At 41.8% G+C, this 57,671-nt stretch carries 47 protein-coding genes, 1 tRNA gene, 1 pseudogene and 1 riboswitch (1 of these 50 only partly in view); of the genes and pseudogenes, 25 read left to right on the top strand and 24 right to left on the bottom strand.

From position 1 onward, the window contains the following. From V7K53_RS25600 to V7K53_RS25555, 10 genes are all read right to left on the bottom strand, one after another. On the bottom strand, positions 1 to 128 hold the 5' end (the start) of the coding sequence (locus V7K53_RS25600; protein WP_335200333.1) for an amino acid ABC transporter ATP-binding protein. The gene continues 607 nt to the left of window position 1, outside the view; only the first 128 of its 735 coding nucleotides appear in the window; it begins with the start codon at positions 126 to 128; its stop codon lies beyond the left edge, outside the window. Continuing rightward, complete coding sequence (locus V7K53_RS25595) at positions 121 to 1,632, bottom strand: ABC transporter permease subunit (RefSeq protein ID WP_335200332.1); 1,512 nt, start codon at positions 1,630 to 1,632, stop codon at positions 121 to 123. The genes V7K53_RS25600 and V7K53_RS25595 overlap by 8 nt, the downstream gene beginning before the upstream one ends. 202 nt (positions 1,633 to 1,834) lie before the next feature. Then, on the bottom strand, positions 1,835 to 2,815 hold the full coding sequence (locus tag V7K53_RS25590) for a 2-dehydropantoate 2-reductase (RefSeq protein WP_335200331.1): 981 nt from the start codon (positions 2,813 to 2,815) through the stop codon (positions 1,835 to 1,837). Between the two features lie 23 nt (positions 2,816 to 2,838). Beyond that, positions 2,839 to 3,714, bottom strand: a complete 876-nt coding sequence (locus tag V7K53_RS25585) for an inositol monophosphatase family protein (RefSeq protein WP_335200330.1) — start codon at positions 3,712 to 3,714, stop codon at positions 2,839 to 2,841. Between the two features lie 437 nt (positions 3,715 to 4,151). Further along, complete coding sequence (locus tag V7K53_RS25580) at positions 4,152 to 4,832, bottom strand: PEP-CTERM sorting domain-containing protein (protein ID WP_335200329.1); 681 nt, start codon at positions 4,830 to 4,832, stop codon at positions 4,152 to 4,154. Positions 4,833 to 4,835: 3 nt separating this feature from the next. Then, positions 4,836 to 5,567 carry a cobalt-precorrin-6A reductase gene (locus tag V7K53_RS25575; protein WP_335200352.1) on the bottom strand — a complete coding sequence of 244 codons (732 nt, stop codon included), beginning with the start codon at positions 5,565 to 5,567 and terminating at the stop codon, positions 4,836 to 4,838. Positions 5,568 to 5,570: 3 nt separating this feature from the next. Then, on the bottom strand, positions 5,571 to 5,990 hold the full coding sequence (locus V7K53_RS25570) for a DUF1636 family protein (protein WP_335200328.1): 420 nt from the start codon (positions 5,988 to 5,990) through the stop codon (positions 5,571 to 5,573). A gap of 22 nt (positions 5,991 to 6,012) precedes the next feature. Then, positions 6,013 to 6,184: riboswitch (cobalamin riboswitch) on the bottom strand. A gap of 180 nt (positions 6,185 to 6,364) precedes the next feature. Further along, a complete protein-coding gene (gene cobA / locus V7K53_RS25565; RefSeq protein WP_335200327.1) occupies positions 6,365 to 7,144 on the bottom strand; it encodes a uroporphyrinogen-III C-methyltransferase in 780 nt (259 codons plus the stop codon). Beyond that, positions 7,141 to 7,866: a sirohydrochlorin chelatase gene (locus V7K53_RS25560; protein ID WP_335200326.1), complete on the bottom strand. Its 726-nt coding sequence runs from the start codon at positions 7,864 to 7,866 to the stop codon at positions 7,141 to 7,143. Before V7K53_RS25560 ends, cobA begins: the two co-directional genes overlap by 4 nt. A 144-nt stretch (positions 7,867 to 8,010) precedes the next feature. Next, positions 8,011 to 8,394, bottom strand: coding sequence for a DUF4359 domain-containing protein (locus V7K53_RS25555; RefSeq protein WP_335200325.1), 384 nt, complete (start codon positions 8,392 to 8,394; stop codon positions 8,011 to 8,013). A 124-nt stretch (positions 8,395 to 8,518) separates the two neighbouring features. Here V7K53_RS25555 and V7K53_RS25550 point away from each other — a divergent pair. Then, positions 8,519 to 8,591 (top strand) — tRNA-His (locus tag V7K53_RS25550). Between the two features lie 197 nt (positions 8,592 to 8,788). Here the strand turns inward: V7K53_RS25550 and V7K53_RS25545 are convergent. Next, complete coding sequence (locus V7K53_RS25545; RefSeq protein WP_335200324.1) at positions 8,789 to 11,938, bottom strand: two-partner secretion domain-containing protein; 3,150 nt, start codon at positions 11,936 to 11,938, stop codon at positions 8,789 to 8,791. A gap of 421 nt (positions 11,939 to 12,359) precedes the next feature. Between V7K53_RS25545 and V7K53_RS25540 the strand changes: the two are divergent. Then, positions 12,360 to 13,175: pseudogene (locus tag V7K53_RS25540) on the top strand (IS5 family transposase). 960 nt (positions 13,176 to 14,135) lie between these two features. Beyond that, a complete protein-coding gene (locus V7K53_RS25535; RefSeq protein ID WP_335200323.1) occupies positions 14,136 to 16,556 on the top strand; it encodes a sucrose synthase in 2,421 nt (806 codons plus the stop codon). A 67-nt stretch (positions 16,557 to 16,623) separates the two neighbouring features. Here V7K53_RS25535 and V7K53_RS25530 read toward each other — a convergent pair whose 3' ends face one another. Together V7K53_RS25530 and V7K53_RS25525 are read right to left on the bottom strand one after the other, a co-directional pair. Beyond that, positions 16,624 to 17,178: a peptidoglycan-binding domain-containing protein gene (locus V7K53_RS25530; protein WP_335200322.1), complete on the bottom strand. Its 555-nt coding sequence runs from the start codon at positions 17,176 to 17,178 to the stop codon at positions 16,624 to 16,626. 804 nt (positions 17,179 to 17,982) lie between these two features. After that, positions 17,983 to 18,699: an ROK family protein gene (locus tag V7K53_RS25525; RefSeq protein WP_335200321.1), complete on the bottom strand. Its 717-nt coding sequence runs from the start codon at positions 18,697 to 18,699 to the stop codon at positions 17,983 to 17,985. Between the two features lie 309 nt (positions 18,700 to 19,008). On the opposite strand from V7K53_RS25525, the gene V7K53_RS25520 reads away from it, so the two are divergent. Beyond that, a complete protein-coding gene (locus V7K53_RS25520; protein WP_335200320.1) occupies positions 19,009 to 19,512 on the top strand; it encodes a 2TM domain-containing protein in 504 nt (167 codons plus the stop codon). A 102-nt stretch (positions 19,513 to 19,614) separates the two neighbouring features. Here the strand turns inward: V7K53_RS25520 and V7K53_RS25515 are convergent, their stop codons facing one another. Continuing rightward, positions 19,615 to 20,181, bottom strand: coding sequence for a phycobiliprotein lyase (locus V7K53_RS25515; RefSeq protein ID WP_335200319.1), 567 nt, complete (start codon positions 20,179 to 20,181; stop codon positions 19,615 to 19,617). A gap of 75 nt (positions 20,182 to 20,256) precedes the next feature. Beyond that, positions 20,257 to 20,937, bottom strand: a complete 681-nt coding sequence (locus V7K53_RS25510) for a HEAT repeat domain-containing protein (protein WP_099104155.1) — start codon at positions 20,935 to 20,937, stop codon at positions 20,257 to 20,259. 78 nt (positions 20,938 to 21,015) lie between these two features. On the opposite strand from V7K53_RS25510, the gene V7K53_RS25505 reads away from it, so the two are divergent. The 18 genes from V7K53_RS25505 (at position 21,016) to V7K53_RS25420 (ending at position 46,694) form a co-directional block, all read left to right on the top strand. Next, positions 21,016 to 21,138, top strand: a complete 123-nt coding sequence (locus V7K53_RS25505; protein WP_335200318.1) for a hypothetical protein — start codon at positions 21,016 to 21,018, stop codon at positions 21,136 to 21,138. A 308-nt stretch (positions 21,139 to 21,446) separates the two neighbouring features. Beyond that, positions 21,447 to 22,259, top strand: a complete 813-nt coding sequence (locus tag V7K53_RS25500; RefSeq protein ID WP_335200317.1) for a DUF3102 domain-containing protein — start codon at positions 21,447 to 21,449, stop codon at positions 22,257 to 22,259. Between the two features lie 854 nt (positions 22,260 to 23,113). Further along, positions 23,114 to 24,220 (top strand): 3-deoxy-7-phosphoheptulonate synthase, encoded by a 1,107-nt coding sequence (gene aroF, locus V7K53_RS25495; RefSeq protein ID WP_335200316.1) that lies wholly within the window; start codon positions 23,114 to 23,116, stop codon positions 24,218 to 24,220. Positions 24,221 to 24,296: 76 nt separating this feature from the next. Then, positions 24,297 to 26,000, top strand: a complete 1,704-nt coding sequence (locus V7K53_RS25490) for an HAL/PAL/TAL family ammonia-lyase (RefSeq protein ID WP_335200315.1) — start codon at positions 24,297 to 24,299, stop codon at positions 25,998 to 26,000. An 18-nt stretch (positions 26,001 to 26,018) separates the two neighbouring features. Then, positions 26,019 to 27,443, top strand: a complete 1,425-nt coding sequence (locus tag V7K53_RS25485; RefSeq protein ID WP_335200314.1) for a cytochrome P450 — start codon at positions 26,019 to 26,021, stop codon at positions 27,441 to 27,443. Between the two features lie 185 nt (positions 27,444 to 27,628). Beyond that, entirely contained in the window at positions 27,629 to 29,149 is a 1,521-nt protein-coding gene (locus V7K53_RS25480) for a class I adenylate-forming enzyme family protein (RefSeq protein WP_335200313.1), read from the top strand. A 53-nt stretch (positions 29,150 to 29,202) separates the two neighbouring features. After that, positions 29,203 to 31,002 (top strand): ScyA-related TPP-binding enzyme, encoded by a 1,800-nt coding sequence (locus V7K53_RS25475; protein ID WP_335200312.1) that lies wholly within the window; start codon positions 29,203 to 29,205, stop codon positions 31,000 to 31,002. Positions 31,003 to 31,142: 140 nt separating this feature from the next. Then, complete coding sequence (locus V7K53_RS25470) at positions 31,143 to 32,291, top strand: 3-oxoacyl-ACP synthase III family protein (RefSeq protein ID WP_335200311.1); 1,149 nt, start codon at positions 31,143 to 31,145, stop codon at positions 32,289 to 32,291. Positions 32,292 to 32,428: 137 nt separating this feature from the next. Then, positions 32,429 to 34,534 carry a calcium-binding protein gene (locus V7K53_RS25465; RefSeq protein WP_335200310.1) on the top strand — a complete coding sequence of 702 codons (2,106 nt, stop codon included), beginning with the start codon at positions 32,429 to 32,431 and terminating at the stop codon, positions 34,532 to 34,534. A gap of 212 nt (positions 34,535 to 34,746) precedes the next feature. Beyond that, entirely contained in the window at positions 34,747 to 35,736 is a 990-nt protein-coding gene (locus V7K53_RS25460) for a hypothetical protein (protein ID WP_335200309.1), read from the top strand. Next, entirely contained in the window at positions 35,736 to 36,647 is a 912-nt protein-coding gene (locus V7K53_RS25455) for an SDR family oxidoreductase (protein WP_335200308.1), read from the top strand. Before V7K53_RS25460 ends, V7K53_RS25455 begins: the two co-directional genes overlap by 1 nt. Before the next feature lie 186 nt (positions 36,648 to 36,833). Further along, positions 36,834 to 38,582 carry a cupin domain-containing protein gene (locus V7K53_RS25450; RefSeq protein ID WP_335200307.1) on the top strand — a complete coding sequence of 583 codons (1,749 nt, stop codon included), beginning with the start codon at positions 36,834 to 36,836 and terminating at the stop codon, positions 38,580 to 38,582. 153 nt (positions 38,583 to 38,735) lie between these two features. Continuing rightward, positions 38,736 to 39,128, top strand: coding sequence for a chorismate mutase (gene aroH / locus V7K53_RS25445; protein ID WP_335200306.1), 393 nt, complete (start codon positions 38,736 to 38,738; stop codon positions 39,126 to 39,128). A gap of 73 nt (positions 39,129 to 39,201) precedes the next feature. Further along, a complete protein-coding gene (gene tyrA, locus V7K53_RS25440; RefSeq protein ID WP_335200305.1) occupies positions 39,202 to 40,374 on the top strand; it encodes a bifunctional chorismate mutase/prephenate dehydrogenase in 1,173 nt (390 codons plus the stop codon). Positions 40,375 to 40,478: 104 nt separating this feature from the next. Next, positions 40,479 to 41,486, top strand: a complete 1,008-nt coding sequence (locus tag V7K53_RS25435) for a zinc-dependent alcohol dehydrogenase family protein (protein ID WP_335200304.1) — start codon at positions 40,479 to 40,481, stop codon at positions 41,484 to 41,486. A 9-nt stretch (positions 41,487 to 41,495) separates the two neighbouring features. Then, entirely contained in the window at positions 41,496 to 43,754 is a 2,259-nt protein-coding gene (locus tag V7K53_RS25430; protein WP_335200303.1) for a pentapeptide repeat-containing protein, read from the top strand. 537 nt (positions 43,755 to 44,291) lie between these two features. Continuing rightward, complete coding sequence (locus V7K53_RS25425) at positions 44,292 to 45,029, top strand: hypothetical protein (protein WP_335200302.1); 738 nt, start codon at positions 44,292 to 44,294, stop codon at positions 45,027 to 45,029. 342 nt (positions 45,030 to 45,371) lie between these two features. Beyond that, complete coding sequence (locus tag V7K53_RS25420) at positions 45,372 to 46,694, top strand: hypothetical protein (protein ID WP_335200301.1); 1,323 nt, start codon at positions 45,372 to 45,374, stop codon at positions 46,692 to 46,694. Here V7K53_RS25420 and V7K53_RS25415 read toward each other — a convergent pair. Then, complete coding sequence (locus V7K53_RS25415; RefSeq protein WP_335200300.1) at positions 46,691 to 46,957, bottom strand: hypothetical protein; 267 nt, start codon at positions 46,955 to 46,957, stop codon at positions 46,691 to 46,693. The genes V7K53_RS25420 and V7K53_RS25415 overlap by 4 nt on opposite strands. A gap of 472 nt (positions 46,958 to 47,429) precedes the next feature. Here V7K53_RS25415 and V7K53_RS25410 point away from each other — a divergent pair, with 472 nt between their 5' ends. Next, positions 47,430 to 48,776: a P-loop NTPase fold protein gene (locus tag V7K53_RS25410; protein ID WP_335200299.1), complete on the top strand. Its 1,347-nt coding sequence runs from the start codon at positions 47,430 to 47,432 to the stop codon at positions 48,774 to 48,776. After that, a complete protein-coding gene (locus tag V7K53_RS25405) occupies positions 48,733 to 50,787 on the top strand; it encodes a tetratricopeptide repeat protein (RefSeq protein WP_335200298.1) in 2,055 nt (684 codons plus the stop codon). Before V7K53_RS25410 ends, V7K53_RS25405 begins: the two co-directional genes overlap by 44 nt. 52 nt (positions 50,788 to 50,839) lie before the next feature. On the opposite strand, the gene V7K53_RS25400 is transcribed toward V7K53_RS25405, so the two are convergent. Together V7K53_RS25400 and V7K53_RS25395 are read right to left on the bottom strand one after the other, a co-directional pair. Beyond that, a complete protein-coding gene (locus V7K53_RS25400; protein ID WP_335200351.1) occupies positions 50,840 to 51,037 on the bottom strand; it encodes a type II toxin-antitoxin system RelE/ParE family toxin in 198 nt (65 codons plus the stop codon). 90 nt (positions 51,038 to 51,127) lie between these two features. Continuing rightward, positions 51,128 to 51,316, bottom strand: a complete 189-nt coding sequence (locus V7K53_RS25395) for a hypothetical protein (protein ID WP_094347334.1) — start codon at positions 51,314 to 51,316, stop codon at positions 51,128 to 51,130. A 33-nt stretch (positions 51,317 to 51,349) separates the two neighbouring features. On the opposite strand from V7K53_RS25395, the gene V7K53_RS25390 reads away from it, so the two are divergent. Then, a complete protein-coding gene (locus tag V7K53_RS25390; RefSeq protein ID WP_335200297.1) occupies positions 51,350 to 51,475 on the top strand; it encodes a hypothetical protein in 126 nt (41 codons plus the stop codon). Positions 51,476 to 51,489: 14 nt separating this feature from the next. Here the strand turns inward: V7K53_RS25390 and V7K53_RS25385 are convergent, their stop codons facing one another. The 6 genes from V7K53_RS25385 to V7K53_RS25360 form a co-directional block, all read right to left on the bottom strand. Next, on the bottom strand, positions 51,490 to 51,756 hold the full coding sequence (locus V7K53_RS25385) for a type II toxin-antitoxin system RelE family toxin (RefSeq protein WP_335200296.1): 267 nt from the start codon (positions 51,754 to 51,756) through the stop codon (positions 51,490 to 51,492). Next, positions 51,753 to 51,992, bottom strand: coding sequence for a hypothetical protein (locus V7K53_RS25380; RefSeq protein ID WP_335200295.1), 240 nt, complete (start codon positions 51,990 to 51,992; stop codon positions 51,753 to 51,755). Before V7K53_RS25380 ends, V7K53_RS25385 begins: the two co-directional genes overlap by 4 nt. Before the next feature lie 574 nt (positions 51,993 to 52,566). Further along, positions 52,567 to 54,432, bottom strand: a complete 1,866-nt coding sequence (locus tag V7K53_RS25375) for an ABC transporter ATP-binding protein (protein ID WP_335200294.1) — start codon at positions 54,430 to 54,432, stop codon at positions 52,567 to 52,569. Positions 54,433 to 54,662: 230 nt separating this feature from the next. Further along, the gene (locus V7K53_RS25370; protein ID WP_335200293.1) at positions 54,663 to 55,733 is read right to left on the bottom strand and encodes an aliphatic sulfonate ABC transporter substrate-binding protein; all 1,071 of its coding nucleotides are present in this window, start codon (positions 55,731 to 55,733) and stop codon (positions 54,663 to 54,665) included. A gap of 149 nt (positions 55,734 to 55,882) precedes the next feature. Further along, positions 55,883 to 56,881, bottom strand: coding sequence for an aldo/keto reductase (locus tag V7K53_RS25365; protein ID WP_335200292.1), 999 nt, complete (start codon positions 56,879 to 56,881; stop codon positions 55,883 to 55,885). Between the two features lie 142 nt (positions 56,882 to 57,023). Further along, positions 57,024 to 57,644 carry a GDSL-type esterase/lipase family protein gene (locus V7K53_RS25360; protein ID WP_335200291.1) on the bottom strand — a complete coding sequence of 207 codons (621 nt, stop codon included), beginning with the start codon at positions 57,642 to 57,644 and terminating at the stop codon, positions 57,024 to 57,026. Positions 57,645 to 57,671 lie beyond the last annotated feature (27 nt).

The raw sequence follows: 57,671 nt of genomic DNA, 5'->3' as shown, positions 1-57,671 counted from the left end.
CCTGAACCAGAAGGGCCTAATATGGCAACCACTTCCCCCTGGTAAAACTCAGTGGAAATATCTTTGAGTACATCCAGTTTGCCAAAGGATTTACATAAGAATTCCGTGCGAATTACTACATTATTCACTTTCCCGTAACCTCCTTTCTAAAGCGGATGCACCCAAGGTCATACCCATTACCAAAACATAGTAGATTAACCCTGCAAATAGCAGTGGTTCAAAATAAATATATTTGTTTGCACCAACGATTTGGGCGCTGCGTAATATTTCCACCACCCCAATCGTTGACACCAGCGCGGAATCTTTGAGCAATCCGATAGTTTCATTTACCAATGCTGGGAGAATGTTCTTCAATGCTTGGGGCAAAATCACATCCCACATCATCAACCAATAGGGAACACCCATAGACATCGCCGCTTCACTTTGTCCTTTATCCACCGCCTGAATCCCACCCCTAATGGTTTCCGACATATAAGCGCCAGAATTCAGGGTAAAAGTTAACACCCCAGCCTCCAATGCGGAAATGTCATAGCCTGTAAGCTGGGGTGTTGCGTAGTAAACTAATGCCAACTGTAATAACAAAGGTGTACCTCGAAAAACAGAGGTGTAGGCGTTAGCAACCCAGGTAAGCGGCTTGATGCCGAGAATTTTTAAGAGAGACAGGATTGTTCCCCAGATTAACCCCAAGGTTACAGATAATAGGGTAAACAACAAAGTTAAAGGGATTCCCCGCAGAATAAAGGGAATGTCAGGAAGAATTCTGGTGAAGTCGAGATTCAATCCGCCTTTGACAGGAGTTGAAGATGCAGAATTGGCGGCGGTATTCTGTGAAAACCACTTGGTTACTAGTTTAGCCAATGTGCCATCGTCCTTCATTTGTTGAAGGACTTTGTTAAACGGTTCTACAAAAAAAGAACCTTTAGGAAAAGCGATCGCAGATCCACTTGCTTCCTCTGAGGGAATAGTATTAAATTCTAAATCTGGGTTAGCTTGGGCAAATCCTTTAGCGACGGTATCCTCAACAATTGCGGCATCAATTCGCCCAGATTTGATTTCTTGAACGACTTCCGGCACTTTGTTGAGTTGCTTTAGCTGAATACCTGCAACTTTTTTAGCAATTTTCTGAGCATTTTGTTCTTGTATCGTTCCTAGTTGTACCCCAAGCTTTTTTCCTGATAAGTCTTGGGGTTGCTTCAGGTTGCTACCTTTAGGAGCGACAATCGTATCTTTAGCTTCGTAATAAATAGTTGAAAAGTCAATATTTTTCTGACGTTCTGGAGTCGGAGTCATCCCAGCCATTACAAAGTCAGCGCGATTTGCTTGGAGTGCAGGAATTAACCCATTAAAATCGGATTCCATTATTTGAAGCTTAAATCCTAGTTTTTCAGCAAGGGTTTTGGCAATATCTATATCAAAGCCAACGATTTGGCGTAGGCGTAGCCCGTCGTAGACATCGCCTCCTTTCGTATCATAAAACTCATAAGGAGGATAATCTGGGGAAGTAATCATCGTCAGCGTGTCTTTCCCTAAAGGTGAAGCAGCTTTTAGAGAATTACTATGTCCGATGATGATGCTGATTACTACTACTGCTACAACTAATATTGTTGATAGCCATACTTTCTGTTTCTTCATGAACTTGATAATTATATAATTTCAATTCTGCACTTTAAATGTGTAAAATCTTGGGGAATTAAGGGTTGAAATTTAAACGCAAAGGGGAGGCAGCGCGTTGCGGGGGTTCCCCCCGTTGTAGCGACTGCCGTTGCGCGGAGGGAAGCGCAGAGGTACGCGGAGAATTTTCTACGAATTACTGGAATGTTGTAATTAGGGACTGTCAAATTCTTATTTTGGTCGTCTCAAGTAACTTAACGCTGGCATAAATAGCATCAATATAAGGTGTGGGAATTTGAGTAAGTTTTCCCAATTCTGCCACCGCGCCAACAATAGCATCCATCTCCGTAGCGCGTCCGGCTTCAATATCTTGTAGCATTGAGGTTTTGTGAGCACCAACGTTTTCTGCGCCATTAATTCGCTGTTCTAAACTAATGCCAAACTTTATACCCAATTTTTCGGCGATCGCTTGAGTTTCTGTCATCATTTGTCGCGCTAGTTCGCGGGTGAGGGAATAGCGACAAATATCCTCTAGAGTCGCACCAGTTAAGGCACTGATGGGATTAAACGCTACATTTCCCCACAACTTGATCCAAATTTCCGTGCGAATTTGATTGCGGATTGGTGCTTTGAATCCTGCCTGTTTTAAAGTTTGTGCCAATAATTGGATGCGATCGCTTTTACTACCATCGATTTCACCGAGAGTAAAGCGATCGCCTTCAATATGTTTGATTACACCTGGTTCAATTATCTCAGTTGCCGGGTAAACCACACAACCAATAGCACGGTTAGCACCGATACTAGCTTCAATAATCCCATCTGGATCGACAGATTGAATCCGCGTACCTTCATATTCACCGCCATGCTTGCGAAAGTACCACCAAGGAACGCCATTTTGGGCTGTCACCACCATCGTGTGAGGATTGTAGAGTGCAGGGAGAGAAGGTGCGATCGCAGGTACACTGTGAGCCTTCACAGTTAAAATTACTACATCCTGTGGCCCAGCTTCTTGAATATCGTTAGTTGCCAGAAATGGAGTAGCAATTTGGCTATAACCATCTGCCATGAGCAACTTCAGCCCATTTTTTTCAATTGCCTCCAAATGAGAACCACGTGCGATTAGTGTCACCTCTTCACCCGCCAGTGCCAATTTTGCCCCTAAATATCCACCAATCGCACCCGCGCCAACAATACAGATTTTCATTTTGTCAAATTACTCATTACTTCTTACTCACCACTCTTAAAGCTTTGCATAGCTTCTAATAAGTCTTGATGAACAGATTTTGAAGCAGCTACGAGCAATCCAGGCATACTATAGTTTTGACAAGTATGCAGTGGCGGTAAAGTCGAACCGTGCAGAGTAGTTACAATCCAGCCAGCCTCTTTTGCAATAAAAGCGAGTGCAGCACTATCAAGAAATTTGCCCGATTTAATGACTGCTCCACTCAAGTCGCCACTGAGAATACCATTAAGATTGGGAATTTGAATATCACTAGAGTAATCATTCGCTATATCGATTACTTTATATCTATCTTTTAATAAATTTGCGATGGAATTCATTCCCCATCCCAATAAAATAGAAGGTTTAGCGGATGTTATATCTAATGGGGCACAGGCTTCTAAGTTCATGTCTAGCGTGCCTTTAAAAGCACCTTCACCTCGAAGGGCGTAAAAATAAATGTTTTGGGCAGGAGAAATGGCAATCACTGCTTCAAAGTCATCCGCATTTAGAATACTGAGAATAATTTGGTAATTAGAATGTCCATCCATATAAAACTTTGTGCCATCAATCGGATCGAGTGTTACTAAGTAATCACCTTCTGAACCGAGTTCGGTAGCGCGAAAATATTTGGTATTATTAGAACTTTCATATTCTTCACCATAAAAGCGAATATCTGGAAAAGTCCCTAGTAATACTACTTCTACTAGATTTTGAATAGCCACATCTGCGTCAGTAAGGGCGGCACTAAAAAAGTTGTTTGCTTGTTCTTTAGCAGGAAGTGCAGCAATTTTTGGTTGAAGAAAATTGGCATAGGCTGCTGCTACTTTGAGATGGGGTAGTAAAGTCTCTAAAATTAGTCGAGTAGTTGGTTTTGTGGACATTGGCAGCAAACTCCTTTTAGAAATAATCTACCGTCAGTTGAGCGATAGAATTCTATATCTAGACAAAATTACGGTATCATTTGGATGCAATGATACCACCGTTGCTATATTAGTTTAATCTGTGTGTCTCAAAGAGCCTATAGAGAGATTGCAAGTTTTCTCATGAATTTAAGGGTTTAAAACCGAACGTCAACACTTAGTAGAGCATTTCATTAATTCATAGCGAATTAAATTTGGCAATACCCTACAAAGCCAATGCGTCGGCTTGTATTAAAAACGCTACGCTTTTACGCAAAACTATACTTAGTTAAAGTTACCCTACAAAAAGCAAGCTACAATCGGGCTTTAAATTCCCATCTGCAACTCTCTTTTCTACAAGATGCTACGCGTAGCTTGCTTCTTTGTAAGGGTATAATTTTGAATTTTTATTGATGGTTTTAGGAAACTTTTTCGAGCTTCTTCTGAGTAAATTTGGATAGATTGTGGCGTTTGAGTAATGAAGGTGCGCCAACAAGAGTACCAAGAATGAGTAGGCTAAGGATAGAAGTAGGTTCAGGAACAGTGACTATGGTTGCAGAAAAACTAATAGGTAACTCACTATCTTCTAATCCTAAATTTTCAAAACCTGGTATGATTGGCGGCGCAGAAAATACCTCTAAATAACCTGGTGTCGGCAAAAAACTCGCGAAAAATGGACTAGAATAGTTTCCTCCCGAAGTGGAATACCCAAAACCATCACCTGTTAACTGCTGAGTATTAAGACTAATTAAATTATCAACATTAAAAGGTTCGTTTCCTGGTATCGGAGTCCCAGCGGGTTGCAGACCAGTAATTGTTTCACCATTTCGCGTACCAGTAATTCCAGTAATTGAGTAAAAACCCAAATCGTTAGGGGTGTCATTAGTGGTAAAAGTACCGTTCGCCGCTACGTCAGTACCAGAATAATTCCAACTCCAACTTAAAGCAGAAGCGGCTGGCATTGTCCCGAAAACTAATCCAGATGTGGTGGCGAGGGCTATGGCAGATAGAGCTAGATTTTTCATGGAAGTCGTTACTGCGATCGCGGATCTTGTAGAAGTTTCCCATGTATTATACGGAAATTGGGCACCACTCCTCATTCCCTACTTACATAACCACGCTAAAGCAGCATCAACATTACTAACCTGCTCCCCTGGCGGTACAGCTGGACGATTGACCATCACAACCTTTATACCCAGTTCTCGCGCTGCAATTATCTTGGGCTTTGTCGCATCGCCACCGCTATTTTTGCTGACGATGGTATCAATGTTATTCTCAATCAGAATTTGTCTCTCATTATTGAGGGTAAAAGGCCCGCGATCGCACAATACCATCCCCGGCGGTACTAAAGCATCTTCGCCAGGAGGGTCAATCATCCGCATCAAAAACCAAATTTTCTCCAAATGAGCAAAAGCGGCCAGTTCTTGTCTACCAACTGTCAAAAATACCCGCTGTGACTGATTTTGCAAGGCTATTGCTGCGGCTGCAACATTATCAACTTCAATCCAGCGATCGCCACTTTCTTTTTCCCAAGGCGGACGGATTAACATCAGACGGGGGACTCCAACTTCCGTTGCCGCATCTGCTGCATTGAAGGAAATCTGACTAGCAAAAGGATGGGTTGCATCAATTAATAAGTCGATTTGCATGACTCGCAGATAGTTAGCCAATCCAGCCGCACCCCCGAAGCCTCCAACCCGTAAATCGCCCAGCGGTACTGATGGTTCGCGGGTGCGTCCAGCTAGAGAGGTGATTACTTCTAACCCTTGGATAGTCGTAACTTTGGCAGCTAGTTCTGCTGCATCACCCGTCCCACCCAAAATCAAAACGCGCATCATTTAGATAGATAACGGTGGAATCTTTGCTAAAATGCCCTTTTTCATTGCTTCTGGACGCTCTGACCAAGGCAGTAAACCATCTGCTTTAGCATAGTATTGACTAGCACATTCCAGTACCGCAGAGGCACTACCATCAACGGCTAAATCACCAAATAAATATGTTAATTTGCCTTTGGCACTAAAGGCAACTACACAAGAACGATTACAAGCACTCATGCATTCAACTTCCTGAATTGGGAATTCATCTCGTAAATCCCAATCTTGTGCAAGCTGCTGAAGTTGGTGTAAAAGTTTTTCACCACCACTTTCACCTAAGCGTTTTCCATTTTGCCAAACACTGGCACAGGTTTTGCAAACAAATAAAGTGTGTTCGGCAACATTCAATGGACTAGTTGTGGAAATATTTACAGTCGTAGTCATCTGTACCTCGCAGATATGTGAAACTAATAAATCTATTTCGGCGGGCATCCTGACTCACTCAATTTGAGATTTTCGATTTAGTTCCTGAATCTCAAATTAGTTCACAGTTGCGGGACAGCGCCGGATTTGCACCGAACTTTCCCCGTTACCTCTGGTAGCTGACTCCCACCAGAACCGAATAACCTTATCGATCATACACTAGGGTTATCGGAGAATACGAAACAATAGACTTCTTGTCATTGTGGGGAAAAAAAAGGGTAAGGGGTAAGGGGTAAAGGGTAAAGGTATGGAATTTTCCCAAACCCAGTAACCTTTCCCCAACATCTTGGCATTTGTCACTTTTGCAAGATGTCTAATAAGCTTTGCGCCAATTATCAAACTGGACGACAGCCAGATAAAATACTGTGCATATTTACTACTTGTCCAATAACTGCGATCGCAGGCGCACTAAATCCACTTTCTTCTACCTGTGTGACTATTGTTTCCAATGTCCCAATTAATTCTTCTTGTTCTGGGCGCGTACCCCAGCGTACCAAAGCAATCGGCGTTTCTAAATTCAACCCAGCTGTGATTAATTCTTCCACAATATAAGGCAGATTGTGAATTCCCATATAAATTACAATGGTTTCGGAACCGTGAGCGATCGCACTCCAATTTACCTGCGGTCTATACTTACCCGCCGCTTCATGACCAGTTACAAATGTCACTGACGAGCTATACAGCCGATGCGTCAAAGGAATACCTGAGTATGCTGCTGCTGCAATTCCCGAAGTGATACCGGGCACAACTTCTGTTGATATTCCCGCTTGAACTAATTCTTCCATCTCTTCGCCACCGCGACCAAAAATAAAGGGATCGCCACCCTTGAGTCGCACTACAATTGCACTATCCTGCGCTTTCTCAATCAGCAGTTGAGTTGTTTCTGACTGCAACAATGAATGTCTCCCAGCACGTTTACCAGCATTAATTTGCTCGGCTTGGGGATTAATCATTGCCAAAATTGCCGGACTTACCAAGGCATCATAGATGACTACATCTGCACATTCCAACAAACCTTTCGCCTTCAAGGTAATTAGTCCTGGATCTCCTGGCCCCGCACCTACTAAATAAACCTTTCCCAAATACTTATTCTCCTGTTTCTCTGTGCGGTTCATCTCTGTGTTAAATCCCAAATTAGCTCGGCTAATTCTGCACTTGCTCCCAGTGGCTGCGCCAGTTGGAAATTCACCGCAGAAAATTGTAATTTTAGCGCCTCTACTGAGGTGGCGATCGCATCGGTTATTCCACCAGCGAATAAAAAGTATGGCAAAATTGCAATTTCCCGATAACCAGCATCTACCAATTCTTTTACCCGTGATTCTAAACTAGGAGGCCCAGCCCAATAAGCAGTTACGGCTCCTAAACTCGCCGCCATTGCTTCCACAGTTTCTTGCGAACCTGGGCGACGGCTACCATGAGCTAAGAGAATCCATGCTTCTGCTTTGATAGCAGCTATTTGCTTTGCCAACAATTTCTCTAAATTAGGGTGAGAGCCTAAATATGGTTGCAACTCAACGATCGTATCTTGACCAGCAGCTTGTTGGGCGAGTGCTACTTCGGCGGGAATGTCTGTCATCACATGCACTCCTGGCAGCAGAAATAGCGGTACAATTTTGAGGCGATTCTCATTTTGAGACTGTGGGCAATCGCCAAAAGCGCTTTTAGCAAATTGTTGAATCTGCTCGTGTAAAGGTTGAGGACTCATTTCTAAAGCGGCGATGCCAACCAAATGTTCGCTTGACAATTTCTGACATACCAGCCTAGCTAGTTGCTTCATAGCAATTTCTGGGCGCGGGTCGCGGCTTCCGTGAGATAGTAGTAGATAGGCAGATGACATCGGTAAAGCTTGAATTCTTAGTTACTATTTTTATTTAAGATTAAGCTGGGGATAATTAAGTACTCTGGTAATTATTGAAACTATTATTAATTACTAAATAGAAGTATTCTTAATCACTTTTATATTCTCCCCCTACTCCTTACCTTATTGTTCTTCGGCAGTGTAAGTATAAAATTGATCGAAAGCTCCTACCGTTTCAAATTTGTACGAAGGTATCCAAGAGTTTATTTTTAAATCTGTACGGTAAATGCTAAAAATCATGAAATCTTGCCTTTCTGTGGTCTTGGCAATAATTTCTTGGATTTGCGGGCTAGCCGAGTCAACTAACTTATCACAATTAAAACGAATTAAATTTTCAATAATATTCGTAGTTTTTTTACATACATCCGTTTTTAAGTATTTTGTCAGGCGTTGAACTGCATATTCTTCATATTCAACTTGACCAGGATTGGTTTTCGCCATTGTCACACCCAAGGCGGCGAGGCCTACTGCTGCTCCAGTATACGCGATGATGGTCAATGGTTTCATATTTGCCAAGTAAAATTCATTGTAATTGTTAGATTTCAGAGACTCTAAATCAACTAAGTCCGTTCCTTGAAGAAAAACTCTTGATCGCTTGCCAAATTGTTGCTATAATTCAAATTGTTGAATGGCGAGCGTAGCCAAGTGGTTAAGGCAGTGGTTTGTGGTACCACCATTCGTGGGTTCGATTCCCATCGTTCGCCCTATATAATTTCATATTAATACCTATATTCTTGGAGAAGGTGGGTTAGATGGTGTAAATCGTCGTAACCATAACTTTAACAAGGATAAAGATATGCGATCTGTAGCTTTATAGACTTACAGACTAGCGATCGCAATCCTAAAGTCGTGACCAAGTTTATCCTTAATAGTCTGGGTATTCTAAAACGGACATTAACATCTAAGAAGCAGCGCGGCAAGATACAGGGTTCTGCCATGAACCATGAGGTGTGCTGGGTGCATTCGCTGTAAGTTCCAACTCCCCTTTGGCATTCATCACCCACCCTGTAGCTTCTACAATCGGTTTTGGCGTAGCAGTAGTAGGTTTGATGGTAACAGGTGGAGTCTTGCGGTTTCTGATGCTGGGATTGAGCGTTACCCAATCTACCAGAACTGTGTTAGGAGAAAGAAAGTTATAGGGATTGCGGGGTAAACCGCCACGTCCACTGATCGCAAATCGGTTTTGGGCGTAACCTGCACTATAGCAGCCTTGTGTTACCTCAGTGTTAACTGGTATTGTTGGCAGTTCAACTAAACCACTGTTAGGGTCGATATCGGGCGTGTTAAGTTCTACAGTCCCGTTTACACCAAACTCAGAACTAGCGGTGATATCACTAAAGAGAGTTGGGAACTGGCGGGGTTGAATGCCATAGATCCCAGAGGCTTTAATATCTACTCTCCCACCAATGCCTGTGTAAGCATTAGCAGTGATGTCGCTATTTTCGCTTGGGACGGCAACAATGAAGCCCGACAGGGCATCAATATTAATGTTGCCACCATTACCACTAGTTTCTGCTGTGCCTGCGGTGGTGGAAATTTGAGCGCCACGACGGAGAAGGAGTAAATCAGTTTGTAAGTTGATGTCGCCACCATTACCCGATGCAGATTCGGCGTTGAGTGTGCCACTGTTGCTTAAAGTAACTTTAGGTGAGTTGACGATAATATCTCCAGCAGTACCCATCGTACTTTCAGAGAGAACCAACAACCCACTTTTAAAGTCTGAACTGCTACCAGAAATGATGAAAAAATTAGCAGCATTAACTTTAATTGTGCCTGCATTCCCAACTCCTGAAGTTGATGCAGAAAGTTGAGCGTCATTTTGCAATGAGAAAGAACCAGAATCGATAGTAATGTTACCCCCATTCCCAACTGTCCCCATTTGCACCTCGCTGGCAATCCCACTGAAGAAACCGTTTTTCCCTCCAATAATATCAACAGCGCCAGTAACATTAATGTTGACATTGCCCGCATTTCCCCTTCCTGCTGGCTGAGTATCAGATGCTTCACGAGTAGTGGTTATCAATTGAGCCTCATCAGTAAGTGATAATGTTGCAGCGTTGATGTTGATATCGCCTCCATTTCCAACGCCCCCTGCTTCTACCGTACTTAATATCTGAGCATCATTAACGAGTTCAACAGCATCACGTGCCTGCACTATCACATTCCCCGCATTCCCAACTCCTGAAGTTGACGCAGAAAGTTGAGCGCCGTTGCGTAATAAGAAAGAACCAGAATTGATAGTAATGTTACCCCCATTGCCAACTGTTCCCGTTCCTATAACGCTGGCAATCCCACTGCCAAATTCGTTTTTCGCGCCAGTAATATCAACAACGCCAGTAACATTAATGTTGACATTGCCCGCATTTCCCCTTCCCGCTGGCTGGGTATCAGATGCTTCACGAGTAATGGTTAGCAGTTGAGCACCATCAACTAATGAAAGTGTTGCAGCATTGATGTTGATATTGCCTCCCTTACCTACCCCCCCTGGTTCAACCGTGCTGAGGATACCAGTTGGTTGACCTGCAAGGAAAACAGTATCACGTGCCCGCACTGTTACATTCCCCGCATTCCCTTGTCCAAATGTTGAGGTTTGTAGTTGAGCCTTATTTTGTAACGATAAAGAACCAGAATTAATAGTAATGTTACCACCATTACCAACTGTCCCTGTTTCCACCCGGCTGTAAATCCCACTGCGAAAACCGTTTTTCTCCCCAGCAATATCAACAGCGTCAGTAACATTAATGTTGACATTGCCTGCATTCCCCCGTCCTGCTGCCTGGTTCCTAGATGTTCCACGAGTGACTGTTGCCAGTTGAGCAACATCAATTAATGAAAGTGTTGCAGCATTGATATCGATATTGCCTCCCTCACCTACACCCCCTGGTTGCACCGTGCTGAGGATGGCAGCATTACCTGCAAGGAGAACAGCATCACGTGCTCGCACTGTCACATTCCCCGCATTCCCTTGCCCAAATATTGAGGTAGAAAGTTGAGCAACATCTCGTAGTATGAAGGAACCAGAGTCGATAATAATATTACCTCCATTGCCAAGTGACCCCAAGCCTACAACATTGAGAACTCTGCTCCTAGTGCTTGCAACTTTGATTTCCCCAGTAGCATTAAGCGTAATATCTCCCCCAATTGTTTCAGGTGTCCCCAAACCGGCTCCAATACCACCGCTTAAAATACTTCCTTCCAATATCTCTAGATTCTTTGCATTGACTACAATATCACCGCCACCAGTCCCTTCTACAGATATTGCAGCTTGATTGGTAAGGGATACCGAGGTTCGTACAACATTCTCAGGAAATTTCAAGCTGAGATTATCGCCAGCTACACTCAGCGCTACAGTACCAGCTTGAACCAACCCTCCTAACTCAACTCGCCCACCAAAAGCATTTAATTGTCCCCCATCCATGCTGAGATTACCACCCACCAGCAATAAACTTTTTCCATCTGGTACTCGTAAACCAAATGCATCAAAGCCTGCTGGATCTGTTCCGGTGGGTACTATTGAGTTATTTTGAATCCCTCCGTTTTGATTAATTTGATTAAACAGCAATGCTGAAGGATTAATGGTCAACAACGGTGAAGGGATATTTTTATCAGTAGCGCTAAAAAATCCGATATTTCCAAATTGCAGTGCATTGGCAGTAGTCGCTACAAAAGAACCACCAATATTTAACGAAGCATTCTGACCAAAAATAATCCCCGACGGATTAATCAGAAACAGGTTGGCTGTACCGTTAGCGCGAATTAACCCATCAATGTTAGAGACTGACCCACCCGTTACTCTACTGATGATATTTTGAATATCTACAGCATTATTGAACAAAGCAGCGCCGTTAGTAGGCACAGAGAACTCCCTAAAGCTGTGAAACAAATTACTTCCTGCTTGCGTTCCCCCTGTGATATTGAGGGTGCTGCCATCTGGTGTAACGACAGAGTTATTAGGCAAAGTGCTATCTGGGGTAATTTGAGCAGAAGCATAATTTGTCCCCAAAGCGATCGCACCTCCCATCGCAATCCCCAAACACCAACGAGTAGTCATCCCAAACATCCCACCCCCTAAGCTTTGTAACAGATGAACTCTTTTTTGAGTTAACCACAATTAGTGTTCGTCAAGTTAATATCTTCAGTTCTGGTTGATATTGAAAATGACGAAATGGTACGTACAAAGAAATCCCATTTGTTCTATTTAGAATGAAGCACGCCGATGTTTAACGCAAACCACCCTAGAAATTGCCTACGCCTGTGATACCATCCCCAGATGGTCTATATTTTGGGTTTCAATGGACGGTATTTATTTGCTCATTTGCAAATAAATGCCATCACTACTTTCATTCACTTAGACTTTAAAATACTACAACTTGACCTTCAGAGGCTATTTATAAAGTAAATCTAAAGATGGCAAAGCAAACGAAATTACAACGCTAGGATACTTTTGAAATAGTGTATTTATGTAGGGTTAAATGACTCGAAAAGCTTATTCTACCGACCTTAGTGACTCGGAATGGGCGATTCTTGCTCCTTTAATTCCACCTGCTAAGTCCAGTGGACATCCGCGCACAACTGACATGCGCGAAGTATGCAACGCCATATACTACCACTTGAAAACAGGTTGTCAATGGGATATGCTTCCAGGGGATTTTCCTCCCAGCTCGACCGTTTACAGTTACTACCGAAAATGGCAGAAACAAGGGGTTTGGCAAGAATTGAACCACAGACTACGTAACCAGGTTCGGGAACAAATGGGTAGATCAGTCCAACCAACAGCTTTAGCAAAGCTCGCCGTAGGCATCGTAGCAGATAGTCAGTCGGTGAAAACGACGGAAAAAAGGGGGAAGTGTACGGCAATGATTGCGGTAAATTAGTCAAGGGACGTAAACGCCAAACTATAGTTGATAGCCTGGGACTATTACTAAAAGTTGTGGTCAGTGAAGAGAACGCTCCAGAAAGAGTGCTTGCAGCTTTTGCTTTGATGGAACTACTCGAAGAACATCCTGAAATATTGGCACAAGTCGAGGTCATGTGGGTTGATTCCGGCTATAACGGTGATAAGTTTGCCCTCGCAGTGTGGTTGATGATTCAAGCTCATGTTGAAGTCATGCAGCGTACAGAAAAAGAATTTGAGATTTTACCTAAACGCGCTTGTTGTAGAAAGAACATTTGGATGGTTTAACCAATATCATCGTCTGAGTAAGGATTATGAGCGTCTTCCCGAAATGAGTGAAGCTGCCATATATGCCGTTATGACTCGTGTTATGTTGCGTCGTCTTGTCGTCTAAAGATTTACTTTATAAATGGTCTCTAAACCTGCGGAATCTAGGTTAAAACAACCTCTAAATAAACCTCTTTCATATTAAAATTCCCGACATTTTAGAAAAGTCGGGAATTTAACCTTAGAAGTTTTTGAACGCACATTTAACTGTTAAAAAATGCCTAGAAGAACGATCAAAGTTAGCCCACAGAAGGCAAGTAAAGACATAATCAGAATGTTGCCTATACTGTGGTCAGAAGCTGTTAACTTATCTGTATTGGTAGCCATATAAATCGACCAATTTTAAACAACTTTTGCCTAAATTATAACTATGTCAAATCAATATTTAGTCTGTTTTTGAACAAAAATTTATTTTAATTCATTTAAGTTTAACTATTTAGTTCAACTTCAGCAAAACTATTAACTTTTGTTTCAACTATTTACAAAGAGATTATGCCAAGACTATTACTTATTCCCAAAATTAACATAATACAGGAATTATATTTTATTTTTGAAATTATTTACCTTACATACAACAGATTTCAAGTTGCTGAACTACACAAGCTAAGTCTCAAAGCCCATTTTACTTCTGTTAGCACAGCGCAGCCAATTCTAACTCCTGAATTCTGTTGTATGCACTGATAATCAAAATATACGCAAATAAATGATATAGTAAAGATTAAATAAAGCAATTGAGGGCGTGATAATTTGTGCCCCAGATATTATGATGCAGTTATTTACTAACATCTATCAAAAGAAATAAAAATTGTATTCCTTTAGTGAGATCCAAAAACACTGAGTCATAGATACTTTAAGTAAAGTAGAACATGATTTAAGTGCCTACTGAAAAGTTGATACTTATAGGTACACAGGTAAATATAATTTATCTGTGTTGTTTCGTGTTTATATGTGTCTAACAAAAGGTAGAGGCTTATTTGTCTCACCTAGAAAGTTAACAATGCAAACATCGTCATTTAGTGGAGTTGCTATGTCTGAATTGCTTCAAGCAGTCTTAGATAGTGAAGAAAAAAGTGATTTACGTTCCTTTATTAGTGAATTACGCCAACAAGAAAAGAAGTACTTGCTGCGGAACGACATACTCAATGTATATAGTGAGTATTGCTCCAAGTCCCAGAAACCTGAAGGCTTTTACACTTCCTCGGAGTTAGGCAAACTCATTTACTATACTCAGGAAATTATTCAGGAAGACTCAAACTTCTGTTTCATCATCCGTTCTAAGATTGCCAGCCAAGAAGTTTATTGGTTGACATCAGACTTAAGTATTGAGCCGATGACGGTGCAAGATTTGTTGGATCTGCGCGATCGCTTGGTGAACAAATTTCATCCCAACGAAGGCGACCTGCTAGAATTAGACTTTGGCCCATTTTATGACTACACCCCAGTCATCCGCGACCCCAAAAATATTGGTAAAGGGGTACAATTTCTCAACCGCTATCTATCCAGCAAAATATTTCAAGACTCCAAACAATTGCTGGAAAGCTTATTGAATTTCTTGCGCCTGCATCACTACAACGGTGTGCAACTGCTAGTCAACGATCGCATTCAATCACAGCAGCAACTTTCCGAGCAAGTTAAGAAAGCTATCGGTTTTGTTAATAATCGCCCCGCAGATGAACCCTACGAACAATTCCGCTTCCAATTGCAGTCAATGGGTTTTGAGCCGGGTTGGGGTAACACCGCAGCGCGAGTACGAGAAACCTTAAATATTCTCGATGAATTGATTGATTCTGCCGATCCCCAGACCCTAGAAGCATTCATTTCTCGTGTCCCGATGATTTTTAGAATCGTCCTGGTGTCAGCTCACGGTTGGTTTGGGCAAGAGGGAGTTTTAGGGCGTCCCGATACCGGCGGTCAGGTAGTTTACGTCCTTGACCAGGCAAAAAGCCTAGAGAAGCAGCTACAAGAAGATGTCCTGCTTGCGGGTTTAGAGAAATTGAATGTCGAGCCAAAGGTAATTATTCTCACCCGCTTGATTCCCAACAGTGATGGTACTCTTTGTAATCAACGGCTAGAAAAAGTCCACGGTACCGAAAATGCCTGGATTTTGCGAGTGCCTTTACGGGATTTTAACCCTAACATGACTCAAAACTGGATTTCTCGGTTTGAGTTTTGGCCTTATCTAGAAACTTTTGCTATTGATTCCGAAAGAGAACTACGGGCAGAATTTCACGGTACACCTGACTTAATAGTTGGAAACTATACTGATGGGAATTTAATAGCATTCTTGTTGGCGCGACGGTTGAAAGTTACTCAATGCAATGTTGCCCATGCTTTGGAAAAATCTAAATACTTGTTCAGTAATCTCTACTGGCAAGAATTAGAGGAAAAATATCATTTTTCCTTGCAATTCACAGCTGATTTGATTGCCATGAATGCTGCCAATTTTGTGATTAGCAGCACCTACCAAGAAATTGTCGGAACACCGGATAGTGTGGGACAGTACGAATCTTATAAGTGCTTCACCATGCCGGAGTTGTACCATGTAACCAATGGCATTGAATTATTTAGTCCCAAATTTAATGTCGTACCGCCGGGAGTAAATGAAAATAATTACTTCCCTTACACCCGAAATAAAGATCGGGTGGAGAGCGATGGTCAACGCCTTGCAGAAACGCTCTTTACTCTGGAAGATCCCACGCAAATCTTTGGCAAACTCGACGATCCTAACAAGCGCCCTCTCTTCTCAATGGCGCGTCTTGACCACATCAAAAACCTCACAGGTTTAGCTGAATGTTACGGTCAAAGTAAAGAATTACAAGACCATTGCAACTTAATTTTAGTAGCGGGTAAATTACGCGTCGAAGAATCAGATGACAACGAAGAACGCAACGAAATTATCAAACTCTACCAAATAATTGACCAGTACAATCTCCACGGGAAAATTCGTTGGTTGGGTGTGCGCCTGACTAAAACTGATTCTGGTGAAATTTACCGAGTCATTGCCGATCGTCAAGGAATTTTTGTACAACCAGCTTTATTTGAAGCTTTTGGTTTGACAATTTTAGAGTCGATGGTTTCAGGATTACCGACTTTTGCCACACAGTTTGGTGGGCCATTAGAGATTATTCAAGATAAGGTGAATGGATTTTTGATTAACCCAACGAATTTAGAGGAGACAGCCACCAAAATTGTGGACTTTATCACTAAATGCGAACAAAATCCTAACTATTGGAGTGAAATTTCCCAGCGAGGAATTGAGCGAGTTTACAGCACCTACACTTGGAAAATTCACACTAGCAAGCTGTTATCATTAGCACGGATTTATGGCTTCTGGAACTTTACCTCAAAGGAAAATCGGGAAGATTTATTGCGCTATATTGAGGCTTTGTTCTATTTAATTTACAAGCCAAGAGCGCAACAGCTATTAGAGCAGCATCAGTACCGCTAGTTTGTCATTTGTCATTTGTCATTAGCTAAAGATTAAAGACAAATGACTAAAGACAATCAACAAATAACTAAATTGTCAACGCACTCCAAGTTCGTTGACCAACTACTCCATCTACACCTAAATTTTGCTGGTTTTGAAAGGCTTTGACAGCAGTCTCTGTTAGTGCGCCAAAAATCCCATCTACTCTTACAGCATAACCGTTAGACACTAATAACTGTTGTAAGGCTCTGACAGCAATACCAGAACTACCGAAATAAAGAGTCGGTAGAGGTTGGCTATTAAACTTCTGAAACCGTCCTGTAGCCTTTGTACGGACTTTACCTTCAGACTGAAAGGATTTCTTAGGTTTACTTAAGTTAGAAGAAACTAGTCCCAGATTCTTTTTGCTAATTTTCTGAAGTATGTGTTCTTTTTCTAGTTTCAGCGCTGAGAGAGAAGCCTGGGAAATCTCATCTGTCTGCATAAATTCAGGTGGCGTAACTTTAGCAGCTATCTCTAACTGACTCTGTTTTAACTGGTTTACGTCATTTTCCATCTGAAATAATTGCTGCTGTGGCAAATTGGTCCCAGATGCTTGTCTTATTGTTAACACGCCCGTCATCATCAGGCCAATTTCATTCATTTTCTTTTATTTTACTTCAACCAATAATTCTTTTAACCAACATTTGCTGTCCGGGATAGTACATACTGACCAAATAAAAAAGTCATGTACTAATTTTTCCAGGTAATATTTTCATGTTCATATTTGCTCACCCCCGATTCCATTTAATCAGATTAATATCATTAATCAAGCCATCAAGTTATCAGACATACTATCTAAATCAATGGTTTAGACAATAACATACTATACGATCGCCAGGGAATGCCATCAAACAAATTTACTTAGTTATATTTAGCTCGTGCTTGGTGTGCTGATGTTGCTTTTAGCATGTTTATACTGCCAGTAAAAATACTACTCAATTCATAGAGTCAGTTTTTTAACTATTGATTAAAAGCTCTTAATTTCAAATACTTTTTATCAATCACAACTTATATTAATACGCTTGGATTAAGGATTATTGGTCTTTGAAGACGCGATAAATCGCGTATCTACAATAAGGGTTTTGTTGCTCATTATGAACTGTATTGCACCTTATGTCGCTCTTTCAAGCTATTCTCGAAAAGCGCACACTTTCACCTCAAAAAAAATGAAACCGCACAACCTTGTTGCACGGTACTGAATTTGAGTTGAAGTTTAGATACTACATGAAAAAATTAGACAGGGGCACTGAACATAATGTTTGTGCAATTCTCTTGTCTAATCTGTGTTAATTTTTATATCATTTTGAAACTTTGAGAAAGAATGCACCTTACTCAAAAAGTGTGTAGACGTAGGCCGCCCTTAGATATCGCTTAGTACTCTCAGTTGTGGATATTGAAAAACTTTTTACCTTTTATCATCTCGCCACAAAGCAATACCGCCTAATAAACCAGTGATATTGGGGATGAGTTTGACATTTAACGGTAGCTGTAAATTCACTCTTACGGCTTCACCACCACCAATGTAAAGGTAGTCATAATTAAACAGATGTTGCAAAGATGCGATCGCTTTTTCTAAACGCCTATTCCATCTTTTCTCACCAATTTTTTCTAACTCTGCACGCCCCAACTGCTGCTCAAAAGTCTCTCCTTTGCGAAACGGATGATGCCCCATTTCCATATTTGGCACCAGCTTGCCATCCACAAATAAAGCCGAACCAAACCCCGTACCCAGAGTAATCACCAATTCGACACCTTTACCTGCGATCGCACCAAACCCCTGCATATCTGCATCATTAATCACCCGTACAGGCTTGTTTAAGTGTTTTAATAATGCTGTTTCCAAATCAAATCCGATCCAATCTGGATGTAAGTTTACCGCTGTTTCCGTGACTCCACACCTCACCACACCGGGAAAACCGACCGAAACGCGATGAAATTCACCTTGAGCCGCTGCTAAAACTACAATTGCATTAATTACAACCTCCGGTGTCGCAGGTTGCGGTGTATCTAAACGCGCCCTTTCTGTTACAGGATGCCCCGTAATATCCAAAACCATAGCCTTAACGCCACTACCGCCAATATCAACCGATAGGGTACGAATCGATCCATTTTCTTCAACCATTGAGTTACATCCTTGTTAATGCTTGTTATTTCGTTATTAATTATGCTCTGCTGCATTTGATAATATCTTGGATGTTTGGAGAGTCTTTATATTGGTGGGGAGTGGGGGAGCAGCACTTCTCTACGAGAGGCTGCCCCTCTGCCCCCCTACCTCTTTACCCTATACCCAAAGTTAAAAATCCCATACATTCAATGCCGGACAGCATTTAGATTTGTTAATCTAAGAATAATAGAGATAGTACTGGCGTAGCTGCTTAAAATCTATCGAGCAGCAAATTTCTATTAAAAGTAATAATTAAGAGAAAGAATTATGACGGCGTTTGAACCTCAAAGCATCCGCTCGTATAGCCAAGAAGATGTCCAACAAATTCTGCACTTGGCGATCGCTCGTCAAGCAGATGATAAAGACACAGAATTTTCTTATGAGCATATATTAGAAATTGCTGCTGAGTTAGAAATTTCACCTGAGTCTTTAAAATTAGCAGAACGCGATTGGGTATTACAACAGGGGCAACTCCAACAACGAAAAGCTTTTGACGCCTATCGCATCAGAAGATTTCAGAAACGCCTAAGCAAATATGCCATTTTTAATATCTTTTTTATACTGCTTGATTTAATTACTGGTGGCGGAATTTCTTGGTCGCTGTACATTTTACTATTCTGCGGATTGCCTGTAGCGCTTGATGTCTGGAATACCTTTCAAATCAAAGGCGAAGAGTATGAAATGGCATTCCAAAAATGGAGTCGTAATCATCAAATTAAGAAAACCATCAGCACAGTTTTGAATAAGTGGTTTAAAGTATTACAGGCTTAATCAAAACTTTCCTTGACGCTAACCCATCTCTACTTAATTCCCCCCAGAAACGCCTACTGTGTAAACCGTAGCCAGAAACGGGAGGAATATTTAGGCTAGAACTTAACTAGATACTGAATTAGCCGCCTCGGAAACCTTCTCGGCTGGGGGAAAGCCGCCCATACGAATCTCAGAAGTGAAGGAAGTGATACTAAATCCACCAAAACTCTTGAGGACATTTACTCGCATTCGCAAATTGGGGCTAGCAAACCACAGGCGTTCCTCTGAGAAGATAGTTTCATCCTCTGTAGTTAGAATCAAAGCACCATCGCTGTCAAATTTATAGCGTCCGGGAACTGGAGTTTTATTGGCATCAACTATTTCTCGGAGTAAACTGCCTTGGGCCGGATTATCCGCATCAGGTACCGAAACCAACACAGTTGAACCAGTGTGTTTTGCTTGATCCTTGTCCATTGTGCCGTTCCAGGTAATTTTGGTAGCACAGGAAGCAGAACTAGGATTAATGTTGTAACTTTGACACAGCTTGATAACTTCTGGACGATCTAATGGCAGCGCCTCAATAATGATATCTGACTTGCTATGTTCCGATTCGTTAAAAGCCAAATGTTGACTAGTACGATGAGAAAACCATTTACCAGTACTTAACTGAAAAAACTCTTCAATATTCATGAATGAAATTACCCTGCATCAAAATGCTAAAATTCCCACTTAATTATTATTAAAAGGTAGTAGGAGGCTTTAATATTAAGCTTGATTGCCTATTTCCTCAAGCTTCTTGAGGCCAATTCTGGCTGCCTCAGCAACGTTGAAATGATTGTCTTTTTCCAAGTATTTTAAAGCTGAGACACTCTTGGGAGTGGGAAGATTTCCCAAGGCTTCTGCCAAACGCTGCCTGACTAACCAATCATCTGATTCGGCAAAGCGCAGGATCTTATCTACAGACTCGATGTCTTGAATTTCTCCCAGTGCAGAAATTGCAGCTTGTTGTAACACGACTTCTTTGCTATCCAATGCCTGAAGAAGAATTTGACGGGCACGAGGATCTTTAATATTACCTAGAGAAACAGCTGCACTAAAACGTACTAGCCAATCAGTATCTTCATAAAATGCCCGTGAAAGCACCTCAAAAGCTCTGGCATCACCCAAATATCCTAAAGCACCAGCGGCATCAGCGCGTATACCATAATCGGGATCATTTTCGAGAATTTTTACCAAAATAGAATAACATTCTGGCGTTGGCTTGATTCCCAGAGCAAATATTGCCATCGATCGCAGTTGCAAAGATTCATCGTCTAGTACCTTTTTAATCAAAGGGACTGCATCCTCAGCCGCAACATGACGCAGATTAGCAAGGGCTACCATGCGATCGCGTAAATTCGGACTTTCTAGCTGAGTAGAAATTTCTTGTAAGCTTAGAGCTGCCATTTAGTTCAAAGCGTTTTCTTTACTTATCTTAATTTACCCGATCTGTTCATCAGGCTGTCGCCATAGTGAAGTAGGAGTTTGGCGACTTTACAAAATGGCTCAATTATGAATAAAAAAGCGATCGCGCTCATACCAGTGAACGAAATCGGTGTAAAGCGTCTGCCAATTGAGAAAATCACCTACATCGATAGCCTTCTCTAAGAGACGTTACACCAACACACAGGATGTATAAAAAGGCGTTGAGAATATCTAAAACATCCACTTCACTAGGACAGTCACCAGGTTTAACTCTCCTCGCTCGCTCTGAGAATAAAAAAATTTATAACCTAAAGATAGAATTTCCTTAAGTGTGTACTTTTGTAAAGATATAACAAGAAGTTGCGTAAAGTTATTAGCTTGACCTGAGTAACTTAATACAAGTTCTCTTATACATAAAATCACAAACCTAAAAAACTGCTTTGCAAAAATATCTCTGAGAAAAAATACAAATGCTAGCAGGAATAGATTGTATGAAAATTAGTACGCATGAGTCAACAGCTTTTCCAATAGAAATTCAAGTAATACCTACCCAGTCAGAAAAAATTATTGACCAGTCTTCAGTACCTAAGAGCAAGTCAGACTTTGAGACTAAAGAGGAAAAACAACAACGCTTAGCTATTCTAGCAGAAGACACACGACGTAGGCTGAAACGAAGTGCTATGGACATTTATTGCATTGGTGTCAACTTGTTAGAGGCTCAAAAAATTACCGAACATGGCGAGTTTCTACCTTGGTTACGACAGGAGTTTGGAATGGGAAAAACTTCAGCCTATGAGTTTATTCACGTTGCTAGAGCATTTGAGTCCAAAATTCCGATAATCGGAAATTTGATTAATGGTATTACTCCTACTGCTCTCTATAAACTGGCTGCTCCTAGTACATCTGAAGCTGCTATAGATGAAGCAATAAAGATTTTGAAAACAGGCGAAATAGTCGATCCAAAAGTTGTTAAAAATCTCATTAAAAAATATAAAGATCCTAAAACAGTAAAGGAACAACAACACAAAGCCTTTTCAGTTAGTCAGCAGAGGGATACAAATCAAGTAGATGTATTAGTCTTACCCAAAGTTGAGGTTTCTAGCATTGAACAAACAATCACTAATCATCTCTCACCTTCTTCTCCACTTCAACAGAATGAACTGCAAAAGATAGTAGCGGAGCGCGATACTTATAAAGCGCAATTAGAAGCACTACAAATAAAAAATCAGAAACTTCAGCTAGATATTGAAAAACTTCGTTCAGAATTAACTTTATTGCAAACTAGTAAAGCTATCAGTAGTTAGAGGAGTCTTTGATCCTTCATCTGTAGTATCAATAAATATCTCCAAAAATTAAATATGCGTTATCCATAAACCTTGTAGAGATGTAGCACTGCTATGTCTCTATATTCATTTACCCTCAGATTTCTAATATCATTCATTGAAGCCGGCGATTATAAAAATTTGCCAAACCTGAGTGAGTTTATAATTTACACAGCTACGATTATTTTGATGTGACAACGTCTTCTAAAGCGCCATTCATGATTTTATAATCTCTTCCAGTACTATTCTGTAGCAAGCCTCTGTACATCTACATTTTCTTTAAAAATCTCTTTTTGGTAAATTCCTAAACTGGAAAAATTATCCAGTTTTAGATTTGCATGAAAAAATTAGCAAGCTCAAATAAGTAAGATAAAGAGAAAGATTCAAAAAATAAATTTTGGATGTAGAAACTTAAGTAAATAAGGCAATTTTTTCAAAAAATCGAGAACAGGAAAATGGTTGCATATTTTTGAAAAAGATGCTAAATATAAAACCAAGCAGTATACTAATAGAAAGCTTGGCGCTTTAAATGTAGGCGTATCAGTAATTAGCTTTGTAGATAATGCTGTAAAAATTAACACGAAATAAATTTCAATATTAGCTGTTGAATAGAGAAGTTTATACAGCTAAAACTTTGGAATCTAACAATAAATATTAGAGAAGATTTTGGGTACTTACTTCGATAAATTCTAAACAAACAGAAAGTTTTTAGGATCTTGCATAAAAGTCAAAGAATAGACTGATTGTTATTTGAAGGGTCAAACAAACAACAAACACAATTCTCAAATTTAGGTATTACAACTCAATCAATAGTTGCAATTAGGAGATTCAGAACAATGATTATAGTTATGAAATTAGGGACACCATCGATAGAAATCGAGCGTGTAATTAAAGAAATCAGTCGTCATGAAATCACCCCAGAAGTATGCCAAGGTCAACATAAAACAGTAATTGGTTTAGTTGGTGAAACGGCGGAAATTGACACTAGGCAGATTCAAAATATCAGCCTTTTTATTGAGCAAGTGATCCGAGTAAAAAAACCATTTAAACGTGCTTCTTTAGAATTCCGCTATGGAGAGCATAGTGAAGTAGTTGTACCCACACCTAATGGATCTGTTACCTTTGGACAAACCCATCCTTTAGTTGTAGTTGCTGGGCCATGTTCTGTTGAAAACGAGGAAATGATTGTTGAAACAGCACAGATAGTAAAAGCAGCAGGAGCACAGTTTCTACGAGGTGGGGCATACAAACCTCGGACTTCACCTTATGCATTCCAAGGGCATGGTGAAAGTGCATTAGGTTTGTTAGCAAAAGCTCGCGAAGCTACTGGTTTGGGTATTATCACAGAAGTTATGGATGCAGCTGACTTAGACAAGATTGTTGAAGTAGCAGACGTGATTCAAATTGGTGCCCGCAATATGCAGAATTTCTCCCTACTGAAGAAAGTAGGTGCTACTGGTAAAGCAGTCTTATTGAAGCGGGGACTATCAGCCACAATTGAAGATTGGTTGATGTCAGCTGAATATATTTTGGCAGCAGGTAATCCCAATGTAATTTTGTGTGAGCGGGGAATTCGCACCTTTGACCGGCAGTATACACGGAATACCCTTGACATATCTGCAATCCCTGTCTTGCGGACTTTGACTCACTTACCAATTATGATTGACCCTAGCCACGCCACCGGAAAATCAGAGTTTGTCCAACCGATGACCTTGGCTGCGATCGCAGCTGGCGCAGATTCCTTAATGATTGAAGTTCATCCTAATCCAGCTAAGGCTCTTTCAGATGGCCCTCAGTCTTTAACACCGGAAGCATTTGAAGACTTAATGTTAGAAATGGCTTCTTTAGGTAAGTTCTTTGGTCGTTGGTCTAAACAACATAGCACCACCGTTACCCCTAAGTTTACTGCACGAGTTTCTGCCACCGCCAGTAGGGCTTTATAAGCGTGTCATTACCCTCCCAACATGGACATCCAATCAGTCCATCATTTGTGCAATCTAAATAATAATTGGAAGTTCAATGAATACAACATCACTCAACAAAAACAAGACCTTTCATTCTTCTGTAACCTCCCTAGTAAATTCCAGTAAAACTGTAGTTGTAGGCAACCAAGACCTAACGATAGACGAAGTAGCTAGTGTGTCCCGTCATGGTGTTCAAGTACGCCTAAGCGATGATCGAGATGTTGTACAAGGAGTTCAAGCATCGTGCGATTACATTAGTAATGCTGTGGAATCTGGTCAACCAATTTATGGCGTGACAAGTGGTTTTGGTGGCATGGCCAATGTTGTCATTTCCCCTGAATCTGCGGCACTGCTTCAGAACAACCTGATTTGGTATCACAAAACCGGAGCCGGGCAAAAATTACCGCTAGCTGATGTCCGGGCTGCCATGCTTTTGCGTGCTAACTCCCACTTGCATGGTGCATCTGGTATTCGTCTAGAACTTATCCAGCGTATGGAAACTTTCTTAAATGCTGGTGTTACACCCCATGTATATGAATTTGGATCTATTGGTGCAAGCGGTGATTTAGTGCCTTTATCCTACATTACTGGCGCATTGGTTGGTTTAGACCGCTGCTATACTGTTGACTTTAACGGCGAAGAAATCGACGCGCCGACAGCATTGAGTCATCTGGGTTTAGAGCCATTACAATTACTTCCTAAAGAAGGATTGGCAATGATGAATGGCACCTCAGTCATGACAGGTATTGCTGCCAATTGTGTCTACGACACCAGAGTTTTATTAGCTCTTTCAATGGGGGCACATGCTCTAGCAATTCAAGGTTTGAATGGTACGAATCAATCATTCCACCCATTTATTCATCAACTCAAACCACATTCAGGGCAAAAATGGGCTGCGAACCAAATGCTGAACTTACTAGCAGGTTCACGCTTAGTCCGCGAAGAACTAGATGGTTCTCACAACTATCGGGGTGGAGATCCAATTCAAGACCGTTATTCACTGCGCTGTTTACCACAATACATGGGGCCGATTGTAGATGGGATCGAGCAGATTAAAAAACAAATCGAAGTAGAAATTAATTCTGTCACCGACAACCCGCTAATCGATGTTGAGAACCAAGTTAGCTATCATGGCGGTAATTTCTTAGGGCAGTACATCGGTGTCGGAATGGATCGGTTGCGCTACTACATCGGGTTGTTGGCTAAACATTTAGATGTGCAAATAGCCTACCTGGTAGCACCAGAATTTAACAACGGACTGCCAGCATCTTTAGTGGGGAACCGAGAGCGCAGTGTCAACATGGGGCTAAAAGGTCTGCAAATATCTGGGAACTCAATCATGCCATTGTTAACCTTCTATGGAAATTCGATCGCAGACAGATTTCCTACCCATGCCGAACAATTTAACCAAAATATCAACAGCCAAGGTTTTGCTTCTGCAAACTTAGCACGTCGCTCAGTAGATACCTTCCAACAGTATATGGCGATCGCTTTGATATTTGGGGTGCAAGCGGTTGATTTACGCACCTATCTAGTTGCAGACCATTATGATGCTCGTGCTTGTTTATCCCCCGCTACCAGAGATTTATATATGGCAGTGCGCGATGTCATCGGACAACCAGCTTCATCTGACCGTCCTTATATCTGGAACGACCACGAACAACCTCTTGACGAACATATTGCCCGGATAAGTGCAGATATCGCATCTGGTGGGCAGATTGTGCAAGCCGTTCAAGATATTTTGTCGAGTCTCAATTAAATTTTGAGGACAGTTCAGATGCACAAACAGAGTATTTTACCAAGTATCAGCAAAGCTCCTCCAGGCCCTATCGGCTACCCGATTATAGGCAACCTCCCGCAAATGTTGCGGAATCCACTACAGTTTCTAACCAATGCCGTACAGGAGTATGGTGAAGTAGTCCACCTGGGGGCAATGGGGCCTCAACAGCTTTATTTAGTCTCTCACCCAGATCATCTAAAGTACATCCTGCAAGAAAATAGCCGTAACTACATTAAAGGCGAAAACTTTAAGTCTATTAAGCAGGTAATTGGTAATGGTCTAGCAGTCGCCGAGGGTGACTCCTGGCGGCGCGAACGTCGCTTGATGCAACCAACTTTTCATCGCCATCGGGTTGGAGCATTAGTCACCTTCATGACTAAAACCATTAGCCAAATGCTAGATACCTGGAGCAGTATCGGCTCAGACAAACCCCTAGATGTCTTTGCACAGATGATGCAACTAGCCCAGAATATCCTCCTCAAGAGTTTGTTGAGCATTGATTCTGAAGACGAAATTTCCGAGATGAATCAAGCATGGGATACTGCTTACGAGTATCTTAGTAGTCAACTGTGGGCAGTCTTCAAGCTACCTCTATGGGTTCCCACACCGAAAAACCGCGCCTTTGTACAAGCGATGGGAACACTAGATAGAATCGTCTATCGGATCATTCGCTCCCGTCGGGAAAACAATAATAATCCTGACGACCTGCTCTCTATGCTGATGGATACTTACGATGAAGAGTCTGGTCAGGGAATGAGTGATGAGCAATTACGCGATGAGATTATGACCATCTTTACTGGTGGATTTGAAACCTCAGCAGCTGTACTTGCATGGACTTGGTACTTGCTTTCTCTTCACCCTAACGTCGAAAGTCGCCTCCAAGATGAACTCAAGAGTATTTTAAATGGGCGTACCCCGACTCTTGAAGATTTACCAAACCTGAAATATACCAGGATGGTACTGGAAGAATCGATGCGGCTTTATCCTGGTGCATGGGTTTATACTCGTACTAACTTACAGTCCGACGAGGTTGGAGGTTATCATATACCAGCTAACTCTGTAATCATGATTAGCCCTTATGTCACCCATCGCCTACCAGCTTTTTGGGAGAATCCCGAAGACTTCGACCCTGAGCGCTTCACAAAAGAACAAGCGGCTGCACGTCCCCGCTATGCTTACTACCCCTTCGGCGGCGGGCCACGCCAATGCATAGGTGAGATATTTGCAATGACTGAAATGCAGTTGATCGTTGCGATGGTAGCTCAAAAATATCGGCTGCACCTAGTACCTGGACATCCGGTTGAAGAGGAGCCAATGTTCACATTACGTCCCCGCCACGGCATCCTCATGACATTGGAACCACAAATCAATTTTGGTGATGTTTATGCACCAGATATTCAGAAAGGAATGACACTAAGATAAACGCAAACCCTGAATGTAATTGGCTTTTGGGTGTAGGGAAAAACATCACAATAGTTGACGCGGTAGTTCTTTCACTTACACCCAGCCCTAGCAATGATTTTACCTTTGATTCGTGCCATTCTATTCTGCAAGTTTTGTTAACTTAATTTGTTGCCATATTCCGATGAAAGAGAGACTTTTAAGTTATGAATATCGCCAATCATGTCGAGCGCGGTCATCTATTATTTCCTGATAAAATCGCCCTGATTTTTGAGGATAAATCTTTTACCTACAGACATCTAGATCGGTTAGTAAATCGAGTAGCTAATAGTTTACAAAGATTAGGAATAAAAAGAGGCGATCGCGTGGCCTTGTTTTTGCCAAATATTCCAGAGTTCATTACTTCTTATCTTGGCATTCTCAAAATTGGTGCGATCGCTGTCTCTGTAAATGTGATGTTGAAAAGTTCTGAAGTCAGTTATATACTTCACGATTGTGCTGCTAAAGCCATCATCACCACAGAGTCAGGCAGTTTGGAGGTACTAGAAGCAGATTTACCAGAATTACAACACATTTTGATTGCAGAAGGTAACGTCAAAAAGGGGATAAGTTTAGCCCAACTAATAGAAACATCTTCCCCTAATGCCCGCGCTGTGACAATGGATCGCCATGCTCCTGCTAGCATAGTCTACACATCAGGAACCACAGGTTTTCCCAAAGGAGCTACTCTTTCTCACGGCAATATCATTTCTAATATGTATTCCCAAAATCGTTGTTGTGGAATGCAAGCTAATGACCAACTACTACTTTTTCTACCACTATTTCATTGCTTTGGTCAAAATGCAATTCTCAATGCTGCACTCAATACTTGTTCCACCCTCGTCCTGCAACGGCGGTTTGATCTGACACAAGTCTTGAATGCGATCGCTACTCATCAAATCACCATGTTCTTTGGTGTGCCGACAGTATTCATCAAAATCTTAAATAGCGACATACCCAAGCAAGCCTTTGAAAGCATACGTTATTACTTTTCTGCTGCGGCAACCATGCCAATTGAAATAGCTCAAATTTGGCAAGAAAAGTATGAAAAAGTGATTCATGAAGGCTATGGTTTAACTGAAACATCACCATGTGCATGTTATAACCACGACTTGAAATACAAACTCGGTTCTATTGGTGCTCCCATTGAAAATGTAGAAATGAAAATTGTTGATGCTGATAATCATCAGGTACAGCCTGGTGAATTGGGTGAGATTGTCATTCGGGGGCCCAATGTCATGCTTGGTTATTGGAATCGCCCATTTGAAACTGCTGAAGTCATTAAAAATGGTTGGTTATATACTGGCGATATTGGTCGGATGGATGAAGACGGTTTTTTCTACATCGTCGATCGCTTAAAAGACATGATTAATGTGTCTGGATTTAAGGTATATCCAACTGAAGTTGAAAATGTCATTTATCAACATCCAGCAGTTGCCGAAGTAGCTATTTATGGTATTCCTGATAGCTTTAAAGGGGAGATAGTCCAAGCGAATATCGTAGCTAAGGCTGGTAAGGAAATTACGGAAAAGCAAATCATTGAATTCTGTAGTGCCAGGATGGCTACCTACAAAATTCCCCATGTGATTAAATTCGTGGATTCAATTCCTAAAAATCCTACAGGTAAAGTACTCAAGCGAGTTTTACGTAAGCAATCAACATCTCAATTCGCTACTATTACCTATTAATTGACAACCCAAACAAACTACCAAAGTAAAAAAGATAAATAGAGGTTTAATTGATGCGTCATACTAATGTTAGAACTAATCATAAGTCAGTTGAACATACAATAGCTGAACCTGCTATTGTATCGCAACCTACAAGCTCCTCTTTGCTATCCCCTCATGGAAAGCCCAGCCACTCAGAATCAACTGAAATAACAGTTGCAGCAGCTATAGTCAAAATGCTGGAAGATTTGGGAGTATGTCAAGCTTTTGGTCTATTCGGAGGCGGCATCACGCCACTGGTAGCTATGCTAGAGCAAAGCTCAATCCAGGTGCTACAATTTCGTCACGAAACCGGAGCAGCCTTTGCAGCTATTGAGTCTTACTTTGCCAATGGTCGTCCTGTGGTAGTATTCAGCACAACCGGGCCAGGCATCACCAACGCCCTGACTGGAATGTTTGCTGCACGCTGGGAAGGTGCAAAGGTAATTTTTCTCTCTCCTTCTACCTCAACACAGCAACGTGGACGCTGGGCTTTTCAAGAAACTAGTGCCTACACAATGTCCAATACAAGTATTTTTACTTCAGGAAAGCTTTTCCATTATGCAACCACTATTGAATGCAGCGATGAACTTCCAGTAACTGCTCGCAGACTTGCCCTCGGTCTAGCACAACCTGGTAGCTTTGTCGCACATCTAAGTGTCCCTCCAGTGATTCAGACAAGTTTTCTTAAGGCATCAATACCTCGTATAACTAGCTCACCAATTCTGCCATCTGCGGGAGAAGATACTGTTTGGAAATCTGTACAATTGTTATCTGAAGGGCCCTTCGCTATTTGGGTAGGCTTTGGTGCCAGGGATGCCGGAGAAGAAATCCGCCAACTTGCCGAGAGAACAGGATCTGCCGTAATGTGTTCGCCCCGTGCCAAGGGTATATTTCCTGAAGATCATCCTCAGTTTGTGGGTGTTACAGGCTTCGGTGGACATTCCTCAGTTCTGACATATATGCAGTCACAAAGTCCTGTGCGCGTGCTGGTTTTGGGAACAAAATTGAGTGAATTCACCTCATTCTGGAATCTGGAAATGATTCCCTCACGCGGTTTTATACATGTCGATATTGATCCAGAAGTACCTGGAGTTGCCTATCCATCTGTTGAGACAGTGCCTATCCAATCTGATGTAGGAGAATTTGTCAAAGCATTATTGAAGCATTTTCCCAAGCGTTCCGATCGATTACCAGTCTTGTCACTGCCCCGACCCAAATTTGATGCGATTGATTCTCAGAATGATGGTTTAATTAGACCAGAAATACTGATGGATAAGATTCAACGTGTAATTGTTGAAAATAGTGATGCAATAGTGATTACCGAGGCAGGTAACTCCTTTGCTTGGGGAACCCACTGGCTACGGTTTAACACCCCCAGACGATATCGAGTTAGTACCGGTTTCGGCTCAATGGGTCATGCTGCTACTGGTGTTGTCGGTGCTGCACTGGCACGCAATAGTAAAGCTGTTGCTATTCTTGGGGACGGAGCTATGCTCATGAACAGCGAGATTAGCACTGCTGTCAAATACAAAATTCCCGCCGTCTGGATTGTACTCAACGATGGCCATTACAACATGTGCGACCAGGGGATGAACTTGTTGGGCTTTAACGGTGTAGACGCAGAGATACCCAGTACAGATTTCGTCATGATTGCTCGTGGGATGGGAGCTGATGGCATCCGGGTGGAGCGGGAAGCCGATGTCGAAGCCGCTTTAGAAAAAGGGCTGATTTCCAATGTCCCCTTTGTGATTGATGTCGTAATCGATCCGACCAGACCTGCCCCAATTGGCACTCGGATTCAAAGTTTGATTTCACAAGTTGCAAAAGAATAGACTTCTTGCAAAAGTCGGGGGAAAGGGTAAAGAAACTCAAAATCCTTTCCCTTTAACCTTTACCCTTTTCCCTAAGAGTGCAAAAACATATTTTTGCAAGAGGTCTAATCTTAATTTTCTTAATTTTAAGGAGTAATATCATGACACATCAACCAGTAGGTATTCGTTCAGTTGCCCTTAACTTTCCTAGCATTGTGCGTACCAATGATTATTGGCAACAGAATTACCCGGAATTGGTGACTCAGGCAGAGGGCAGAACCCTCGCGAAGCTGTTTAAACCTGCTGAACCTGCCGTTAACCAAAAAGAGCAAGACCTCCTCTGGTCAAAAGCTGTAATACCTTATCTGTCCGATCCCTTCCGAGGCACTATTGAGCGGCGGGTGCTGGCTTCAGATGAAACATCGTTAACCTTAGAGTATGGGGCAGCTATAAGTGCCCTGGAGGCGGCAGAACTTTCCACAGATGAAGTCGATCTGATGATTGTAACTACTCTGTTTCCTGAGCAAATCGCTCCTGGTAATGCTTCTTATCTCGCCCGTAAATTAGGACTGAACTGCCCCGCCTGGAATCTAGAGTCAACTTGTTCGAGTGCTTTAGTGGCAATGCAGAATGCCTCGGCGTTAGTGCAAACTGGAGAGTACCGCAATGTCCTAGTGGTGGTTTCGTGCATCTATTCTCACTTTGTTGACGAAGATGATACCCTTTCGTGGTTTATGGCCGATGGTGCTGGTGCATTTTTAGTTAGTGCCCTCAAACCGAACCAAGGAGTCTTGGGTACGAAAATTGTTCACACTCAAGCAACTTGTGGTGCTTTCTTTAATGAACTGGTTATAGACTCCAATGGCAAGCCAAGGATGCGGATACAGACAGGTGAAAGCGCCAGTAAGCAACTAGGTGGTACATCTGTTGATCTCGTCCGTACTTGCTGTGAAGGTGCGATCGCATCTGCTGGTGTTAGTCTCGATGATATTAAGTTCTTTGCTTTCAATACACCAACTGCCTGGTACGCTAATCTGTGTGCCCGCTCACTAGGTATCGATCCAGACCGTACAATCAATCTTTATCCGTATTATGCAAACATTGGGCCTGTCCTCCCCATAGCCAATCTGTACTACGGCGCTCAATCAGAGAAAATTCGTGAGAACGATTTAGTGCTTGTTTATACTATCGGTTCAGCATCTACTGCTGCTGCCATCGTCATGCGCTGGGGTGAAGTCAAACTGGGAACCCTCCCTGCTTCCGCAGTCAATCTGAATAAGTCAGCTAGCAATATCCTGACTACTGTATAGCAATTAATCTCAAAACCACTTTACAGGAGTTTCTCTAAGAAACTCCTGTAAATGAACCAACAATTCCACAGTTTCTATTGGTGGAAGACTGAAAATATTTGCCTACATAATTTGCGATCGTAATCAGGAGAACAAAAATGTCTCAAGATAAGAAACAAAAACAAGCTCAAACTTCTACTAATTCCTACTTCCCTAAGACCTTAACTGCACCTGGTCAACTCTTTGGCACATTTGAAGACAATATACTGGTTGGTAGTACAGGCAACGATCAAATTTTTGGTTTGGCGGGCGACGATCTCATATCGGGACGTGAAGGTGATGACTTCATCGTTAGTGGGACTGGAAATAAACTAGTGATTGCGGGGCCTGGTAATGATACTGTTGTGGCCACAGGAGGCAACCAATTCATTTTAGGTGGTGCCGGGAATGATGAACTTGCGGGTGCTAACGGCAACGATCTGATACTTGGTGAAGATGGCGACGATTTTATCAATGGTAAAGATGGGATTGACGACATTTCGGGTGGTGCTGGCGACGATTTCATCTTAGGCGGTCTTGGGAATGACAAAGTTTTAGGTGATGATGGCAACGACCGAGTCTTTGGTGGGGAAGGTGATGACGACATTTCTGGTGTCGCCGGAGAGGACTATATAGATGGTGGTTTCGGGAACGATCGCGTCTTGGGTGGTTTTGACGACGATCGAGTTTTTGGTGGAGAAGGTAACGATATAGTTGTTGGTTCGGTCGGTAATGACTATGTAAATGGTGGTTCTGGAGATGATGTAATTATTGGCAGTAATCCATTTATCCGCATACCTGGGCTGGACGGTATTGAAAGAGATGAGATGGTCGGCGGTTCAGGGCATGATACTTTTGTACTTGGGGATGTTGCTGAATCCTACTATGACAATAAAGGTGGCTCTGACGTTTCTGACGCTGGTTTAATTGTTGACTTCAACCCTGATGAGGATTTCATTCAACTGAAAAAGTTGACAGATGGTAGCACTTATGTAGTAGCTCCTGGCCCTAACTCGACTGCGGGAAATGAATACACCACAGACATACTCATCAGTCGGCCAAATCAGCCGCTAGAACTGATTGCTAGCGTGCAAAGCGTGAAAAATTTGAATTTGAACGATAGTTACTTCGTTTATGTTTCCGCCGATGCAGGATTAATTGCTGGCACAAATGGTAATGATGTTATCGGTGGCACTACGGGTGACGATAACATTTATGGTTTAGACGGCAACGATTTGATCGACAGCCGTGACGGCAACGATTCTATTTATGCTGGGGCAGGAAATGATTTGATTGTTTCTACTTCTGGAGATGATGTTGTCTCAGCTGGAACTGGTGATGACATCGTTGCGGCAGGTTTTGGGAATGACATTATTTCGGGTGGCGATGGTCTTGACCAATTATTAGGCGACGAGGGCGATGACTTCCTGGATGGTGGTTCTGGAACTGATGACCTTTTTGGGGGAGTCGGGGACGATATTATTTTAGGTGGTGATGGCAACGACCGCATTTTTGGAGAAATCGGCAATGACCAAATCAATGGTGAAGATGGTAATGACGACCTCAATGGCGGAGATGGTAACGATACTATTTATAGTGGTTTAGGCAAGGATAGAGTTTTAGGTGGTGCAGGCAATGACCGGATATTAGGTCAGGCAGGTAACGACATACTTGATGGTGATGTCGGGAATGACATCATCAATGGTGGAGATGGTGATGACTTTCTCAATGGTGCGGATGGCAAAGACAACCTCTATAGTGGTACTGGCAACGATATTATCGTCGGTGGAGCAGGAGCAGACTTACTAGTTGGTGCATCCGGGAACGATTTCCTCTCTGGTGAAGCTGGAGATGATGTGATTGTTGGTGTTGACCCATTCGATCCGTTATTTGGGTTTGGTCGTGGTGAGGTTGATACGCTCATCGGCAATCAAGGCAGAGATACATTTATTCTGGGGAATAACGGTCATGTATTTTATGATAGTGGCAGTTCTGATGTTTATGATGCTGCGATCGTTACTGACTTCAAAACCAGTGAAGATTTCATCCAATTGCAAAGTGTAACTGATGCTAATTATGTTTTAGCTACAGGTTCTAGCTCTCCTTCAGGTGTAGCATCCACAGATATATTCTTACAAAGAGCAAATCAGCCTTTGGAATTGATTGCTACTATCCAAGGAGTCACAGGTTTAAATCTGAATGATAGCTATTTCGTTCGCGTTTAAAAGCTCTCAGTAAATTCCAAATTAGTCATTTCCTACAATAGTTTCTTGGAAATTATCAACATTGAGATTTGCAAATAAAACCTGGGAAACTGGCTTTAGCGATCGCATATATTTTCCGCAGCATTAAAAGCATTTTATTCGGGAAAATATTTATTCATTACTTTGCTAGTTTCCTGGTATTTTGTAACTTAAACTTCTTGAAGTAGTAAATTATGAAACTGCGTTACAAGCACAAATTATTAGGGTTTATACCACTTTTATTTACCTTGGGCTTAACTACTCCTGTCATTTCTTTTAGTAGTCCGGCTCTTGCTAGTGAATTCAGTTTGCAATCAGAGCCTTACGATCCACTGAAAACCCATCTGGAATTGTTTACAGAACCTTGGTCTCAAAATCCCACAGTTAAGGCAGCCCTTCAAGCAGATAACGGCAACTTGCAGTTAATTACTGGAAATAAAAAAGTTTTTTATGACGAAATTTCTGTTTTGGTTGACAGAATGCCCCAAGGGCTAACGCCTACAGATTTTCTCTTAGAAATAGCTAAAGACCCAAATGGGGCAATAAATTATCAATCTTTTGATGATTATCTCTCTAGCGGTGATGATACGCTCAATAAGCTAATTCCCAGGAACACCTCCACACCCCCAAAGGTAGGCGATATTTATGATATAAAATTACGCCTTTTTGCAGCACTGGGTCTTCCTAATTACGAAGATGATGTTTCTGTGATGCTTACAGATTTGACCGACGATCATTTTACCTTATCAACTATTACCAGTGGCGTAACGGGAAAACATCCAGTGAACGGCTCAAGAAAATTTGGGTTTAAAGAAAACCCAGATGGTACGCTGACATTTTATACTAACTCTGTCACACAGTTGACTAATGTATTTGGAGATTTTGGTGGTGATTTCGGGGGACCTCCTGAAATGGGTTGGACAAACTATATCAAAGGTTTAAGTCAAGAAGTTCGTAATAGAGGCGGGGAATCTGAGGAAAGTACTCTGAGAAAATTCACCGCTACTTATCCTGGTTTACCAGTTTCTTCTATCGCTGTCCCAGAACCAACTTCTACATTGGGGATTTTGGGATTTAGTGCTTATATTGCTACAAATTTAGTACGGAAAACTAGACAAAAAAATAGAACTTTAATTAAGTCTGGAAAGTCAAAGAAAATGTTTATAGTTAAGGAGTTGAGATAATGCTTCAGCGTAAGGTTCTCGTAATTGGTGCAACTGGTTTGCTTGGCGGCAAAGTGGTTAAAGAACTGCTGCAAAAAGGTCATAGAGTCCGTACTTTGGTTCGCCCTGGAACTGAAGCTTCTCACTTGCAGGCTCAAGGTGTGGAAATAGTTCGGGGCGACATAACCGAGTATGAGACACTTTTGCCTGCAATGTGTGACATTGATGTTGTAATTACAACGGCTAACGGTTACTCACATAGAAAGAAAGGAGACTCTTTAGAAAACACTGACGACAAGGGAAATCGCAATTTGGTTGATGCAGCCAAGCAAATGCAAATTAAATTGTTCGTTTTTACAAGTATTTTGACGGCAGAAAAGGCAAAATCTGTACCTCACTTTTATCAGAAATCTGTGACTGAGGATTATATTGAGAAATCTGGAGTTCCTTTTGTATCGTTGCGACCAGGCGGATTCGTTGATACACTATTAGGCTTTAGCCTTAAAGATATCAAAAATGGTAAATTTCGAGCTATGGCTGATGCAGACGCTCCAGCATCAACGATTCACTCGGATGATGTGGCCCGGTATCTTGTTTTAGCTATTGAGACACCTGAAGCTGTAGGACATCGCATCGATTTGGGCACTGAACAGCCAACTAATCTTAGAGAGATTGCTAATTTGCTCTCCGAAATAACTGGACAGAAAGTGCAATTGCAAATAATTCCACCTTTGGTCAAAACAATCTTGTTTAAGTTTATGGCAGTTATTAATCCTATGTTCCGGGGTACTGATAAGGCTATGGAATATGTTTCTTCAGGTAAATATGTAGCTGATACTACTTTGCAACGTCGTTTATTCGCTGACGTTCCGTCTTTGAGAGATTCCATTAGACGTTGGGCAAACCAAAATGGGCTGGCAGCAACGAGGTAATTTATTAGCATCAGTTTGATATAAACAATCCCCATCCAAACTTATTTGGATGGGAAAAAAAGGAGTGGACTCTACAAGACATAGATGCTCAAAACTTGACTAAACAAGAAAAAGAGCCTATGTCTGCGCTTACAACATCAAACCAAAACTAGCTCACCATCAATTCAGCCCGAAAGGAGAACAAGAATGACAGAATATAATCGCTTTCAACAGACACCAGCCAACAAATCTAGTAAGTCATTGTGGGTGGTTGGAGACTTGGTTAAATTTATCTCAACTGGCGAAGATACTGATGGTAAATACGATCTATTTGATGCTTATGTTCCGTCAAATGTTGGGACTACACCGCATATCCACCTTCAGCAAGACGAAGGATTTTACATTGTCGAGGGGACTGTAAAATTTCAGTTGAACGATCGAGTTATTACTGCAACTCCTGGAACTTTTGTGAATGTGCCCAAAGGGCAAACCCACGCCTATCGCAATCTTGAAGATAAGCCAGCGAGAATGCTTATCCAAGGTATTCCCTCCGGGCTTGACAAATTGATTGAGGATACAAGTCGTCCAGGGACAGACATATCTGCGGCTTTTCCGCTATTTACAGATGAAGGACTTGATAAAATCGTGCAAGCCTTTAAGGACAATGCATCAGTAGCCTTAGACTCAATAATTTTTGCTGGTACTGAATACAGCGTTAATGAAGATGGTTCTCCCATAGCAGCAGTAACTTTAATCCGCCCGTTAGATGATACAGGGGCAGTTGGTGCTACTATCACTTTGAAAAATGGTACAGCTAAATATCTTGAAGATTACAATGGTTCTCAGCAAATAAAGGTTAACTTTGCTGATGGAGAAAGAGTTAAAGTTATAAACATTCCGATCGTTGATGATAATTTAATCGAAGCTAATAAAACTATCAACCTCACCTTGAGCGATGCTACAGGTGGCGCAATCATTGGGCTATTGCAGAATACAGCTACTCTGACAATTGTGGACAACGACGCTCGACCCAAAGGGAAAGATGGCGTTCTTCTGGTTGGAGATGATAGTAATAACATCCTTACGGGTGGGAAAAGCAGTGAAAACATTATTGGTGGAAAAGGAAACGACCTCCTTACGGGTGGTGGAAATATAGACTTGTTTACAGTTCAACTTGGTAACGGCATCGACACCATTACTGACTTCGGTGGTGTAGGATCGGGATCTCGTCCATCTTCAAGCCTATCTACGGAAATTGATACTCTAAAATTTGAGGGTAATGGGCTGACTGCTAGAAATATGCTCTTGACTCAGAATGAAGATGACCTGCTCATAACCTTTGAGGGAGTTGAGAATACTGGGGTCGTCTTGCAAAATTTTGCCTTACAAAACCTAGATAACCTTCGCAAAGCTACAGGTGCATCGGTGGATATTGGCAATCTTTTGTTTAATGGGCAGACGGGGTTTCAAGACAGCTTTGATGTCTTGAATGCTAATGAACAAAGGAGTAGTGTTTATAGTCGTAACTCAGTAACATTCCTGAACGATCTTAATAATAATACTAGTGGCTTTGACAAATCTAATGATGTTATTAACGGTCAGGGTGGCAATGACTATCTGTGGGGGTTAAGTGGTAATGACATACTGCGAGGCGGTGCTGATAATGATACCCTTGTAGGCGGATTTGGTTGGGATACTCTGATTGGTGGTAGTGGCAAAGACACATTCTCTTTTACATCTGGATCGGGGATTGATACCATTGTTGACTTTACTGATGGGGAAGATTCTATTGGGCTTTTGGGTGGTCTGGCATTTGCTGATTTAACAATCTATCAAGGTACTGGTGGTAGTGTAAATGATACTTTGATTAATATTACCAGCAGCAATGAGCCTTTAACGATCTTGAGTGGGGTACAAGTCAATAGTATTACAATTGCTGATTTCTTGATTGTGTAGCTCTCTTTAACTAATTTGATATTGCCAAATAAAACTATCAACAATTGAGATTTATAGTTGGCAATTGCTGTGTACAGAAAAAACTTAAAACTCAACCTTAAAATTGATATGGATCGGCTAACCTTTTCAACGCACATAGATGAACATTCCAGCATGGCAAAGGTATTAGGAGAATGGCGAGTCCGGGGACTTCGAGGAGCAACGACAGTCAGCTACAACTCTATAAAAGCAATTACTGAGGCTGTAGATGAGTTATTAGATGCTTTAGAAAGAAACAATGTTTTAGATCCTGAGGAAATCGTCAGTGTTACCTTTTCTGCAACTCCAGACTTGGATGCAATGTTTCCGGCTGCGGTGGCACGTCGTCGTCCTGGTTGGGATCGAGTTCCTTTGCTAGATGTGCAACAGATGCAGGTTGCCAATAGCCTTGACAGCTGCATTCGGGTGCTAATCCACTTAAACACTCCTCTACCTCAGAATGCATTACGCCCAGTCTATCTACACCGTGCCGCTCAGTTACGCCCAGATATAGCATTGTTAGGTTAGGCGTAGGCATAGCCCGTAGCATACATCGCTCTGCGAGACTTTAGTTAAATTATCAATACATTTATAATGTCTCATGTTCCAAGAAAAACTGAAACAAATTGACCAAAAATTGATTGATCTATTAGGGAAAAGAATTGCAATATTGGCTGAATCAGAATACATTTCCTTAGAGGAACAAACTACTAATCTCACCTTTTCCTTAGTAGAAAGTGGTGTTCCAGAGTCAATTTGGAAAAATCTTGTTATGGGCTGTGTCTCTGCCGTTGCAACTGCAAATTTTCCTGTGGCTAAGGTAAAACCGCGACGAGTTACTTTAGTTGGCGGATGTGGTCTAATGGGGCACTTCTTCCAGCAAAAGTTATCCGCCGCAGGTCATTACATTAGTATTCTCGATCGCGGTGACTGGGAACAAGCAAAATTGTTATTAGATGGAGCAGATTTAGTTTTAGTCTGTGTTCCAATTGAATACACAACCGAGGTAATCCGTAAACTTGCTCAATACCTAACGCCAACTACTGCTTTAGCTGACATTGCTAGTATTAAAACTCCTATCTTACAAACTATGCTTGAGCATCATAGTGGGCCTGTCATGGGCTTCCATCCAATGTTTGGCCCAGGGATAAAATCTTTCTTGTCTCAAAAAGTTGTGGTCTGTCCAGGTCGTGAAGATGCTGCCTTTCAATGGTTTCTAGATTTGATTGCAAATGATGGCGGCAAGCTGATTACATCTACACCAGAAGAACACGACCAAATGATGATGGCTGTTCAGGCAATCCGTAACTTTAAAACCTTTAGCCTTGGTGTTTTCTTGGCAGAAGAAGAAATTGACATTCGTCGTAGCTTAGACTTCTCTAGCCCAGTTTTCCGTCTGGAAATTGATATGGCTAGTCGCATGTTTACCCAGTCTGCATCTATGGTAGTAGACATTATGCTAGCTACACCGGAGCGACGTGCAGCCATAAATAGACTAGCATTTACTTATCATCGATTAGCACAATTAATTATTCAAAACGATCGCGAAACTCTGATCCAGGAATTCAAACTAGCACACAGCTTTTTAGGAGAAGAAATCAATAGTGCTGCCGAGGAAAGCGCTTATGTGATTAATGCCCTAAGTGTATTACTAGCAGCGAAGGAAGTTGGACAAAAACAATCATCTTTTGTAATTCAGAAGTCAGGAGGTAGTGTTTCGACTACGCTCAACAACCAGGTAGGAGGCAGAAGACAAAAAGGTACCCATATTTAAAAACATGTGAGACATTGCAGTTTTGGCTTATAAATATCTCTGTATCTACCCTCTTGCGCTAAAGTTGCATAAGAACGTGCATCTAAAGCCAGGAGGAAAGAATTGTGAAAGCAGTCTTGATGACAGCAGCTGGCAGTCCCGAAGTTCTGCAAGTACAGGATGTGCCAAACCCTGCTGTTCCTGTCGGGAATACTGAACTTTTAGTGCGTTTGGTAGCGGCTGGCATTAACCCCATTGACACTAAACTTCGGAGTCGAGGCAGTTTCTACCCCGATCGCACCCCAACAATTTTAGGATGTGATGGTGCAGGGATCGTGGAAGCAGTGGGTGCTGGCGTCCAGCGTTTTCGCGCAGGTGATGAAGTATATTTTTGCTATGGTGGCTTAGGCGCACACCAAGGAAATTACGCTGAATATACTGTTGTGGATGAACGGTTTGTGGCACGTAAACCCGCCTCTATCTCCTTTGCCGAAGCAGCAGCAGCGCCTTTAGTATTAATCACCGCCTGGGAAGCTTTATATGAACGGGGACGATTAGAACCTGGGGAACGGGTTTTGATTCATGCCGGTGCTGGTGGTGTCGGCCATGTAGCAATTCAATTGGCGAAACTCAAAGGTGCTACTGTTTCCACCACCGTGGGTTCTGAGGAAAAAGCTAATTTCGTCAAAGAACTCGGTGCCGATAATGTAATTTTTTACAAACAAACAGACTTTGTGCAAGCGGTATTAGATTGGACTGGTGGCGAAGGCGTAGACTTGGCTTTTGATACCGTAGGCGGCGAAACTTTTCACAAAACCTTCCCCGCAGTGCGAGTCTATGGCGATATTGTTACCATTCTCGAACCAGATGCCAATACTGTTTGGAAAACTGCTAGAACTCGCAACCTCCGCATTGGTTTAGAATTCATGTTGGCACCAGCGTTACTAGGATTACAAGATACTCTCCACCATCATGCAGAAATTCTCGAACAATCTGCCACCTGGATCGATGAAGGCAAATTAAAAATCCATGTGAGTCACAAATTTACCTTAAAAGAAGCAGCTAAAGCCCACCAATTAATTGAAAGTGGGTCTGTGACAGGTAAAATTGTTCTGCTGATTAGTGACGAATGATCGAACAATTTGCATAATTTATCTTTTAAACGCAAAGGTACGCAGAGGTTAAACGCAAAGGTACACAGAGGAGTTTCTCTGCGTACCTCTGCGCTTCCCTTCTCTGCGAGACGCTTTGCGAAAGCGTTCCTTTGCGTTTTACTTCTCCTCCTCCTCCCCCTACCAGCTTCGGCAGCACAAACACAACCAGAACGCACACCCTTAACCCTAGAATTATTACAAGAACGACTACGCACACCCATACTCCGCGAAGGTAATTTAACCGTAGATTTGCAAAAAATGGCGATCGATTTACGCCCAGAAAACGCCAGCTTCCGTGATACTTTTTACCAACTGCTGCGAAAAGAATTAGGTACGAAACCTCTAGGTTTAGACCTCAGCAATGCTTTGATTCTGGGGGATTTTGTCGGCAGCGATTTGGGTTTAAGAACACCATTGTATGCAAAAGCGATCGCACCCATTTTCACTGCTACCGAACAAGAAAAACTAGAACGTTTGCGCTTCGTTTGTCTAGAGTCACTTGCAATCGCTTTACCCAACTCCAAAGATTGTCGATCGCTTCTGGGAACAGAATCAACCCCAGCCAGTGAAATCGCCGTCTTTCGTGGTGTCTTAACACTGGTGCAAACTCGCTTCAACGGCGAAGTGAAATTCTCCAATACATTTTTTCTTCAGTCTGTTGATGCCCAAGGTGCAACTTTTCTCCAACCCACTAACTGGACTGAAACCAGATTTGCTCGTCCTGTTAGTTTCATCAGTGCTAACTTCCAGCAACCAAGCAATTTTCAGGGCAGTATATTTTTTGAAAAAGCTAACTTTAAAAAAATTAAATTTCGGGAACTGGCTGATTTTCAAGGTAGTATCTTTGAGACAACTGCCAACTTTAACCAAGCAACTTTTAAACAGTTGGCTAAATTCAGTAGTGTGCAATGGCAAGGAAATGCTGATTTTTCTGAAGTGGATTTTGCCAATCAAGCCCAGTTTACGAAAGCCGATTTTAATCAGTTTCTCCTTTTAACAGAAGCGACTTTTGAGCAAGGTGTAAGCTTCCGAGAAGCGGAGTTTAACCAATTGGTAAATCTGCAAGGTGCAAATATTCTGAACCAAGCAGATTTTAGTGATGCCAGGTTTGCTAAAGAGGCTTGTTTAAGCGTATCTGGTTTAACTTTTAACTCTAACCAAGCGAAAATTTTAGGTAATCCCGGTGAGATTGGTAAGATGTTCTGCATCCCAACATTACAAGGTAATCAAAACATCTTGCGGAATTTGGGGCAAAATTTCCGTCAGCAACAGCAAGTAGCCGATGCTAATGAACTGGAATACACAAAACAACGGCTGCGATTAATCGAGTTTGGGCATCGTTTGACGGCTACAAATATTAATAGTGCAACTGTTGCCAGTTTGATTAACCTGGGTTTTTCTGCAACTCAAGCCCAAGCGATCGCCCAGCGTCGTCTGGTAAAATCCTTTCGTAACAGTAGTGAGTTACTCACCATAGCAGACATCGATTTAGAAAAATATACCCAACTAAGCGATCGCTTAATTGTTGGCGAAACCCTTTCTATAGTTGGGTGGTTGCTGCAAGCTTGGAGTTGGTTGGCGTTAAGTGTACTGCTGTTGTTGAGTGGCTATGGGACAAATTTTTGGTTAGTCTTTGGCGTGGGAGGAGTTGCGATCGCTTATTTCGGCTTACTATTTTGGCTAGTAGATCGCTATCGTCGACTGCATCCCGTACCAATTATTCCCACATCTTACGAAACCATTTCGATATTAGTCAGTTTTAGCGTTTTAGAATTCTTCAGCTTACTAGCGATCTTTCGCAATGCTGAACAACCTTGGCTGACATTGGGATGTCTGGTAATAATTCTTGTCCCCGTCCCAATGGCTTTATTGATCCGACTTTACCAACAAGGTCGTTATCATGACTTAATGGACGTTTCTTACTTCACAGAAGACGGCACATTCCGCCAGTTACGATTATTGATTGGACGTTTGCCAGTGATACCAAGGAATCAGACATTTCGGGAACGATATATGCCCTTGTTGTGCGATCGCCGTTGGAACTGGCTCAACTACTATGATTTTAGTCTCAACAACCTAGTTAAATTAGGATTTAATGATATTCGCCTGCGAGACGAACATCTACCTGGCATCATCTCTGCACTTGCTTGGTATCAATGGAGTTTAGGTTTAATTTACATCACTCTCGTTTTGTGGACACTTTCCCGTACAATTCCGGGATTGAATTTGCTGATTTATCTGAAGTAATCCCTGCACCTGAACCTTTTTTCGCTGCACTTCGTAGTGGTGCTAATATGATGCAACGTATTGCAGTGTGTCAGAAACCGTGCTATTGATTGTTATCAATCTTGCAATATTACGTCGGATAAAAGTAATAGAACCCCGGTTAAACGCAAATTAATTAAATATCTAAAAATTTGGCAAATTTATCAAAAGATTGTTCATTGCAATATAATGTTTAACCAAATTTAATTTTGATGATACAAACATATCAGTTAACTTTTTAAATCATTGTCTAAAAATATCTACAAGTTTGATAAACTTATCAAAATATTTTTCATTGCTCTTCAAAATTAAATCACATAGATTGTAAGTGTAAGTAGCGTTGATTAAAAATCCATTATCTCCACTTAACAAAGATAACCAAATAATCTAATAGCTACTAACTAGCTTTGCTAACAAAAAGACAACAAATCAAAGTGACAAAACAGACTTAATTTTTGTCTATTTTATGTTGCGATGCTAGCAAGATTTTTATCAAAACAATAACGAGGATTAATTCTAATGGCAGAAAATTCAAGTAATAGTGGTAGCAGCAACTCCTCTGCTAGTGAGAATAATTCGCTTAAAGATTCACCCTGGGGTCGCTTGAGTGAAGTTATGCCTGGGAACGACTTGTCCAAGATATTCAGTGGTGTTGGTAATGGAGAAAGTGGCAGTAACCCATTTGGTGGCGGTGCTGCTGGCGGTGGCAGTAAGCCTGATTTAGCCTATGGTGGTAATCCTTTCGCTGGCGACAACTTCTGGAATATCTTTGCAGGCGGTGTAAACCCATCTAAAGTTAGTGGTAGCCCATCCACAGGTGGCGGTATTCCATCCACAGGTGGCGGTATCCCATCCACAGGCGGTGGTATCCCATCCACAGGCGGCGGTATCCCATCCACAGGTGGCGGTATTCCATCCACAGGTGGCGGAAACCAAGGTAGTGGCTACGACCCTTTGACTGGTAGTAGCAGCCAGACCTATGGTATTAGCACAACTGAAATACCGGACGGGTTCACTTTGAGGGCTACTATTGACAAGCTAGTTAACTCAAAGCTTGACAAGGAAGTGGGTAGTGGACAAACCTCGCCATTTCCTACAGGTGGACAAACTTCGCCATTTCCTACAGGTGGACAAACTTCGCCATTGCCTACAGGTGGACAAACTTTGCCATTTCCTACTGATGGACAAACCTCGCCATTTCCTACTGGGGGACAAACCTCGCCATTTCCTACTGGTGGACAAAACCCTTTCGCTTAATAGAATCCTTGCGAAAATCAGCTGATAAATAAAAGAGAACAATGATGAGTTCTTCAGTACATAGTATGCTAGTACAGCTTGGCGCAAATAAACATATTATTCGATAAATCAGAAAAGCGTGTATTATCGCTGATGTGCATTCTGCCTTATTGTACTAGTGTGCTATTTTCCGCCCGAAACTATTATCATATAAAGGTTTAGGCAATATCTTCTGTTAGTTTGACGGTAAGATTATTAAAGCCTTTATTTTAGAGATATTTTGGGTTTAGCAAATTCATAATTGGTATAAGAAGTACTGAAGATCCCATAATTTTTTAACTAAAAATAGGAGAATTAGTACCAATGGAAGCGTCTGCTGTCAATCCCATAAATGGTGGATTTAATCCATTAAATGTAGGTAGTGCTAGCAACCTATATAACGGTAATTCCTTTGCTGCCAATGACAGTTTGTCTGCTGCTAAAGGCAGCCTGGTGACTGGTGGTAGCAATCTGTTATTAGGTAACGGTAACAATCCTATTCCAGGTGGCGGTATTAACCCGTTTGCAGGCGATGCTGGTAGTGGGCTTCAGCAATTAATCTTTGATCGATTAAAGTTAGTTCTGGGTGATAACTATTTCAAGGCTATTGATAACACATTAGCAGGAGGTAGTAACCCTTTTGCAGGCAGTGGTTATCCGATTCCAAGTGGGGCTAACAACCCATTTGCAGGCGGTGGTAATGCGATCGCAGGTGGGGCTAACAACCCATTTGCAGGCGGTGGTAATGCGATCGCAGGTGCTGGAAGTCTGCTTCAACAATCGCCTTTCGATCCTTTGAAAGAAGTCCTTGGTAACAATATACCTTTTAGTAACACTGGCAATACATCTAATTCAGGTAGCCAAACCTTTAATAAGGACAACGCACCTATTGGTAAAGGTAATAAGAATCTTGGTAGTAATAACGCAACTATTGGTAATTTTAACTCGGATTATGGTAGTAACAGCGCAACCATTGGCAATGGTAACTGGAACTTTAATAATGACAACACAACCATCGGTAATGGCAACTGGCTATTTGGAAAGAGTAACACAACCCTTGGCAATGGCAACTGGGATTGGGACAAGGGAAGTAATAATGCAACACTAGGTAATGGTAATTGGCACTTTGGCAGTGACAACGCAACCATTGGAAACGGCAATTGGGACTTCGGCACTGATAACACAATTATTGGTAATGGTAACTGGGTTTTTACCAATGGAAATGAAATTATTGGTAATGGCAATTGGTTAACAAAGACTGACAACACAACGATTGGAAACGTCAATAATCTCAGCAGTTTAAAGTTATCCCCACTAGGGATAAAAACTGATGTTAACAATCTTATTGACTCTCTTATAGGTAAAATCGGTCAAAATTTTCTTGGGTTCACAGAAGATTTTGATGTATCAAGTAGCCAAACGTTTAACCGCCTCATCTCTTCTAAAAGTGTTGGTAATGACACTAATATATCTACCGATATTGAGCAACTTTTGGCATCACTCAGCCCAATTCAAGGAAATTTCATCAATTATCAGCCTGTGCAAAACCCTCAGACTGTCCCAGAACCTACTTCTTCAGTATCGTTGGTAGTAATGGGAATGGTGTGTTTGCTGTTGTCACTCTTCAAAAAACAACAGCACTGTTAACGTAAATTTAATCCTTCAAGATGATTGCGATCGCACTTTCTGTTTTTGTACCAAGTTGACTTACAGCAGTAATTAGCGAGAATTGATGCTGTCCGCGCCAAGCTATCCTCATGGAGATGGTTTGCGATGTCTACGACGGTCACTGAGCGGCTGGTGAGCGGCTTGCCCTGAGCGTAGCCGAAGGGAGTCGAACCATGTCGTTCTGTCGTTCGCGCAGCCTCTCGTAGAGAAGGGCGTAGCCGAAGTGACGCACTATAAAGCAACTCATAAGTTCATTACAACAATTGTTGCAATGATTTAAACCTTTCTTATACATGAACAAGTAATTGTTGCAAAGCATGAAACCTTTGCAGCAACTGCTTATACCTTTCTTGGAAATACTTAAACCTTTCTGATACATGAACAAGTAATTGTTGCAAAGTATGAAGTATTTGCAGCAACTGCTTATACCTTTCTTGGAAATACTTAAACCTTTCTTATACATGAAAGAGCAATTGTTGCAAACGCTTCAATTTTGGCAACTAGTGTTCAAGGTTAAGCGAGTTACGAGTGTTGATACCAAGAAAAGGGGAGACAAAGCATAGCTTTGGCTGTTTGGGGTGCAATGATTGTAGGAATCATAACTAATTTCCGAACTTCCGCGCGGAGTTTTATGAGTCCTATAGCTGTATTTGCTAAATTTGATGGGCGATCGCTTAAAATTTAAAAGTTGGTGATTGTTATCTGCTCAAAAGAATGCCTCACTCAAGTTTTCAGCGTGCGAATACTCTTAAAGCGGCTTTTTTGGCTTGTAATGTTGAGCCGCTTGAACCAGCAGAAATGGAACGGTATTATGTCGATCTGTCGCTGGTGCGGAAAACTTCGGCTATTGATAATGTCAGTACAATTTTGGATTTTCAAGAAGCAGGTAATTTTACAACAATTTTATTTACCGGACATCGCGGTTGTGGTAAAAGTACGGAGTTAAAAAAAATTCAGAGTCTTTGGGAAAACAATTATCGGGTTATTTATTTGGAAGCGAATGAAGAGACAGATATTAATGATACCCGATATACAGATTTATATTTGATTGTAATTAAACAAGTTGAATTTGAATTACGAAAATTAGGTTTGAGTTTTAATCAAGATTTATTAAAAAGTTTTGAATCATGGTTTAAAGATATTACTCAAGAAAACGAGCAAAGTGTCGAAAAATCAGTCAACGTCAAAGCAGAAGCAACTCTCAGCCCTACTGCACCATTTCTCGCCAAACTAATGGTCAAATTGCTGGCACAAATTAAAGGCTCGGACAAGCAAAAGACAACTATTCGACAAACTCTAGAAAAAGATTTATCTCGCCTCAAATCTGATACTAATCTGTTATTAAGCGACGCTTACGCAAAATTGCGGCAAAAATTTCCTGAATGTAAAGGTTTATTAATTATCTTCGATAATTTGGATCGGGTTCCTCCTGCCGTAGCAGAACATTTGTTCTTTGATTATGCGGCTCAGATGCAAGAATTAAATTGTACAATCATTTATACAGTACCAATTTCAATTCTTTGCTCGCCGAAAAATCCCCTGAATCAATTTGATGGTAATCCTCATATTGTGCCGATGATTAATATCTATGAGTTTGAGCGGCATAAATGCGATCTAAATTATAATCAGACGGGCTTAGATGCGATGGCAAGTGTAATTGAAAAACGGGTTGATGTTGATGAAATTTTCGAGAGCCGTAATCAATTATTAGAACTAGCAAAAGCAAGTGGTGGCCATGTGCGTCAGCTAATGCAAATGATGCGCTCTGCATGTCAAACAGCGAGTACCCGAAAACATGCAAAAATTATCTCCGAAGATATAGAGTATGCAGTTAAACAGCAACAATTTAGTTTTGAGCGGTTTATTCCTGAAGAACATTACGCTCATTTGGCTCAGGTTTGCTTAACTAAAAATGTCAGCAAAGATGAAATTGGACAATTAATGTTATTTAATACTTCCGTATTGGAATATAACGGTGATAAACGGTGGAATTATCCAAATCCGGTGGTGAAGCGAAATGAGTTCTTCCAACAAGCTCTCCAATCAGCACAAAAACAGTGAACTTCAAGCCGAAATAGGTAAATTTATTGCCTATAATCAAGATGAATTTGCTGAATTAGTGACATTTGTCGATTTTGCAGAGAAATTTACGTTAGGTTTTATTGAAATTAACTTTACACCAGATATAGATTTACTAATTGCTGGATTGGAACAGAATCCTCAATGTCAAGAGATCCAATTTGTGGTTTTAGATTTTCCTGAGAAGAATTTGCGATTTCTGCGGGATGAATTGGTGCAGCAATTAGCCAAAATTACTAAAGAAACAAATAAAAAACTTGTTTTATTAATTCGCAATTTAGAAAAATCGATTGGTGTTTTTGGAGATTATCCACCAGTTTTACAAGATTTAAACTTCGTCCGCGATTCCTATCGTCAAAGTGTACCTCATCCGCTTTTATTTATCTTGCCAGATTATGCAATTTCGCGGTTAGCAAAATTTGCACCTGATTTTTGGGCTTGGAAATCAGGTTTATTTCGCTTTAAAACCACAGAATCGACTAGAGATAGGGCAGCCAATACTCTGAATGCAGACACCAATATAGAACGCTTACCAACACCAGAACAACAAGAACGTATCGATTTATTACATGGTCTGTTGATGGAATATAATCCAACTGGAGAAATACCCAGCCAAGAACATATCCGCAATTGCGGTAATATTTTAAATGAATTAGGTAAAGCATATTTAAGCCAGCACAAACCAATCAAAGCTAGAGAATATTTAGAAAAAGCTGGGAAAATTGCCAAGCAATTTCCTGATTATTCCTTACAAATCGAAGTTATCAATCAGTTAGGTGAAAGCTATCAGCAGCAACGACAGTTTGAAAGTGCAAATAGCTATCATCAACAAGCTTTAGATATTGCCAAAGAGCAGAAAAATCGTCCTGCTGTCGCCAATTCCTTGCATTATTTAGGTAATGTCTCTCTGAATTTGCGCCAATACGACCAGGCACGAGATTATTATCAACAAGCCCTGGAAATATATATCGAATTTGGCGATCGCTATTGGAGTGCTAGGACTTACAACCAGTTGGGATATGTTGCCCAAGAGTTGCGCCAATACGACCAGGCACGGGATTATTATCAACAAGCCCTGGAAATAGATGTCGAATTTGGCGATCGCTATTCGAGTGCTAGGACTTACCACTACTTGGGAATGGTTGCCCAAGAGTTGCGCCAATACGACCAGGCACGGGATTATTATCAACAAGCCCTGGAAATATATATCGAATTTGGCAATCACTATTCGAGTGCTAGGACTTACCACAACTTGGGAAGCGTTGCCCAAGAGTTACGCCAATACGACCAGGCACGGGATTATTATCAACAAGCTCTGGAAATATTTATCGAATTTGGCGATCGCTACTCCTGTGCTAGCACTTACCACAACTTGGGAAGCGTTGCCCAAGAGTTGCGCCAATACGACCAGGCACGGGATTATTATCAACAAGCCCTGGAAATATATATCGAATTTGGCGATCGCTACTCCTGTGCTAGGACTTACAACCAGTTGGGATATGTTGCCCAAGAGTTGCGCCAATACGACCAGGCACGGGATTATTATCAACAAGCCCTGGAAATAGATGTCGAATTTGGCGATCGCTATTCGAGTGCTATGACTTACCACTACTTGGGAATGGTTGCCCAAGAGTTGCGCCAATACGACCAGGCACAGGATTATTATCAACAAGCCCTGGAAATATATATCGAATTTGGCGATCGCTATTCGAGTGCTAGGACTTACCACAATTTGGGAATCGTTGCCCAAGAGTTGCGCCAATACGACCAGGCACGGGATTATTATCAACAAGCCCTGGAAATCAAAATCGAATTTGGCGATCGCTATTCGCAAGCTCTCACGCTTTATTGTTTAGGAACGCTTGCACAAGCAGAGGAAAACTATGCAGAGGCTAGGGCTAATTTACAGACAGCGTTGCAGATATATGTTGAGTGTCAAGATGAATATTGGGCTAAGGTAGCACGGGAGATTTTAGAGAGTTTACCGGAGTAGGGGGATATGGGCGATCGCGTTTGCTTAATTGGTTTGGGAGAGCGATCGCTATTCATTCTATACTTGGTGTAATTTCCTGTGCCCCATGTATAACAGCAAGTACATCAATTTGTTCGGGCTTGATGTAATAGATAATTCGATATGAACCTTCAATGACTTCCCGAATTTGCTCGGTTTCAAACTCTGGTACAATTCGACCAGATAGAGGGAAATTCGCAAGCTGCTGGGAACGTTTGGTTATACGGTCAATAATCCTGGTTGCGTACCGAGGTGAATTCTGGGCAATGTAAGTATAAATATGCCGATAGGTTTTCTATGGCTGTTTCTGTCCAAAAAACTTTCACTCTGGTAGTCCAAATTTTGCCCTAACTTCCTGTACGGAAATTACTTTACCAGCTTGACTCTCAGCAAGTCCAGCTTCCACAACTTGCCTAACATAAATCTCATACATGAGGTCATCCCATGTTGAGTTAGCAGGTAATTTATCAATTAGCTTTCGAGCTTCTTCTTTAATATTGAGCTTTTCCATAGAGATTACAGATAACTTGCTTTTCTATATTGTATGCTCAACGGGAATCTCTTTTGGGGTTTGGGAGGTGCGATTTCTAACGACAAGCCGCGTTGCGTCTATGCTTTTTGGGTTTGTGTGGAGGTGCGATTGGGTTTTGTGGAGGTGCGATCGCTCTAAGTTTTTCTTGCTTCTCAACTTTCATCTTTATAAATATTTTTACGATGTCCGACTTCTACAACATTCACCACTAGAAGATCGTCGAAAATATCATAGATAACGCGATAGTCATTTACTCTAATTCTGTAAGCATTTTCTTTCCCTTTTAGCTTTTTGACCCCCTTCGGACGTGGTTCTGTAGCTAAATCATCAATTTTAATTTGTATACGTTCTTGAAGTTCTGACGGTATTTTTTTAAGTTGCTTCAATGCACCCCTCAATATTTCAACTTTATAACTCACGCAACTTCCTTTTTGATTCCTGTTTTTAGTTCTTTTTTAGCTTCTTCCCATGACAATGAATTCTCAATACTAGCTTCTTTTTTCGCTTTGTCGTAGGCTTTTAAATCTTCTTTTTCTTCTTCTTCTTCGATTGTTTGAAGTAGTGCGTAAATCTCATCTAAAGTACTATCATAAGCTTGATTTAACAGGATGTTAATCTCTTTAATTAATTGTTCGCGTTCCTGTTCACTTTTCATTTTTAGACCTCTTTTATTGCAAATATATGTTTATAATTTGTCTTTCTTACTCTCAACTGAGGCTATAACTAAGACAGTAATTCAATTATAAATGCGATCGCGTTTTGGGGTTTTGAGATAGGGAAAGAAATAAATAAGTGTATTGATGGCTATACCAGTCGTAAAAATTACTCAAAATTTCTCTTTACTCCCCTGCTCATTTCACGATAATCTCACTTTTTTGCGTTGCTCCTCTTAAGGAAGCGATCGCATCTGTATTTTATTTCCCTGGTGGTAAAGTTCCCCCGTCACCTGCATCGGTAGACTTACAATAAACATTCAAGGCGATTTTGAGGATGTAGAAAATAACAATAGTCGCGATCAATGCAGCACTTATGATATAAAACTCATATTTAATTTTTGAAATATACGTAGGGTGCGTTATGCCTCTGGCTAACGCACCATCTAAAGACTTTGGTGCGTTATGCTACGCGATAACACACCCTACTTCAATTACATTACTTTAGTTTTGTGGACTCTTTGCCGGACAATTCTTGAATTGAATTTGCAAATAAACCTCAAGTAGCGGCAAATGTCAAGCGATCATTCCCTCTTCGATGTTATCTGTGCCAGTGCGAACCTCATCAAGATTTTCCGGTAGAAATCCACCCGCTTGCATTTTCCATAATCTGTAGTAAGCGCCGCCAAGTGCGAGCAGTTTGGTGTGGGAACCATCTTCGATAATTCGACCTTTGTCGAACACCAAAATCCTATCTAGATGCACGATGGTAGATAATCGATGAGCTACCACGATGACCGTTTTCCCATTCATTGCTAAGTCGAGGGTATCCTGGATCGCTTTTTCGGTGATTGAATCGAGGCTAGAGGTGGCTTCATCTAAGATCAGAATCGGCGCATCTTTGAGGATTACCCGCGCGATCACAATGCGCTGTCTCTGCCCTCCAGACAACTTGACACCACGTTCGCCCACCAGAGAATTGTAACCATCTTTACTTTGGACGATGAAATCGTGAGCATGAGCCTTTCGCGAAGCCTCGATCACTTCCTCATCAGTTGCATCCAAGCGTCCGTAACGAATATTTTCTAGCAAAGTGCGATGGAACAGAGACGGATCTTGGGGAATTAAGCTGATCTGAGCGTGTAAGGCATCCTGAGTCATATCTCGAATATCAACCCCATCAATGATAATCTGTCCAGATTGTGGGTCGAATAAACGCAGAATCAGATTGACAAAAGTGGATTTTCCAGAGCCAGATAAGCCCACCAGTCCGACACGCTGTCCCGCTTGGATGGTGACAGAAAGGTTGTTGAAAACTTTCTTTTCATCTGTGTAGTTGAAATTCACCCGCCGAAATTCAATCTTACCTTGAGTAATTGAGTGGGCGATCGCCTTTTCGCGATCGATCAACTCGTGGGGTTGAACGATGGTGAAGACACCATTGGCGACATTCCCAACATGTTCAAAAAATTCTAGAAAGCGGCGGCTCAAGTTGCGGGCTTCACTGATGATCAACAGTGATAAGCTAGTTGCTACAACAAAGTCAGCAGTAGCGATCTTTCCTTGACTCCAAAGAGAGAGCGAGTAATACAGTGTGCTAATTTTTAGAATAGCTGCTGAGATGAACTGAAACCAGCGAATTCGCTCCGAGTACCAGTTGGACTCTCTCACGTGTTTGAGTTCGTGCCTTAATTGCTCATTCAAATAGCGTCGTTCAAAACCAAAGCGAGCAAATAGTCGGCTACTAGTGAGATTTGTGACTGTATCTACAATGATGCCAGTTGTCTCACTTCTGGCGGCTGCGGCTTTCCGGGAGTAAAATCGGCAGCGAGTTGCCAGCCAGAATGAAATACTGATGAAGAGAACTGCCCATATTCCCACGAGTGCAGCTAGTGGAGGATAGGCGCGATACAGTATCGTCGTGGCGACGGAATACACAACAATTACTGGCATAAATTCAGTAATCATCATTTGCATTGTCTGGGTAACACCGAGAGAAGTTTCGCTAATTCGATGTGCCAATGCCCCGGAAAAACTGCTGCTTAAGTAACGATGCGAATGGTGCTGTAAATAGGCATATAGCGATCGCACAATGTGCTGTCGGTGGACTGGATGAAGAATCGTTTGCAAGAGTCCAGCCGAGCGCCCAAATACCACTTCACCTACACTCAAGCCGATGAACAACATTAAGGGTTGCTTCATGGCATCAAAAATCGGCTTGCTGTCGCCTGTCGATCGCGCCACGCCCCGGATAATCTCGCCGATAGCATAAGGCAACATGATGCCACAAGTTGCGTGTATTACCTCCAGGATCACCATTAACACATACCACCAACGAAACTGGTTTACGAAATACAAAATGAACCTGAATGGAGTTGATGGCAAATCTGGTGCATCAGGAGCACGTTGAAAAGATTTAGATTGTCTAGCTTTTTTCGTCATTAAAGTCGATCTCTTAGCATCATTTTAACTTTTCTACCAGATAAAAATAGACGACTGGATAAGCCGTCCGATGGCATTAGAGACTTTTAGAAGTACTCTACTAATGGTCTTATCAACCCAAAAATGCGGATGAAGGCTGGGGAAAGGTTAAAGGTTAAAGGGCAAGGGATAAAACATCTTTAACCTTTACCCCTTCCCCTTTACCCCTTCCCCCTTCCCTTGGCAGACTACTAGACCATAATTTCTTTTGGTGTAATTGCAGCATAGATATCAGGCGGGAGTAACGCTTCTTGAATGTTGATTTTCTTTGGTATTACACCCTCGTCAAAAAACAAATCTGCCACACGCTGTTGTTCCTTAATTAGTGCAGGGCTAAGTCCTCTGCGTCCTGCAAAAGTGCGGCGAGACATCGCTATTTCTACCACGTCTGGATCGAGCTTTTGTTCTGTTATCATCAATTTGGCAACCTCACCTCGATTTGCCTCTGCCCATTTATCAAGCTTATTAAGCTCCTCAATGATAATTTTTAACAAGCCAAGATTTTCCTCGGCAAACTTTCTGTCAGCAATATAATAAGCACCAGGAGAATCTAGTCCAACAGAATCTTTAAGCACTCGAATTCGACCCATCTTTTGAGCGATCGCATAGTGTGGATCTCCTGTCATCCAAACTGGAATTTTACCTTCGATAAAAGCAGCCCGTGCTTCGATAGTCGGCAAACTTCTGATTTTAATATCTTTGAGCGTCAAGCCAATTGATTGCAATGCTCTGATAATAAAGTAGTGCGATGCCGAGCCTTTTTGAAAGTAAACTTCTTGACCCTTGATATCCTCAAACTTCTGAAGGGGAGACTCCGGCGGAACAGCAATAACACTACTTGTCCCCGTTCTTCGGTTTCTTTGTGTACCGACTACATAAACAAGTTTTGAGCCAGCCACTTGTGCAAAAATTGGTGGTGTTTCTCCCACCGATCCCACGTCAACTTTTCCCGCAGCCATCCCTTCCATCAGTTGTGGCCCTTGGACAAATTGCGCCCATTCTACCTTAATCCCCAACGGCTCTAAGCGTTTCTCTAAAACTTTCCGATTTCGGAAAAGATCCCCCGCACTCTGATATCCCATGCGTAGAACTTTAGTTTTTATGCCAAGGGAATTTTCACTGGCATTAGTACTGTTTATCAAAGAAGATTGTTGGCTTTGTTCGCTACAACTTCCTAACAGATATGCCATAGAAAATCCACATAGACCGGAAGTAGCAAAATGAAGAAAACGACGGCGTTTAATCCTAGCTATTTTATCCATGATATATTTCTGATTTGAAGGAATTCTGGTTGTCATTTCCAAAAAATCTGAGCGTTAATCTGCTTAAATCTGCCGATTTACAAACGTCTAATGCCAATTCCAAATTCAAAACGAGGGCATAAAAATATTTATTTCCCAGTCCTTAACCTCTAACGAAGAGAATCTCCCCTTCGATATTCTGCGGTTAGGTCGTCTAACTTTTGTTTCAAATTGTTGTCAAGTTTTAGTTCTAGCGCCTTGAGGTTGTCAGCAAGTTGTTCTGGACGGCTAGCGCCAATGATCGGGGCAGTGATAATGGGATTAGATAAAACCCAAGCCACCGCTAGGGTGGTGAGGGAAAATCCGGCAAGATCCGCTACCGTGCGTAATTCCTCGACAGTATTAAATTCGCGATCGCGCCAGTAGCGTTCTTGATAACGTTCTGCGGCAGCACCTAACGTAAAACGCGTACCTGACGTGGGGCCTTGAGTAAAATTGTGTTTACCTGTAAGTAGACCACCCGCCAATGGATTGTAGGAAATTACACCCAGTCCTTCTTCTTTGGCTAGGGGCAATAGTTCTCGCTCAATTTCACGGAACAATAGATTGTAGCGGGGCTGAATTGAGATGAACTTGGTTAAATTGCGCGTCTCAGCACGACCCAAGGCGCGGGCGAGTCGGTAGGCTAAAAAGTTGGAAACCCCAATGTAGCGCACCTTACCAGCACGAACCACTGCATCCAGCGCTTCTAAAGTTTCATCAAGGGGAGTTGAAGCATCGTCGGAGTGCAACTGATACAGGTCGATATAATCGGTTCCCAGGCGTCGCAGGGAAGCATCGATCGCATCCAAAATATGTTTACGCGAAGCCCCCTGATCCCAAGGTGCAGGGCCAACTCGACCAACGCACTTGGTAGCCAAGATAAAATGTTCGCGTTTGCCTTTGAGCCAGCGCCCAACGATTTCTTCGGTGCGTCCCGCAGTAGCAAGTCCGCCGCCAAGGGGATAAACATCGGCTGTATCTAAAAAGTTGATCCCACCGTCGGCGGCGGTGTCGAGGATTTGCCTGGAAGTTTCTTCGTCGATCTGCAAACCAAAGGTCATAGTGCCGAGACAGAGACGCGAAACGGTCAATCCAGTTTTACCGAGATTAGTAGTTGGTAAAGTCATCAAGATGTTGTTAATTGAGAAAGTGTGAAAATTTTTAAATAGAATGCAATGCGATGTGCGTTCCGCCCCGCTTTGCTAACGCAAAATTAAAAGCCTATAGGACACATCGACCAAGCCATGATTGGCCCGATGTCGGCATTTTTTAAGGTGTAAACCAATTTAACCAAGCTTCCCAGTTTTGGACGATCGCAGCAAATTCTGCATAACCATCAGCTTTTGGGTGAGCGCCGTCATTGGCTTTTGCTTCCGCTAACCAGATCGGTGACTTCACCAAACGAGAAAACACATCGAGATATGGAACATCTAGTTCATTACAAACCAACGCGAATTCCTCTGACAGATTTGCAAGAATTTGATTTCTTTTTTCTTGATCGACATCACCACAAGGTGGCGGACTAACCATCAAGATTGGATAGAGTTGCTTTGCTTGGCTTAAGATACTGCGAGCATTTGCGATCGACTCTGAAAGTTCGATTCCTTGCTGTTTTCCCGCCCATCCTGAATCGTTTACCCCAAAAGAAAACACTACTCGACCATCTGATTCTTTTGGGAGACGATAGGAGACTTCCGAGTGCCAACGTTGTTTGAGATACCGACTTGTCTCTGCCCGCACGCCCAAGTTGTAATGGGTGATAGCGTATCCTCTTGACTCCGCATTGCGGCACACTCTACCTGTCCAACCCAGAAACTCTGGATCGCCTGTGCCATTGACAAAGGATTCACCAATAAAACAAATTCTGATTTCTTTGCGAGAATCTGACATAATTAAACTAAATTTTGCCGAAAAAGT

The organism is Nostoc sp. (assembly GCF_036917355.1).
Classification (GTDB): domain Bacteria; phylum Cyanobacteriota; class Cyanobacteriia; order Cyanobacteriales; family Nostocaceae; genus Nostoc.
This window is presented reverse-complemented; position numbering and strand designations above follow the sequence as displayed.

Excerpts from the sequence above, each read along its gene's own strand:
- V7K53_RS25595 (WP_335200332.1), bottom strand. The coding sequence starts at position 1,632 with ATGAAGAAACAGAAAGTATGGCTATCAACAATATTAGTTGTAGCAGTA.
- V7K53_RS25590 (WP_335200331.1), bottom strand. The coding sequence starts at position 2,815 with ATGAAAATCTGTATTGTTGGCGCGGGTGCGATTGGTGGATATTTAGGG.
- V7K53_RS25585 (WP_335200330.1), bottom strand. The coding sequence starts at position 3,714 with ATGTCCACAAAACCAACTACTCGACTAATTTTAGAGACTTTACTACCC.
- V7K53_RS25580 (WP_335200329.1), bottom strand. The coding sequence starts at position 4,832 with ATGAGGAGTGGTGCCCAATTTCCGTATAATACATGGGAAACTTCTACA.
- V7K53_RS25575 (WP_335200352.1), bottom strand. The coding sequence starts at position 5,567 with ATGCGCGTTTTGATTTTGGGTGGGACGGGTGATGCAGCAGAACTAGCT.
- V7K53_RS25570 (WP_335200328.1), bottom strand. The coding sequence starts at position 5,990 with ATGACTACGACTGTAAATATTTCCACAACTAGTCCATTGAATGTTGCC.
- cobA (WP_335200327.1), bottom strand. The coding sequence starts at position 7,144 with ATGAACCGCACAGAGAAACAGGAGAATAAGTATTTGGGAAAGGTTTAT.
- V7K53_RS25560 (WP_335200326.1), bottom strand. The coding sequence starts at position 7,866 with ATGTCATCTGCCTATCTACTACTATCTCACGGAAGCCGCGACCCGCGC.
- V7K53_RS25555 (WP_335200325.1), bottom strand. The coding sequence starts at position 8,394 with ATGAAACCATTGACCATCATCGCGTATACTGGAGCAGCAGTAGGCCTC.
- V7K53_RS25545 (WP_335200324.1), bottom strand. The coding sequence starts at position 11,938 with ATGACTACTCGTTGGTGTTTGGGGATTGCGATGGGAGGTGCGATCGCT.
- V7K53_RS25535 (WP_335200323.1), top strand. The coding sequence starts at position 14,136 with ATGTCTGAATTGCTTCAAGCAGTCTTAGATAGTGAAGAAAAAAGTGAT.
- V7K53_RS25530 (WP_335200322.1), bottom strand. The coding sequence starts at position 17,178 with ATGAATGAAATTGGCCTGATGATGACGGGCGTGTTAACAATAAGACAA.
- V7K53_RS25525 (WP_335200321.1), bottom strand. The coding sequence starts at position 18,699 with ATGGTTGAAGAAAATGGATCGATTCGTACCCTATCGGTTGATATTGGC.
- V7K53_RS25520 (WP_335200320.1), top strand. The coding sequence starts at position 19,009 with ATGACGGCGTTTGAACCTCAAAGCATCCGCTCGTATAGCCAAGAAGAT.
- V7K53_RS25515 (WP_335200319.1), bottom strand. The coding sequence starts at position 20,181 with ATGAATATTGAAGAGTTTTTTCAGTTAAGTACTGGTAAATGGTTTTCT.
- V7K53_RS25510 (WP_099104155.1), bottom strand. The coding sequence starts at position 20,937 with ATGGCAGCTCTAAGCTTACAAGAAATTTCTACTCAGCTAGAAAGTCCG.
- V7K53_RS25500 (WP_335200317.1), top strand. The coding sequence starts at position 21,447 with ATGAAAATTAGTACGCATGAGTCAACAGCTTTTCCAATAGAAATTCAA.
- aroF (WP_335200316.1), top strand. The coding sequence starts at position 23,114 with ATGATTATAGTTATGAAATTAGGGACACCATCGATAGAAATCGAGCGT.
- V7K53_RS25490 (WP_335200315.1), top strand. The coding sequence starts at position 24,297 with ATGAATACAACATCACTCAACAAAAACAAGACCTTTCATTCTTCTGTA.
- V7K53_RS25485 (WP_335200314.1), top strand. The coding sequence starts at position 26,019 with ATGCACAAACAGAGTATTTTACCAAGTATCAGCAAAGCTCCTCCAGGC.
- V7K53_RS25480 (WP_335200313.1), top strand. The coding sequence starts at position 27,629 with ATGAATATCGCCAATCATGTCGAGCGCGGTCATCTATTATTTCCTGAT.
- V7K53_RS25475 (WP_335200312.1), top strand. The coding sequence starts at position 29,203 with ATGCGTCATACTAATGTTAGAACTAATCATAAGTCAGTTGAACATACA.
- V7K53_RS25470 (WP_335200311.1), top strand. The coding sequence starts at position 31,143 with ATGACACATCAACCAGTAGGTATTCGTTCAGTTGCCCTTAACTTTCCT.
- V7K53_RS25465 (WP_335200310.1), top strand. The coding sequence starts at position 32,429 with ATGTCTCAAGATAAGAAACAAAAACAAGCTCAAACTTCTACTAATTCC.
- V7K53_RS25460 (WP_335200309.1), top strand. The coding sequence starts at position 34,747 with ATGAAACTGCGTTACAAGCACAAATTATTAGGGTTTATACCACTTTTA.
- V7K53_RS25455 (WP_335200308.1), top strand. The coding sequence starts at position 35,736 with ATGCTTCAGCGTAAGGTTCTCGTAATTGGTGCAACTGGTTTGCTTGGC.
- V7K53_RS25450 (WP_335200307.1), top strand. The coding sequence starts at position 36,834 with ATGACAGAATATAATCGCTTTCAACAGACACCAGCCAACAAATCTAGT.
- aroH (WP_335200306.1), top strand. The coding sequence starts at position 38,736 with ATGGCAAAGGTATTAGGAGAATGGCGAGTCCGGGGACTTCGAGGAGCA.
- tyrA (WP_335200305.1), top strand. The coding sequence starts at position 39,202 with ATGTTCCAAGAAAAACTGAAACAAATTGACCAAAAATTGATTGATCTA.
- V7K53_RS25425 (WP_335200302.1), top strand. The coding sequence starts at position 44,292 with ATGGCAGAAAATTCAAGTAATAGTGGTAGCAGCAACTCCTCTGCTAGT.
- V7K53_RS25420 (WP_335200301.1), top strand. The coding sequence starts at position 45,372 with ATGGAAGCGTCTGCTGTCAATCCCATAAATGGTGGATTTAATCCATTA.
- V7K53_RS25410 (WP_335200299.1), top strand. The coding sequence starts at position 47,430 with ATGCCTCACTCAAGTTTTCAGCGTGCGAATACTCTTAAAGCGGCTTTT.
- V7K53_RS25405 (WP_335200298.1), top strand. The coding sequence starts at position 48,733 with ATGAGTTCTTCCAACAAGCTCTCCAATCAGCACAAAAACAGTGAACTT.
- V7K53_RS25395 (WP_094347334.1), bottom strand. The coding sequence starts at position 51,316 with ATGGAAAAGCTCAATATTAAAGAAGAAGCTCGAAAGCTAATTGATAAA.
- V7K53_RS25390 (WP_335200297.1), top strand. The coding sequence starts at position 51,350 with ATGCTCAACGGGAATCTCTTTTGGGGTTTGGGAGGTGCGATTTCTAAC.
- V7K53_RS25380 (WP_335200295.1), bottom strand. The coding sequence starts at position 51,992 with ATGAAAAGTGAACAGGAACGCGAACAATTAATTAAAGAGATTAACATC.
- V7K53_RS25375 (WP_335200294.1), bottom strand. The coding sequence starts at position 54,432 with ATGACGAAAAAAGCTAGACAATCTAAATCTTTTCAACGTGCTCCTGAT.
- V7K53_RS25370 (WP_335200293.1), bottom strand. The coding sequence starts at position 55,733 with ATGGATAAAATAGCTAGGATTAAACGCCGTCGTTTTCTTCATTTTGCT.
- V7K53_RS25365 (WP_335200292.1), bottom strand. The coding sequence starts at position 56,881 with ATGACTTTACCAACTACTAATCTCGGTAAAACTGGATTGACCGTTTCG.
- V7K53_RS25360 (WP_335200291.1), bottom strand. The coding sequence starts at position 57,644 with ATGTCAGATTCTCGCAAAGAAATCAGAATTTGTTTTATTGGTGAATCC.